We start from the raw sequence: 54606 nt of genomic DNA, 5'->3' as shown, positions 1-54606 counted from the left end.
CTGCGCCTCCCACGGGGGGAAGTCCCCCCGAGTCCTCGCCGCCTCGCGGCGGCGTCTCGCCGAGCAGGAAGCGACCCGAGAGGTCGCCCGACTCTCCGGCGCCCGCGACCCGCTCACCCTCACCGACGTGTACCGGGAGATGCTGAACACCGCGGGGCTCGCCGTCGCATGGCGGGACGTGCTCGAGCAGCGCGTCTCCGCCCTCGACGAGTACGCGGGCATGAACGGCATCGGGTCCGAGCAGGTTCGCGCTGACGTGGCCCTGTTCGAGCGGGCGATGGACCGGACCGCGAAGGTGCTCGAGCTGATCGCCCGACTCGACCTTGACACGCGCATGACTCAGATCAGCGCACAGCAGGGCGAACAGGTCGCCCGGGCGCTCCGGGCCGGTATGGACGCTGCGGGGCTGTCTACGGGCCAGCGGGAGGCCGCAGAGGCGGCGATGGTGGCAGAGCTGCGCCGGATCGGCGGTGCGCGGTGAGAGCGATGCACGGAGGGCTCACCCTCGACACGGAGGCGTGCCGGCTGCTGTTCGAGCTCGCCGTCCGTGGCGCTGACGTAATCCGGGCCCGAGACGGGTACGCACCGGTTCCGGTCAGTACCTCGAGCCTGCTCAACATGCTCGCCACCGCGGGAGGGCTGACCAGGACCGCGACGGCTGAGGGTTCCGTCTGGGACGCCGCGGCGGTACTCGGGACACGCTCACCCCATGCCGACACGTACACGGTCACCGAGGCTGCGACGCGATGGGGCTGCTCCCCGTCCTACGTCCGCCGCCTCTGCCGTGAGGACCGCGTGCCAGCAGCGAAGAGCGGGGACGGATGGTCCATCCCCGGTGACTACGTGCGACAGCACACCCGGCCCCCGAGGCCGGAGACAGGAGACGGCAATGCCGAGGAATGACGACCACGGAACCGACGCGATCGCCGACGGGATCGACCGCAACCCCGGATGGGACTCGAGCCGAGGACCCCGCCCCGACTTCCAGCAGTCCATCGACAACCTCGCGACGACCCGCCCCCAGGCCGGTTCGTTCGCCGAAGCACTCGAGCAGGACGAGGGCAGAAAGGTGCACGTCACTCGCCACGGCGACGAGCCCGCCGAGGAGACGCACCCGGCCGACGTGTACGGCAACCGGCTCACCGGAAAGATGCTGCTCGCCGAAGCCCTCGAGCAGAGCTCCCGCAAGCGGGAGGATCAGAACCGATGAGCAGCGCAGACCAGATCCTCGCCCAGGCCGAGCAGCTGTCCAAGACCACCACCGCCAAGGGCTACGCGATCGCCGGCGACGAGGACCTCACCCCCGACGCGCGACAGCGCGGGATCGACGACCTGTGGACCCAGGCCGAGCAGGAGATGCACCAGCTCCGCCAGCAGCACGACGACGCCGTGAAGGCATCGGAGCGTGACGCAGAGCGGAAGCTCGTGCGACCCCCGTCCAACGATCCGGCCCGCATGGCGTCCTACCGGTCCGCGCTCGACCGGGCATCGTCCGCGCTCAGCGATGGGCGACTCGAGGCTGTACTCGAGGAAGCCGAGATGATCGGCGACGAGGACCAGGCCCTCGCCGCGTTCACCGTCGGGATCCGCAACGGCGTCCAGAGCGTCGTGCAGGCATTCCTCGCCGACCGCCCCTCCCGCCTCGCCGCGTACCAGGCCTACGCCGCAAAGACGGACAGCAGGGGCCGGCTCAGCAGGTCGATGGAGACGGGGATGCGTCTGTCGATGCCGTACAAGCCCCGCCCCGGCGACAAGCCGATGTTCTGAGGAGGAAGGATCGAGAGATGGCCGAGCAGACGCACGAGCAGGAACAGGACGACGAGCAGCCCCGCCGGGCGTTCATCTTCGAAGGCGGCGACGCCCTCGCCAACAATGATGGGCACAACGCCGGAGGCGGCTGGTGAGCGAGGAGACCCCGGACATGCGGCACCTGTCCGAAGAGGACTGGCTCGAGTTCTGGCGCGAGACGCTGTCCGCGCTCGAGCTGACCCGGGCCGCGCTGCTCGACTCCGAGGTGAACCTGACCGACACTCAGGCCGCGAAGCTCGAAGGCCACGCGGAGATGCTTCGGCAGATCCTCGAGTCCCGAGGCGTCGACCTCGAGGGGTAGACGCAATGCGGCTGGACGCCGCGCACTGACTGGCCCGTCCCCGTGTTCCTTTCCGCGGGGGCGGGCCGCTTTCATGCCCGGATGGCGTGAGTCCAACTCACAGCATGGGTGCGGACTTTCTCCGCACCCTGTTTGATGTCTAGGGCGGTCTGACCTGCAACTCCCCCGATTGGGGGAGCGATCAACGTGCGCGCCTTGGACGGGGGTGTGAGTCTGACTCACACCGTCCGTATACAAAAGGGGTTCCCCTTTAGTATTCTCCCGCCATGAGCACCCCGCCTCGCGCACTCGGCTACATCCGCGTCTCCACCACCGAACAGGCAGACTCCGGCCTCGGCCTCGAGGCACAGCTGCTCGCGATCCGCACCACCGCCGAGCTGCGCGGCTGGCACCTGGTCGACATCGTGACCGACGCCGGCATCTCCGGCACCCGAGCGAAGCGCCCCGGCCTCGACACCGCGAAAGCCCGCATGAAGGCAGGCGAGGCAGACCTGCTCGTCGTCGCGAAGCTCGACCGCCTCTCCCGCTCCCTGCTCGACGGGGCCGACCTCATGGCGACCGCGAAAGCGCAGGGCTGGGCGCTGGTCGATATCTCGTCGTCCCTCGACATGTCCACACCGCAGGGCCGCATGGTCGCCGGAATGCTGCTGTCCGCGGCGCAGTACGAGTCCGAGATGAACGGGGCACGGACCCGGGAAGCCATGGCGAACCTGTCCGAGGAGGTGCGGGACCGGATGCGCAATGGTGGCCGTCCACGCGCCCTCGCGGCGGAGACTGAGGCGAGGATCCGTGCCCTGCGCGCCGAGGGACTGTCTCTGCGGAAGATCGCCGAGACCCTGACTGCCGAGGGAGTGTCGACGGCGGCGGGTGGGAGGTGGTGGCCTGCGACCGTTCGGCAGGTGCTCGAGCGGGAGCCGGCCGCGGCCTGAGCCTCGCGCGTGGGGCCGCTTCGTACCGTACGGAGCCGCCCGCTCTCTCGCGCGTGTGAGAGGTTCGAACCGTTCGAAGTGGCCCACTCTCGCGCGCGTGGAGGCGGTGGGCAATGTTGCCGGCGGGGATCAGCGTCGACAGTCGATCCCTGTTGTTCCATGGGCTCGACCCCTCTGGGTTGAGTTCCAGGGGGTGCTCGTCATGGCGTGGTGGGGTCGGCATCGTCGGGGAGGTCGGTGACGCCGAGTCGGTGCCTGGCGAAGTCGAGCTCGAGGTCGGTGACCGCTCGGAGGATCGCTGACGTGTGCGCGGTGATCAGGTCGACGAGGAGGGGCTGGAGCTGGGCTCCGACGACGTCGGGGCCGATGTTCTCGACGGAGCCGAGGAACTGCGAGAACGCTGCCTGCACCTCGAAGCTGAGCTGTTCGGACCGTGGCGCGTACCGCTTGAGATTCGCGTGGGGATCGTTCGGGATCTGGCCATCATCGGTGTTCATGGTGCTCCTGACCTGGGCGGTTGTTGCAGGGTGGACGCTTCTCAGTATAATGGAAAGTTTGCTCTAAACCGGTAGGATGGGGGTGGTATCCGAGAGTTTTTCAAGGGAGCGGAAGGTGTAGGGAATGGCGACTCAGACAGTGCGGACGATCTATGAGGCGGACGTCGCGCGGGCACAGCAGCGGCTCCGTGATCTGGCGCGGGAGCTTGAGAAGACGGGCGGGTCGGCGGACAAGCTGACCAAGTTTCTCGACGAGGCTGGTGACGCGCAGATCAAGCCGCAGATCGATGTGGACATCGAGTCTGCGGAGGATGAGGTGCGGCGCCTGCAGCGGGAGCTCGAGACGCTCGAGGCGTTCAACGCTGAGCCGGTCGTGGTCATGGACATCGACCAGGCTGAGGCGCAGGCGAAGGCGGTCGAACAGCGACTCGAGGATCTGTCGGGCATGGAGGCGTCGCCGGAGGTGGACGCCGAGACTGCGCGGGCAGAGGGACAGCTCGAGGGTCTCCGGAACCGGATCAGCGACATGGAGGGCCTGCGGTCTGAGGTGACCGTTCAGGCGGACATCGATCAGGCGCGCTCGGACCTGGACCAGGCGGAGGCGAAGCTCGATGCCCTGCGTGGTGAGAAGGCCGAGATGCAGGTCGTCGTCGATGCTGATGCGGCGGAGGAGTCCCTCGAGGGGCTCGGCGACGCCGCCGAAGACGCTGGGGATGATGCCGGCGCCCGCGCCGGCCGGTCCCTCCTCGCCGGCCTGAACTCCACCCCCGTGGTGGGCGCGATCTCCGGGCTCGTCGCCGCTGTCGGCGGGTACGTCGCCTCCGGCGTGGTCGGTGCGGTGCTCGAGTCCGTGCGGCAGCAGGACGTGTTCGGCGCCCGCACCGGGCTCGACGAGGGCACGGCACGGAAGTTCGGTGCCGCCGCCGGTCTCGCCTACACCAACGCGTGGGGCGACAGCATCGAGGCGAACATGGGCACGGCCACGGCCGCGCTCGAGAACGCGCTGATCCTCCCCGATTCGACGGGCCGCGACATCCAGGCCGTGATCGAGCAGCTGACCGCCGTGTCCGAGATCCTCGACGTCGACGTCACCGAGGCCGCCGAAGCCGCCGGCAACATGATCAAGAACGGTCTCGCCGCGAACGCGGAGGAAGCGTTCGACGTCATCATCACTGGCCAGCAGCAGGGGTTGAACAGGTCGGAGGATCTCCTCGACACGCTGAGGGAGTACTCGAGCCAGTTTGACGTGCTCGGCCTCGACGGCGCGGAGTCCCTCGGTCTCATCTCCCAGGCCATGGAGGAAGGCGCACGGAACTCGGATGTCGCCGCGGATGCGCTGAAGGAGTTCGGGATCCGGGCGCAGGACGGTTCGAAGTCGACTGCGGAGGCGTTCGAGGCGATCGGGCTCGGTGGCGAGGACATGGGGGCGAAGATCGCTGCGGGTGGGGACTCTGCCCGGGAGGGACTCGACACGGTCCTCGACGCGCTGCGGGCGATGGAGGACCCCGCGGCTCAGACGCTCGCGGGGGTGGCTCTGTTCGGGCCGATGTGGGAGGACATGGGAGACGGTGCCGGCGTCCTCGCGATGGACCTCGACAACCTCGGGGACTCGTGGGTCAACGTCGGCGACACGACCGAAGACGCGATGAAGCGCATGTCGGACAACTCCGCGACCGCGCTCGAGTCCGCGAAGCGGACCGTCACCAACGCGGCGCAGAACCTCCTCGGAGGTCTCGCCGTCGCGCTCGAGGAACCCATCGCGAACGCATCCGCGTACATCTCCGAGCACTCCGCGGACATCGTCGGGTTCCTCATCGACATCGGTGAGGCGTTCTTCGACATCGCCCGCGCCGCGGTCGAGTTCGGCGCCCAGACCATCGAGGTGCTCGGCGACCTCGCTGGTGGCGTGAACGAGATCATCGGCGGGATCGGGTTCGGTGTGGAGGCGATCGGTCTCGCGACCGGTGACCTCGAGCTCGCCGCCCTCGGGCAGGACATCCAGGACACCGCCGACGACATGCAGACGTTCGCTGACAACTCCGACGACATGGCCAACACGATCCGCGACAACGCTCTCCCCGCGATCGACGAGGCAGAACAGAAGTTCCTCAACTTCGCCGGCCCCGTCGAGATGCAGGCACAGCTGAACGACGCGATCAACGCAATGGTCCAGGACCTCGACGGTTTCGTTGCGGCGGTCGACGACATGCCTGGCGCTGAGATCAGCATCAACGGCGACACGACCGGCGGCGAAGAGGCCATGAACAGCCTGATCGAGCTGGTCGCCGAGTCGAACGGGTTCCTGACCATCAACGGCATCACGGTGCCCGCCGAGGAAGCTGCTTCGGAGGTGAAGCGGCAGATCAGCGAAGGTGTGACCGAGTTCGACGTCACCGCGAACACGGGCCCCGCCCAGGCGGAGATGACCCGCTTCTGGGAGGAGCAGGGCTACCATCCGCCCGAGATGCCGGTCGGTGCTGACACCACCCCTGCGGAGGGTGATGTGCAGGAGTTCCGTGGCGTCGTCGGTGACAAGCCCGCGGACGTCCCGGTCGGGGCGGACACTTCCGCTGCTGAGGAAGAGGTCCACGTATTCGGGTCGCAGGTCGGTGATGTGCCGGCGACAGTGATCGTCGACGCGAACACGTACTACGGCAACGAGCAGTTGCGGCAGTTCCAGTCTGCGATCAATGAGTCTGGTGGCTCTGTCACCGTCAACGGCGAGACGATGAACGGCCAGCAGGCGCTGGATGCGCTGGTGGCTGAGATCAACGAGGGTGGCGGGTACGTCGACATCAACGGCACTCCCGTGAACGCGGAGGCGGCGCTGTTGCAGCTGACCGACCACATCAACAACAGTGGTGGCATCGTCGACATCGACGGGAACAAGGTCCCCGCCCAGCTCAAGACCGGCGAGGTCAAGCGGCAGATCGACGGGACGACGGGCACGATCGGCGTCGACGCGAACACCTCGAGCGCGAACTCCGACATCAACCACACGGCCCGGAACCGGTCCTCGCGGATCACCGCTGATGCGGCGACGTGGTCGGCAGAGAACCAGCTGAACTGGCTCGCGAGGAACCGCACCAGCACGATCACGGTGCGCACGAACGGTCCGGGCGGTGGCACCCGGGCGCAGCTCGCCTACGCGAACGGTGGCCGGATCGCTTCCGGCCTCGCCTCTGGCGGGACCGTCGGCGACGGCTACGGGATGGTCCCCGCCCCCTACCCGGGGCCGGGGATCGACAACGTCCTGTGGCCCCTCAAGGGCGCTGCGACCGGCAGGTGGCTAGACCAGCCCCTCGCCGGCGGGGAATGGGTCATCAACCCGATCTCCTCCGCGCAGCACAACGCGACGCTCGCGGCGATCAACGCGGGCGCCACGCGCGCCGAGATCGCCGCATCCCTGGGAGGCCAGGCGGGCGGCGGTGGCCTTCGGTCCGTTGAGATCAACGCTGTTGGCCTGAACGCCTACCAGGTCGCGCAGGAGTCCCGCGCCGTGATGCGGCACGAGATCCGTGACTCCGTCCCCACCCTTGCCCGATGAGGAGGAGCCTGTGAGCATCTGCGGCTCGGGACCTCCCCGCGTAGTCGGTGGTCGTGACCGGAACGCCCCCTCGGTCGGTGATGTTCTACCCTCACGGCATGGCTGATGACGAGGTGGGGCCCGAGGATGCTGGGGATGGCGACTGGGCCCTGGGCGAAATGACGATGGAGGAGTACCGGCGGATGGCTGAGCGGATCAAGGCGGAGGGGCGTGAGGCGTTCAGTGCCGATGAGCTCGCACGGTTCGATGCCGCTCACCAGGTGAACGTGAGCGTGTCGGCGGATGCCCAGCGCGCCGCGGCACGGCTGATGCCTGACCTTTCGGAGGCTGTGCGGAAGGTCCGAGAGACGGCGCTCGAGTCGATGACGTCGCAGTGGCGACAGGATGCTGAGGATTCGCTGCGTGAGCGCATGTCGACGTCTCTCATCGAGCCGCCGCAGGTCGATGAGGAGCTATGGGACTCGCTCGCGGAGGCGAAGGAGGAAGAGCGGGCCCAGCGGGAGGCGGAAGTGAGGGCGCTCGAGTCCATCGCTGGTCACATGGCGGAGATGAAGGCTGAGCAGAAGGCTACGAGCAAGGCGGCGCAGGCTACGACCGCTGAGGTGGGGAACCTGCGCGCCGATGGGCAGAAGACCGGACGCTGGACGATCGGGCTCGGTGTGGTGAGCGCGGTCGCCGCATCGGTGGCTGCGGTGTTCGCGGTGCTGGTCTTCCTCTTCCCGCCGGGATGATCGTCTTCTGGCTCGCGGGGCCCCGGGGCTACGCATAGCGGGGGGCCTGCGGCCCCCAGAAGCTTGGTCCCCACCCCGGAAATCTCCCACGGCCCCCGCTCCGTCTACCGCTGGTGACACGACGAGTAGCGCCCTACCGGATCGGTAGACCGCTTCGCCGCCCCTCGTGCCCATGGTCCGCGTGGGCTACGCCGCCCCGGCTCCGGGCGGTTCTGGTGGATTGTTCTCTAGCCGTGCTTGCCTGTTCTGCCCCGGATGCATCGGGGCCGCGTGGGAAGCCGTGAAGGCACGCGGGAGGGCCTGAGCCGCCCTAGACCGTCCACAGGGGTACCCGGACTGCGGGTAGCCTCTGCGGGCGGCGTAGAGCTCTCAGGCGCGGACGAGGACCCGCTGCCCGGTCGCGACCCGGTGCGCGTACAGGGCGGGGCCCACGGCCTGAGCGAGGTCGCGGCGCCCGTGCCGGTGTGCGGCGCGCTGCGCGGCGGCGGGAGTCCAGCCGATTCGGGCGAGCGCGTTCGTGGGGTCCTCGCCGGTGCGGATCAGGAAGTCCAGATCCTCAAGGCGTGCCGCGGTGCGGGCGAGGTTCGCGGCGCGTGCCGCCTCGGTCGCGCGGGGGCTGTGGGCGACGCTCATCGGGTCACCTCGTCGGTGGTGACGATGCCCTGTGCGACCTGCGCGGCGATGTGCAGCTCGAGGCGGGTCGCGAACGCCGCGGCGAGGGTGAGGTCGTCGGCGACCTTGCCCGCCTGGCCGACGTACAGGATCGTCTCGCCGTCCATCTGCTGCGAGCCCTCGGGGTGGGCGAGGGTGACCTCGCAGCGTCCGACCCATCGCTCGCCGTCGTCGTGGAGTTCCTGCGGGAGGTAGACGGTGACGGTGCCGAAGCGGCGGGTGTGGAGTGCCTGCCAGGTGGTGCCGGGGTGGGTCCAGTGGTCGGGCTGGTCTCGGTCCTCGCACCAGGAGGGGCACGGGCCGCGGCGCTCAGCGCGCTCGGCGGGGACCGTGGCGCCTGCCTCGGCGGTGATCCCGGCGCGCAGCGCGGTCGCGAGGGCGGTCGCCTGCTCGGGGGTGAGGTCGCCGAAGCCGCGGAAGTCGCCTGCCTCGAGGCGTTCAGCGGTGTTGTCGGTGGAGATGGGGTCTCCGCCGAGGGTGTAGGTGCCGCCGTTGCGGGTGGGCATGTCGATGTCGATCATGCCGGCCTCGCGGATCCACACGTCGGCGGTGCCGCGTGCTCCGAGGTCGATGGTGGCGACGTGGTGTGCGGTGGTGGGGGCGGTAGCCTGTGTCATGGCGGGTGCCTGTCTCTCAGAGGTGTCCGTCTGCCCATCCGGTGGTGGTTCACCGGGTGGGCTTTCTTCGTCCCCTAGAGCACGGTAGGTGCACGCCGCATCATCCTTGCTGGTCAGAGTGCCTATCAGCTGCACTACGACATCTGAGCCGACAGCGCTTCCACTCCACGAGACCCCCGTCCCGCCAACCGGCGAGTCGGGGGTCTCCGCATGGGAGCCCGGCGCGGCCTCAACGGCCGGAGCGGTACTGGTACGAGACGACGGCGCCGTTGCCGGGGGCGCCGTCCTCGTCGAACACACCGGTGGTGGCGTAGACCGTGCCCCGTTCGAACTCCACGTCGGCCGGGGCGTCGACCTCGAAGAGGGTGCGGGCCTTCGTGCGGCCGGGCGAGATCGTGGAGATTTCGTCGCCGAACATCTCGGCGACGAGGATGTCGCCGTTCGGGGCGACGGCGAGGCCCGTCGTCCCCTGCATGCCGCGGTCGGCGACCGTCCGGGTGTGTCCGGAGCGGGGGCTGACCTTGTAGACGGTGCTGAGCGGGAAGGCCTCGCCGAGTGCTCCCTGCAGCGTGGAGACGTAGAGCCTGCCGTCCTTCCCGACCTCGACATCGGTCGGGACGGGCTCGGGCGTGTACGACGCGCCGACCACGCAGTCCGGCAGCGTGGCGCCGCCGAGCATGCCGTCGACGTGCGCCTTGTGCTCCTCGGTGAAGGTCACGGCGCTGCCGGGGATGACGGCGAGAGTGGAGATCTCGCCGCTGCGCAGGTCGACGGCGAGGATCACGTTGGCCGCCGCATCGGCGACATAGGCGGTGCCGTGGTCGACGGTGAGCTGATAGGCGTTGGACTCGATGATGCCGGGGTACTCGTTCAGCAGGATCGGGCCGCCCTCGGGTCCGGGCGGGATCGACTGCTCGAGCGCTGCGACCTCGGCGACGCACTGGTCGTCCAGTCCCGAGAAGCCGTAGGTCTGCGCTTCGTCGGGGTTGTCCTCCTTCTCGTGTGCCCAGAGGTCGTCGCTGACGACGGTGCGGGTGCCGTCGCGGTCCGCGCGGATCACGTGGCTCTCGGGGCCGGTCGGCCCGACGGCGGACTCGAGGTGGTAGGTGGCGCCGTGACGGCCGTCGGCGGCGCCGGAGATCCCTCCGCCGGCAGGATCGGGGACCTGGTAGCGGAGGGTCTGCTCGCCCCGTCGGTCGACCTGGGTCACGGCCCCGGCGAACGCCTGGGTGACGGTGATCGTGCCGCTGTGGCCGACGGCGAGGGAGCGCGGGCCGTCACTTGTCGTCTACCTGCACTTCTGCTCATGACGGTTTTCGGCGGCCGGGCCCGCTCCCCCGGCTCAGCTCTCCGGGTCGTCCCCGAAGACCCGCACCTCCTGGGCGCAGCGGCACGCGACGGCGATCCGGCGTGCCCATTCCAGGGCCTCCTCACGGGTGGCGACGTCGAGCACGGAGTACCCGCCCTCGATGCGGCGGGTCTGCTCGTAGGTGGTCTCCAGCACACTGCCGCTGCCGGTGACCATCACCGGGGGCACGGACTCGTCGATCCCGCCGCCGAAGACCCACACCCCGGCGGCCTTCGCCTCGCGGACCACGGCATGGGAGTCCTCGGACGCGGCGGCGAGCTCCTCGTCGGACAGGTTCATCGCGCTGCTGGGGAAGGAGATCAGGTACTTCGCCATGGTCGGCTCCTCTCGTCGGCCTCCGCGCCGTCGCGGGGCTCACCCCCGAGTCTCCTCGCCCGGAGCAGGCGCCGCCACCCCGACGACCACCCGCCCTCAGCCGGCGGCGAGGTCCCGGCGGCGCAGCAGAGCGAGCCCGAGCAGGGCCAGCGCCGCGGCGGTGACGCCCATCACGACGAGCGGCATCACCTCGAGATCCTCGGAGGGCACGAGGGCCATGTGCTGCAGGAGCGAGAGGTCCATGGCCCAGTCCGGCAGGCCCAGCATCTGACCGAGGAAGGTGACCAGCGCGGTGTACACCACGAGCAGCCAGGGGAGAGGGGCGAGGCGGGACCCGAGCCCGTAGAGGGCGAGCGCGATCGCCGCATACAGCGCGACGGCGGGGAGATAGGTGAGCGCCGCGAGGGTCATCTCGCCGATCCAGGCCGTGTCCTCGGTCGCGCTCCATACGCCGATCCCGACGCCGAGGCCGAGCAGCACCTGCATCGCGGCGGTGCCCAGGAGCACGACCAGGAACCACTGTCCGGCCAGGCGCGCCCGGGAGGTGCCGGCGACGAGCACGCCGGCGAGGCGTCCCGCGGTCTCCTCGGTGCGCATCCGGAGCATCCCGGAGACGGCGAGGGCGACCGGGCCGATCGCGAGCATCATCAGCACGAAGGCGGAGAACGAGCCGGTGAGGTCGTCGAGCCGGATCGGGGCCATGCCGGCCAGGTCCGGGAGGTTCTCCGCGAAGTCGTTGAGCGAGCTGGCGAGGGAGCCGAAGGCGAGCGCGAAGAGGAACAGTCCGATGCCCCAGGCCAGATGGGTCCCGCCGACCAGCCGCCGGGTGAGGCCGCCCGGGGCGAGCAGCGCGGCCGAAGCGGCGGCGCGTCCGGCGGCGGCAGGGCGGAGACCGGCCCCCAGGTCGCGGCGGTGCGAGAGCCGGCCGGCGATCACCAGCAGCACGGTGACGGCGGCGAGGGAGACGAGCAGGGGCCACCAGCGCAGGTCCACGAAAGCGCGCATCTGCTGCGCCCAGGCGAGCGGCGAGAACCAGGACAGCCACGAGCCGTCACGTTCGATCACGTCGCCGATGCCGCGCACCATGAAGGAGAGCGCCAGGATCCCCAGCGCCGTGCCGGAGGCGGTGCTGGCGTGCTCGGTGAGCTGGGCGGTGACCGCGGTGACCGCGCCGAAGACCAGTCCTGTCAGGGCGGTCGCGAGCCCGAGCGCCAGCGAGTCCGCCGTCCCTCTCCCGCCGATCAGCATCCCAGAGGCCACCGCGGCGCCGAGGGCGAGGTTCGCCAGCGCCACCACCAGCAGGGCGGAGACCGACGGGGCGAGGCGGCCGGTGGGCAGGGAGCGCAGCAGCTCGAGCCGTCCGGACTCCTCCTCGCCGCGGGTGAGGCGGGCGGTGAGCAGGATCGACATGATCGCGGCCGGGACGAGCAGGTAGAGCAGCAGCTCGTTGGCGACCATGGCCCAGAAGGTGTAGTGGTCGGCGGCGAAGAACGGGCCGGTCATCATCACGGCCGAGGGGTTGTCCAGCAGCGTCGCGCGGGCGTCGAGCGCGGCCTGATCGGGGTAGACGTCCTCCATCGCGTAGATCGAGGCGGGCACGAGCACGAGCACGGCCAGGGTCCAGATCAGGATGCCTCGCCGGGCGAGGCGGAGGTGGAGGCGGAGCAGGGAGCGCAGCCCGGTGAGCGGGCCGACCGCGCGGCGCTGCCCGCGATGGGTGGGGGCGGCGGTCGCGGCGGTCATGACGCGTCCTCGGTCACAGGCTCGAGCTCGTCGCCGTAGTGGCGCAGGAAGAGGTCCTCGAGGGAGGGCGGGGTGATCGTGAGCCCGGTGACGCCGAGGGCCGTGAGCACGGGGAGCACGTCGTGCAGCGCCCGGTCGTCGACGTCGAAGCGGAGCCGCCCGTTCTCGGCGACGAGGTCGTGGACCCCGTCGAGCCGGGTGAGCGGCGCAGGATCGGCGTCGGTCGTCGCGGCGACGGTGGAGCGGGTGAGGTGGCGCAGCTCGGCGAGGGTGCCGGACTCCACCGCCTTCCCGGCGCGGATGATGGTGACGGTGTCGCAGAGCTTCTCGACCTCGGCGAGGATGTGGCTGGAGAGCAGCACCGTGCGGCCGTCGGCGCGCAGGCGGGCGACCTCGTCGGTGAAGATCGCCTCCATCAGCGGATCGAGGCCGGAGGTCGGCTCGTCCATGATGTAGAGGTCCACGTCGCGGGAGAGCGCGGCGACGAGCGCGACCTTCTGGCGGTTGCCCTTGGAGTAGGTGCGGGCGCGCTTGGTGGGGTCGAGCTCGAAGCGCTCGATCAGCTCCTCGCGTCGGCGGCGGTGGCGCTCCCCGCTCTCGCCGCGGGTGAGCACGTCGATCGCCTCCCCGCCGGTCAGGCCGGGCCAGAGGTTCGTGTCGCCGGGGACGTAGGCGAGGCGGTGGTGGATCGCGACGGCGTCCCTCCAGGGGTCCTTGCCGAGGACGCGGGCCGTCCCGGAGCTCGCCCTCAGCAGGCCCAGCAGCACGCGGATGGTGGTGGACTTGCCCGCGCCGTTGGGGCCGAGGAAGCCGGTCACCTCGCCGTGGGGCACGGTGAGGTCGAAGCCGTCCAGCGCCCTCGTGGCGCCGAAGGTCTTGGTGAGGTCGCGGACGTGGACTGCCGCGTCGTCGGAGGTCATGCGGTGCTCCTGTCGGTATGCGGATCGGTGTCGTCGGAGCCGCCGGGTGAGACGTCCTCCGAGCAGGACGAGCCGGGGCTGCCGGGCCCGGCGGAGGCCTCGGCCGCGCCGTCGGCGTCCCCCGCCTCGTGCCCGGCGAGATAGGTGTCCAGCAGGGTCGAATCGGTCAGCAGCGGTGTCGTGTAGAGCTCCAGCAGGGGGAGCATCAGGGAGTCGGTGTACTCGCGGATCCAGCTCGGCAGCTCCTCGAGGTCCATCGGCGCGTGCTGTCCGGGCAGCTGGAGGACGAGCGAGCCCAGCGCCATGTGCACGAGCGCTCGCGCCCGGGCCTCCGGGAAGCGGCTGGGGCTGATCACCCCGGCCTCGACGCCCTCCTCGACGTAGCCGGCCGCACTGCGGACGAACTCCTCGATCAGCCGCTCGGCGAGCGGGCCTCCGGCCTGGAGCCGTCGCAGCACGTAGCCCGCCGCAGGCGCGAACTCCTCGACGGCGGCCATCTGGGCGAGCATCGCCCCGGCCCCGCCGAAGAGCGCGGTGCGCTTCTGCTCCACCGTCACCTCGAGCACGCGCCGGTCGCAGGCCTCGAGGAGCTTCTCGCGCGAGCCGAAGTGGTGGATGATCAGGCCCGCGCTGACCCCGGCGTCCTGTGCGACGGCGCGCAGCGGGGCGCCCAGGCCGTCGACGGCGAAGCGTCGCATCGCGGCCTGGAGGATTCGCTCGTCGGCGGGGGCGGACTCTGCCATGCGGCTCTCCTCGGGCATCAGGCCCGCTCCGCGGGAGCGCGCAGGCCCTGCATTGAACTGACGTTCAACACGCTATACGTGTGTTCAATGCGGGGCAAGGGGCTCTTCGCCCGGAGATGCGAACGCGCCGGCCCCGAAGGGACCGGCGCGCGGAGTCGGAGGGCGTGAAGTGCTCAGCCCAGGGCGTCGAGCCCGCCCTTGGTGCGCAGCAGCGAGAGCACGAGGCCCTTGGGGTCGGCGGCGGGCTCGAGCGCGCACTCGTCGGGCTCGAACGACCATGCCGCGCGCAGCGCCCGGAACACCTCGAACTCCTCCTCCCCCGTCCTCAGCGGCACGGCCTGGTAGCCGCCCGCCTCGGGGAGGTGGATGATGAACGCTCCGGTCAGCTCCGGCATCTCGCGGGTGGAGCCGTCGTCGTCGAGCAGCAGCTCGGCACGGCACACGGCCACCCCCTGCAGCGCGTAGTCGCCGCGCACCTTCTTCGAGGTCTTGATGTCGGCGCTGAGCAGCGTGTTCCCGATCCTCACGATCGCATCGGTGGTGCCGGCGTAGCCGACGGAGTGGTTCACGACCGTCTGCTCGACCTCCACGAACTCGGGCTGGAAGTCGTCGAGGAAGCGGGCGTAGCCGTCCAGTCGCACCTCGGCGCGGGCGACGAGGCCGCGGAGGTCCTTCTCCGTCGCGAAGGCGCCGGAGCCGGTGCGCATCCGCTCGATGATCCCGCCGATGTGGTCGGCGTCGGGCCGTGTGCCGCTGGTGCCCCAGTCCTCGCAGGCGGAGTGGACCAGGGTGCCGAAGTCCGAGGCGGCGGCGGTGTACTCCGGTGCGGCCGCGGCGATCTTCTTCTGGGTGCCCCAGCGGTCGCGGGTGACGCGGGAGATCTCCGACGCGGCGCGATCCGGGTTCCGCTCGAGCCAGGCGTACATGTCCAGCGCCCGCTTCGAGGCCATGGTCGCGTACCAGCCCTGCAGGAAGTCCTTGGCGCGCATCCCCGCCACGGTGGTGATCGAGGGGTACATCAGCGGGCCCTCGGGCTCGAGGCGGTACATGCGGCCGCGCGGGGTGTCTGCGCTCAGGGAGGGGGTGGTCATCGGTCCTCGGAGGGGTGCGGGGGTCGCGCGGGGCGACGCGGGCGGACAGCCTCCCACGGTACGCGCTCGGCCGCCCCAGGCCTGTCCGGGGAGGGGCCGACGCGCCGGGGGCGGGCGCGTCTCACGTCGGCGGGTCGGCTCAGCCGTCCTCGCCGAAGATGATCTGCTCGGCGAGGGTGCGGGAGCGGCGGGTGACCTTGAGATAGCGGTCCTCGAGCTCCGCCGCGGTCGCGTCCTCGCCGTCGATGAGCAGGGCCAGGGCCCGCAGGTCGTTCCGGTCGCTGGGGAGCACCTCCCCCTCGCGCCCCTTCCACAGGAACAGCCCGCGCCGCAGCTGCCAGGCGAGCGTCCAGGCGGCCCGCAGCTCCTCGGCCTCGCGCCCCTCGAGCAGCTCGGCGGCGACCGCGGCCTCGAGCTGGGCGAGTGTCGAGGTGGTGCGCAGGCCCTCGACCGCGTGGCCGTGCTCGAGGGCGAGAAGCTGTGTGCACCATTCGACGTCGGTCATCCCGCCGCGTCCGAGCTTGAGATGCCGGGCGGGGTCGGCGTTGCGGGGAAGGCGCTCGGACTCCACCCGCGCCTTCATGCGCGTGATCGCCCGACGGCCCTGCTCCTCCAGACCGCCGTCGGGATAGCGGTGGCGGTCCATCTCCTCGGTCAGCCGCTCGCCGAGGGCCTCGGAGGAGACGACCACGCGGGCCCGCAGCAGCGCCTGCTTCTCCCAGGTCTCGGCGTCCCGGCGGAGGTAGTCGATCCAGGACTCGGCGGTGCGGGTGAGCGGGCCGACCTTGCCCTCGGGGCGCAGGTCGGCGCTGACCTTCATGTCGGAGCGGGCGACGGGGGCGTTGAGGATCTTCTGGATCTGGGTCGCGACGGCGTTCGTGATCTCGACGGTGTCGTCGCCGGCGCCGCGGTCCACGGCGATGAACTGCACGTCCGCGTCGGAGGAGTAGCCCATCTCCCGGGCACCGAAGCTGCCCTGGGCGATGATCGCCAGCTCCACGCCGAGTGCCCGCGCGGGATCCGAGCGTCGCTCGCGCAGCTCCTGCGCGGTGGTCTCGTCGACCTCGTCGACGCCGTCCAGCGGCTCGGCCTCCTCGCCGACCACCTTCCGCTCGCGGGCCACGACGTGATAGGCGACCAGCAGCCCGGCCTCGAGCACCGCCTCGGCGAGGTCGGTGAGGGCATGGGCGACCTCCGCGGCGGAGGCGACGTCCGTGAGATGGGCGAGCGCGATCCGCAGCAGCTCACGGCTGCGGGTTCGACGCAGCACGTCCCGTGCCTCCTCGACGGTGTCCACGCGGGTGATCACGGCGAGGAACTCCCGGCCCAGCACGTCGCGGGTCAGGGGGCGCAGCTGCTCGTCGCGGGCGAGCCAGCGCACCGCCTCCGGGATCCGCTCGAGCTCCTCGCCGACGTACCTGCTCGCGGCCAGCACCTTCGTCAGCCGCTTGGCGGCGAGACCGGAGTCGCGCAGCAGCCCCATGTACCAGTGGGCGGAGCCGATCTCGTCGGAGAGGCGGCGGAAGGCGAGCAGTCCCAGGTCCGGGTCGATCCCGTCGGCGAACCATTCGAGCATCGCCGGGAGCAGCTGGCGCTGGATCCTGGCGCGACGGGAGATCCCCTCGGTGAGGGAGGAGATGTGCGCGAGCGCCCGGCCGGGGTCGCGATAGCCGATCGCGGCCAGGCGCGCCTGGGCGTCCTCGGCGCTCAGCGCGATCTCCCCGTCGGACAGCTGCGAGGCGGTCAGCAGCAGCGGTCGGTAGAAGATCTCCTCGTGCAGCTGGCGGACGCGTCGCCGGGTGCGCTGGTAGCGCTTCGCGAACTCGTCGGGGCCGAGGCCCAGACTGCGGGAGAGGCGGCGCAGGTCCGAGGCGGCGGTGGGCAGCACCTGGGTGCGGCGCAGGCGGTGCAGCTGGAGGCGGTGCTCGACGCAGCGCAGGAAGCGGTAGGCCTCGTCCATCTCGGCGACGTGGGTGCGGGAGATGTAGCCGCCCTCGCCGAGCCGGGCGAGGGAGTCGAGGGTGGAGCGGCCCTGGAGCTGCTCGTCGGCGCGGCCGTGCACCATCTGCAGCAGCTGGACGGTGAACTCGACGTCCCGCAGTCCGCCGGGGCCGAGCTTGATGTTGCGGTCCACCTCGGCGCGAGGGATGTGGGCGACGACGCGGCGGCGCATCGCCCGGGTGTCCTCGACGAAGCCCTCGCGGGTCGAGGCCTGCCACACCCACGGCTCGACCATCTCCTCGTAGGCGGCGCCGAGGTCACGGTCGCCGGCGGCGGCGCGGGCCTTCAGCAGCGCCTGGAACTCCCAGGACTTCGCCCATTCGGTGTAGTAGCGGCGGTAGGAGTCCAGGGTGCGCACCAGCGGGCCGTCCTTGCCCTCGGGGCGCAGGTTCGCGTCCACCTGCCACAGCGAGCCCTCGGCGGTGCGCTCGGAGCAGGCGCGGGCGAGCTCCCTCGCCAGCGCGGCCCCGATCGTGATCACGTCCTCCTCGTCGCAGTCCTCGTGCGCGGGGGCGACGACGTGCATGACGTCGACGTCGGAGATGTAGTTGAGCTCCCGCGCGCCGGTCTTGCCCATCGCGATGACGGACCAGCGCACCTGCTCGTGCCCCTCGACGGTGGCACGGGCGATCGTGGAGGCCGCCTCGAGGGCGGCATCGGCGAGGTCGCTGATCGCGGCGGAGACGCGGGGCTGGAGGGCGGCGGGGTCGGCGGCGACGGCGTCGGCCGCGGCGATCTGGGCCAGGCGCAGGTGGTAGGCGGCACGCAGCGCGTCGCGCTCCTCGCGGCCGCCGGAGCCCGCCACGGGCACCTCGGCCGCCGGATCGGCGCCGACGGCCTCCAGCAGCGCCTCGCGCACGGCGGCGGCGGGGACCGCGAGCTCGTCGTCCCCCTCGCGCAGGAGCTCGAGCCGCTCGGGGTGGCGGGCGAGCACGTCGCCGAGCGCGACCGAGACGCCGAGCAGGCGGATCAGCCGGTGCCCCGGGGTGCCGGCGGTGCCCACCCCGGCGAGGAACTCCTCGAGCAGGGCGTCCTGTCCGGCCTCCCGGGCGGACTCCGCCAGGCGCAGCAGGCCGAGGACGGCGTCGTCCCCGTCGGCCGTCGCGCCGAGGGCCTCCGCGGCCCCATCGCCGAGACCTCGCAGCGCCGGTTCGGAGAGGAAGCGGCTGACGCGGTCGGTGCGGCTGAAGCCGAGGCGGGCGAGGGCGCCGGTGGTGGTCGCCGGCTCCTCGCTCGCACCGGACTGCTCGGGCGGTGCGGGCTCGGACGACGGCGCAGTCGGTGCGGTCGGTGCTTCCTGCTCCGGGGAGCCGTGCTCCTCGGGCGGTGTCGCGGCGTTCACGGCGTCCCCGTCAGACCCGGCTGAAGGTCGAGCGCAGCTCGTGGTCGGTCACCTGCTCGCGATAGCGCTGCCACTCCTCGCGCTTGTCGCGGAGGAAGTACTCGAAGACCTGCTCGCCGAGCGTGTCCGCCATCAGCTCGGAGCCCTCGAAGACCTCCAGGGCGCGGAACAGGTCGGTGGGCAGCGGCTCGATGCCCATGGCGCGGCGCTCCCGCTCGGTGAGCTCCCAGACCGCGTCCTCCGCGCCCTCGGGCAGCTCGTAGCCGCCCTCGACCCCGGCCATCCCGGCCGCGAGCAGCACCGCGAAGGCGAGATAGGGGTTCGCCGAGGAGTCCAGTCCCCGGAACTCGACCCGGGAGGAGGTGGTCTTGGTGGGCTTGTGGAAGGGGACGCGCACCAGCGCGGAGCGGTTGTTGTGCCCCCAGCAGATGTAGCTCGGCGCCTCCTGCGCGCCCCACAGACGCTTGTAGGAGTTCACCCACTGGTTCGTCACCGCCACGTACTCCGGGGCGTGGCGCAGCAGCCCGGCGATGAACTGGCGGCCGGTGCGGGAGAGGCCGTACTCGGCGCCCGGCTCGTGGAAGGCGTTCTTCCCGCCCTGGAAGAGTGAGAGGTGGGTGTGCATGCCGGAGCCGGGCTGGTCGATCATCGGCTTGGGCATGAAGGAGGCGACCTGCCCCAGCGACAGCGCGACCTCCTTGACCACGGTGCGGAGGGTGACGATGTTGTCAGCCGTGGTGAGGGCGTCGGCGTAGCGCAGGTCGATCTCGTTCTGGCCCGGACCGTTCTCGTGGTGGGAGAACTCGACCTGGATGTTCATCGCCTCCAGGTGCTGGATGGCGGAGCGGCGGAAGTCCTGGCCCTGGCCGCGGTGGACGTGGTCGAAGTAGCCGGCCTGGTCCACCGGCCGCAGCGGGGAGCCCTCCTCGTAGGGCTGCTCGAAGAGGTAGAACTCGATCTCGGGGTGTGTGTAGAACTCCAGGCCCTTCTCCTCCGCGCGGGCGAGGGCGTCCTTCAGCACGCGGCGCGGGTCGGAGGCCGCCGGTTCGCCGTCGGGGGTGAGGACGTCGCACATCATGCGGCCGGTCGCGTTGGTCTCGCCGCGCCAGGCCAGCAGCTCGAAGGTCGCGGGGTCCGGGCGCAGGATCATGTCGGACTCGTAGCTGCGGGTGAGGCCCTCGATCGTGGAGCCGTCGATGCCGATGCCCTCGGTGAAGGCGATCTCGAGGTCCGCCGGCGAGATTGCGATCGACTTCAGCGTCCCCGCGATGTCGCTGAACCACAGCCGGATGAACCGCACGTCCTTGTCGGAGACGGTGCGGATGACGTCGTCATGGAGATGTCCCATGGGGCCAGTCTGCCTCAGGTCCCCGGCCCGGCGCGGGCTCTGCGCGCCCTCGGACGGCATGCGCCCCGGCCTCCTGCGGGAGGCCGGGGCGCATGACGGGTGCGTCGCTGGACGCGGATCCGAACTGCTCAGATCAGCCCGGCGGAGTCGACGCACCACTTGCCGTCCTCGCCCTGCACCATCGCGAACCCGGCGTCCACGCCCCCGAGGCTGACGGCCGCCGTGCCGTCGCCGTTGTCGCTGGTCTCCACCATCGAGCGGTCGAGGGCATCGGCGACCGACGGATCGAACTCCGTGCCCGCCTCCTCTGCGCTCTCCTCGAAGCCCGCGACGCAGGACTCCAGGTTCGAACCGGACATGCCGCTTCCGGTGGTGGGGTCCATGGCCAGCGAGCACGCGGTCTCGGCGTCCCCGGTGGCGGCGGCCTTGACGAACTCGAAGGCCTGGTCCCCCGCGGCGGTGAGGTCCTCCTCGGAGACGGGCTCGCCCTCGGCGCCGCCGGGGGCGTCATCGCCCTCGGTCGACTCGGACTCACCCTCGGAGCCCTCGCTCTCGGAACCCTCGGCGCCCTCGCTCCCGGCGCCCTCGGCATCCTCGCCCTCGGACTCGCTGCCCTCGGACTCCCCGCCCTCGGACTCCTCGCCCTCCTCGGCGGGCTTCTCGGCCGAGGGGTCGTCGCCTCCCTCGCCTCCGCCTGCGAGATCACCGATCGCGCCGCAGGCCGACGCCCCTGCGATGAGCGCGAGGGCGCCCAGCCCGGTGGCCGTTCCCCTGACGGTCTTGCGCATGATCGAGTTCATGGTCCTGTCCCCCCTCAATGTCGGGGCCGTTCCCCTGACCAGAGAAGAGTGACACGGGAAGGGCGCCGCTGTCGCTGGGGAGAACTCCCCATTCCCGTGACCGCAGCCAGCGAGGCAGGGATCAGAACGGGATCGAGAGGTACCACTGCCCGTCGTCGCCGCGGGTCATCGGGACCTCCACGGGCTGCTCGAGCAGGCTCAGCGAGATGGTGCCGTCGTCGGCGGGCTCGGCCTGGACCATCGAGGCGTCCAGCTGGTCGAACACGCCCGGCTCCAGCATCTCCTCGTAGTCCGCCATGGCGCCCCGCGCCCCGTCGGCGCACTGCTGCAGGCGCTCACCCTCGGGGGCGGCGCCGGTGCCCGGGTCGAGCACGTAGCCGCACGCGGCCTCCCAGTCCTGATCGTCGATCACACCGAGGAAGCCGAGGAAGCGGTCGGTCGCCGCGGCGAGGTCCGCCTCGGTGACCGCGCCGCCGTCGCTCGCCTCCGGGGCGGCGTCGGCCGAGAAGCTCGGCGACGCGCTGGGGGTCTCCGGGGCGGGCTGCTCGTCGTCCCCGCCGGTGCAGGCGGCGGCGCCGAGCACGAGAGCGAGGGCGGAGGCACAGGCGGCGATCCGACGGACGGGGCCGCGCAGGGGATGCGGTTCCATGGTGACCTCTTCTCGGCGACGTCTGCGCACGACGCTCCAAGGGTGGCACATGCCGGGCCCGCACCGCACCTGACCGGCGGGAACCGGTTGCCCCGGGGCGACGCGGACGGCGCTAGGCTGGAGCGCCGGATCCCCGTCCCCGTCCAGGAGCCCGCTGTGAGCACTGAGTCCCCCGCCGCCGTCCCTGCCGCTCCGGCGAAGATCCGGCTGCGCCACCTCCAGCAGGCCAAGGAGCAGGGCCGCCCCTTCGCGATGCTGACCGCCTACGACCAGTTCTCCGCCCGCGTCTTCGAGGAGGCCGGGATCGAGACCCTGCTGATCGGCGACTCCGTGGGCACCACCGTGCTCGGCCACTCCTCGACCACCTCGACCACGCATGCCGACATGCTCGTGTTCACCGCGGCCGTCGCCCGCAGCGTCACCCGCCCGCTGATCGTCGCCGACCTCGCCTTCGGCACCTACGAGACCGGGCCGCGGGATGCGGTGCTGCACGGCATCGAGCTGGTGCGCGCGGGCGCCGAGGCGGTCAAGCTCGAGGGCGGCGCCGAGGTCGTCCCCCAGATCGAGGCGCTCGTCGCCGCGGGCATCCCCGTGATCGGGCACCTCGGCTTCACGCCCCAGTCCGTCAACGCCCACTCCGGGCACCGGGTCCAGGGCCGCGACGAGCAGGCGGCGAAGAAGATGCTCGCCGACGCGCTCGCGATCCAGGAGGCCGGGGTCAGCGCGATGGTGCTCGAGCTCGTGCCGGCCCGCGTCGCCGCCGAGGTCACCGCCGCGCTGCGGGTGCCCACGATCGGGATCGGCGCCGGGGCCGGCTGCGACGGCCAGGTGCTCGTGTGGCAGGACATGGCGGGCCTGTCCGGCTTCCGGGGGAAGTTCGTCAAGGCCTTCGCGGACCTGCGCGGCGAGCTGCTCGGCGCCGCGACCGCCTATCGCACCGAGGTCGAGGAGCGCAGCTACCCGGGTGCCGAGCACTCCTTCGACTGACGGGACCGATGGGCCGGCCGCCCGCGCGGGAACGGCCGGCCCTCACGCGGCTGCGGTCAGCCCGCGTGGACGAGGGCTCAGCCCTCCTCCCACTGCTTGTCGTCCTGCTCCCACTCCTCGTTGCGCTTCGCGGCGGTGCTCAGCGCGCGCTCGGCCTCCTCGCGCGTGGCGTAGGGGCCCATCCGCTCGGTGGCCGGGGACTGCGCCCCCTCCTCGACCGCGCCAGTGCTCAGGTTGTAGTAGTACTGCGTGCCCTCGGTCACGTCGGTCTCCTTCGCTGTCGGTGAGAGACTGGTGGACATGACTGTAGAGCAGGATTGGATCCGTCCCGAGGGGCGCGCGCTGCTGGTGCCCGGAACCCTCAGCCCCCGTCGGCCCGTGCCCGCGAGCATCGAGCGCCCCGAGTACGTGGGCAAGGACGAGGCGGTCTCGGACACGGGTCCGTTCGTGCAGAGCGCCGACGTGATCGCCCGCGTGCGCGAGGCGTCCCGCGTCGCGGCGCTCGCCCTCCAGGCCGCCGGCGAGGCCGCGCAGCCCGGCGTCACCACCGACCACATCGACGCGGTGGTCCACGACGTGCTGCTCGAGAACGGCGCCTACCCCTCCACGCTCGGCTATCTCGGCTTCGAGAAGTCCTGCTGCACGAGCCTGAACGAGGTCATCTGCCACGGCATCCCCGACTCGACCGTGATGCAGTCCGGGGACATCCTCAACGTCGACGTCACCGCCTTCCTGCACGGCGTCCACGGCGACTGCAACGCGACCTTCCTCGTCGGCGACGTCGCCCCGCGCGCCCAGGAGCTGGTCGAGGTCGCCCACGACGCGATGCTGCGCGGGATCAAGGCGGCTCGACCCGGCCGCGAGGTCAACGTGATCGGCCGCGTCATCGAGAAGTTCGTCTCCCGCCACGGCATGGAGTCGGTGCGCGACTACACCGGCCACGGCGTCGCCGAGGGCTTCCACAACGGGCTGGTCATCCCCCACTACGACTCCGCGCCGATGTTCGACGACGTCATCGAGGAGAACATGACCTTCACCATCGAGCCGATGGTGACGCTCGGCTCGCAGGCCTGGGACCAGTGGGACGACGGCTGGACGGTCGTCACCCGCGACGGCTCCTACTCGGCCCAGTTCGAGCACACCATGCTCATCACCGACGCGGGCCCCGAGCTCCTCACCGTCGTCTGAGACCGGTCCGTTCCCGGACCCCGCGGACCGCTCCCTGCGACCACCGCGGGGCCGGCGGCGGCGCGGGGCCGTCCCCGGACGTCCCCGTCGCGTGCCTGCGCAGCCCGGGTATCGTGGGCGCCCGAGAGAGGGCGCCGAGGACGGTGCCCCGGCACCGGGCGGGGCCTTCCCGCATCGCACGACCAGGGAGAGATGATGAGCAAGAAGGCCTTCGGGATCGACATCGGCGGCAGCGGCATCAAGGGAGCGCCCGTCCACCTCGGCAAGGGCGAGCTCGCCGCCGACCGGGTGCGGATCCCGACCCCGCAGCCCTCGACCCCCGAGGCCGTGGCGGACACCGTCGCCGAGCTCATCGGCTCCTTCGACGTCGCCGAGGACATGCCCGTCGGCGTCACCTTCCCGGCCGTGATCCAGGAGGGCGTGGCGAAGACCGCCGCGAACGTGGACAGGTCCTGGATCGGCACCGACGTGGACGCCCTGTTCACCGAGCGCACCGGCCACGACGTGTTCGTGGTCAACGACGCCGACGCCGCCGGCATCGCCGAGATGGAGTTCGGCGCCGGCCGGAAGAGCTCCGGCGTGGTGCAGGTGTTCACCCTCGGCACCGGCGTGGGCAGCGCGACCTTCGTCGACGGCCGCCTGGTGCCCAACACCGAGCTCGGCCACGTGCTCCTGCACGGGGACAGCGCGGAGAAGTACATGGCCTCCTCCGCCAAGGAGCGCGAGGACCTGGACTGGGAGACCTGGGCAGGCCGGCTCCAGGAGTACTTCTCCCACATCGAGTTCCTCTTCAGCCCCACCCGCATCATCGTCGGCGGCGGCGTCTCGAAGAAGCACCAGAAGTTCCTGCCGCTGCTGGACCTCGAGGCCGAGATCCTCCCCGCCGAGCTCCGCAACGAGGCCGGGATCATCGGGGCGGCGGTGCTCGCCCACCGCGAGGTGAAGGCGCTGAAGAAGGGCAAGAAGAAGGACGACAAGCACCACGCCGGCAGCTGAGCCCGTCGGCCGGGGCCGTCCCGCGGCCGGAGTGCACCGTCGACCGGAGTGCCGCGTCGGCCGGGGGATTCCGTCGCGAGCGCTCCCCTCGGGCGCCGCGCCCGTCGAGCGCGACCCGCGCGGGGTTGCCCCGCGGGGCGGACCAGCCGGCCTGTAAGCCGGGTTCTGTGATCGGCAGCCATCCCTCTCGGGTCGCCGTTGCCGACGACCTCCAGCGGTCTACCCGGGAACTCGGGCCGGCGCCCTCATGCGTTCCCTGTCTGACCTTGCTCCCGGTGGGGTTTACCGTGCCGGTCTCGTCACCGAGACCGCGGTGGTCTCTTACACCACCCTTTCACCCTTACCGCCCCGCCCGAGGGCGCGGCGGCGGTCTGCTCTCTGTGGCACTGTCCCGCGGATCACTCCGGGTGGGCGTTACCCACCACCGTGCCGGATGGAGCCCGGACTTTCCTCGGCCCCGCGGCGCAAGCCGCGGGGACGCGGCTGCCCGGCCGACTGGTCCGCCCGGCAGTCTACGCTCCCACCTGCACCTCCCCCTCCCCCGTGGGCAGGCTCCCGCGCCGACGTGCCGAAGCTCTCGCGGCGCCCTCCCTCGACCCTGCCCTGCCACCTCGGAGAATGGTCTGATGCTGATCCTGCTCCCGCCCTCGGAGACGAAGACCCGGCCCGCAGAGGTGGGGCATCGTCCGCTCGACCTCGACGAGCTCGCGCTGCCGGCGCTGCGGGAGGCGCGCGGGACGATGCTGCGGGCCGCGCACCGCACCGCCGCGGGGTCCGACGCCGCCTCCCGACTGGGGGTCCCGGCCTCCTCCCCCGAGCTCGTCGGGCGCATGCTGCACCTCGAGCAGGAGCCCGCCGCCGCGCCGCTCGGCGTGTACTCGGGGGTGCTCTATGACCAGCTCGAACCGGGCGCGGAGATCCCCGGCGACCGTCGCGTGCTGGTCCAGAGCGCGCTGCTGGGCCTGGTCGACGCCGGGTGCGACCGGATCCCCGCCTACCGCCTCTCCGCCTCCTCGCAGCTCTCGCGGCTGGGGAAGGCGGGGTCCTGGTGGGCGCCGCGGCTGAAGCCGGTCGCCGCACAGCTGCGAGAGGAGGAGGCCGCGGGGCCCTCACCGCTGGTGGTCGACTGCCGCTCGGGCTCCTACCGCTCGATGATGGCGATGCGCAGCGGGGACGGGGTGCGGGTGCTGGAGGTCGCGCCGGTGCAGGAGAGCGGCGGGGTCCGCAAGGTCATCTCCCATGACGCGAAGCGCTACCGGGGCCTGGTGACCCGTGTGCTGCTGGCGGCGCAGGCCGCGCCCGCCACGGCGGAGGAGCTGGTCGACGTGGTCGGCGAGGGCCTCGCCGGGAGCGCGGGGCGCGGCAGCTCCCGGCTCGGCGTCGAGCTGGACGGGGACAGGCTCGTCGTGGTCGACCGGGTCGACTGACTCCGCCACGACGGGCGTGGGCCGCCCGGCCGCGTCCCGCGGGTCCGGCCGAGCGCCGCGGCCCCGGCTCTCGGGCGGCCCCGTCGCGTTCGGCCTGCCCGACCGGGTTCGGCCGGCCCGACCGGGTTCAGCCGGCCCGGCCGCCCCACGGGTCGGTGACCTGCGCGGTGATCTGCACGTCGAGGCCCGGCAGCGCTTCCGTGAGCAGCTCGCGGGCGAGCGGGAGCCACAGCGCCTCGCTCGCGGCGTGCGGCACGTCGATCAGCGCCGGCACGGCGTCGGGGTCCGCCGCGGACTCGAGGTGCTCGAGCGCCGGGTGGTGGCGCAGGTCGGAGGTGATGTACACGTCGGCGCCGCTGCGCGTGGCGGCCTCCAGGAAGGAGTCGCCCGCCCCGGGGCAGACGGCGACGGTGCGCACAGGGCGCTCCGCCTCGCCGGTGTGGAGGATCCCGCGCGCGGTCGCGGGGACCAGGGCCGCGATCTGCTCGGCAAGGGCGCCGACGGTGGTGGGCGTCGCCGGCTCGCCGACGGCGCCGAGGCCGAAGCGGGTGGAGCCGTGGCCGGCCGCCTCCCCCTCGTCACCGGGCAGCAGCGGGCGGGGGTCCTGCAGCGCGAGCGCCCGCAGCCAGGCGCCGACGGTGCCTCGCGTGGAGCGGTCCACGTTCGTGTGCCCGCACCACAGCGCCGTCCCGGCGCGCAGCAGGTCGGTGACCACCGCGCCCTTCCCGTCGTCGGCAGGCAGGAAGCTCGCCCCGCGCAGCAGCAGCGGATGGTGGGTGATCAGCAGCTCGGCGCCGGAGGCGACCGCCTCGCGGGCGACCGCGAGCGTCGGGTCCACGGCCAGCAGCACGCGGGAGACCGGCGCCTCCCGCTCCCCGAGGACGAGGCCAGCGCGGTCCCAGTCCTCCGCCCAGGCGAGCGGATAGGCGGCCTCGAGCACGCCGACGACGTCGCCGACGGTCACGGTGGTCTCGGTGGTCGCCGGGGTCCGGGCGCTCAGGGCGCTCATCCGCGCAGCGCCCGCGTCTCGACGAGCGCCGCCTGGTAGGCCTTCCACGGCATGAGCACGCACTTGACCCGTGCGGGGAACTTCGCCGCGCCCATCAGCGCGACGCCGTCGCCGATCAGCTCCTCGTCGCCCTCGATCCGGCCGCGGGAGCCGATCGCCTGCTCGAAGTGGGTGCGCACCGGCTCCACCTCCTCGACGCCGTGGCCGATCAGGAGATCGGCCATGATCGAGGCGGAGGCGCGGCTCATCGCACAGCCGACCGCGTCGTAGGAGACGTCCTCGATCCGCTCGGCGCCGTCCTCGGACAGGTGCAGGCGCAGCGTGATCTCGTCGCCGCAGGTGGGGTTCACGTGGTGGACCTCGGCCTCGAACGGCTCGCGCAGCCCGGCGTGGAGGGGCCGCTTGTCGTGCTCGATCACGAGCTCGGTGTAGAGCGCGGAGAGATGGGTGCTCATGAGAGGGCTCCGAAGAACTCGACGGTGCGGGCGACGCCGTCGACGAGCGCGTCGACCTCGGCGTCGGTGGTGTGGACGGAGAAGGACGCGCGGGTGGTGCCGTGGAGCCCGAAGCGGCGGTGCAGGGGCCAGGCGCAGTGGTGGCCCACCCGCACCTCGATGCCGTAGGAGTCCAGCACCTGGCCGACGTCGTGCGGGTGGCGGCCGGCGACGTCGAAGGCGACTGCTCCGGTGCGCTGCGGGGAGGCGGCCGGGCCGATGATCCGCACCCCGTCGATCCCGGAGAGCCCGTCGATCGCGCGCAGGGTGAGAGCCTGCTCGTGCGCGGCGATCTGCTCCATGCCGAGCGCATCGAGATAGTCGCAGGCGGCGGCGAGGCCGACGGCCTGGGAGATCGGCGGGGTGCCGGCCTCGAAGCGGGCGGGCGGCTCGGCGAAGGTGCTGGCCTCCATCGTCACCGTCTCGATCATCGATCCGCCGGTGAGGAAGGGCGGCATCGCCTCGAGCAGCTCGTAGCGGCCCCAGAGCGCGCCGATGCCGGTGGGGCCGAGCATCTTGTGCCCGGACAGGGCCGCGAAGTCGACTCCCAGCGCGGCGAGGTCGAAGGGCATGTGCGGCGCGGACTGGGCGGCGTCCAGCACCGTCAGCGCGCCGACCGCGCGCGCCGCCTCGACGAGCCGGCCGACGGGGTTGACCGTGCCGAGAACGTTGGACTGGTGCGTGAACGCGAGGACCTTCGTGCGCTCGGTGAGCAGCGAGTCGAGGTCCGTGAGGTCGAGGGTGAAGTCCTCGGCCATGGGGATCCAGCGCAGGACGGCGCCGGTGCGGCGGGCCAGCTCCTGCCACGGGACGAGGTTCGCGTGGTGCTCCATCTCGGTCACGAGGATCTCGTCGCCCTCGCGCACCCGCAGGCGCTCGGGGGTGGAGGTGTCGCCGTCGCCGAGGGAGCGGGCGACGAGGTTCAGCGCCTCGGTCGCGTTCTTCGTGAAGACGATCTCCTGCGCGGAGGGGGCGCCGAGGAAGGCGGCGAGCCGCTCCCGGGAGTCCTCGTAGGCGTCGGTCGCAGCCCCCGCCATGCGATGCGCGCCCCGCTTGACCGCGGCGTGGTCATGGGTGAGATAGGCGACCTCCGCATCGATGACCTGCTGGGGGCGCTGCGAGGTGGCGCCGCCGTCGAGGTAGATCATCGGGGTCTCGGGGTCGAGCATCCGCTGCAGGATCGGGAAGTCGGCCCTGATCGAGTCCACGTCGAAGGGTCTGGTCGCTGCGCTCACCTGCGGGGCCTCCTGTGGTCGATGGCGGTCCGGCCAGTATAGGAACGCCCAGGTTCCGGAGGCGGGGCCGTGAGACCCTGTGCACAGTCCGCTCGACCCGCGACCCCGGAGGTGCCCGTGGAGACCCTGATCCTCGCCGCGATCGGTGTGTCCATCGCGGTCTCCCTCATCGTCATCATCGGCCGCATGCTGGTGCGCCGGCGCGAGGAGCGCGAGAAGTGGGAGCGGGACGGCCGTCCCGAGCCGCGCGAACGAACCCCCGAGGAGAAGGAGCGCGACCGTCGCAGCGCCATCACCTGGGGCTGCCTCGTCGTGGCCGTGCCCGTGGTGCTGGTGCTGGCGTACTGGGTCAGCCGCTGAGGCTGCGGCCCTTCGCGCGCCGGCCGCCCGCGTCGGCCCCGCGATGGAGGCGGACGCAGACCGAGTGGCGTGTTTCGACCGGTATTGCTGAGGAATACCGGTCGGAATACGCCACTCGGTGCAGGGACGGCCGGGCGGCGACGACGGGGCGTGTGCGCCGGGGCTCAGCACGGCCACAAGGGTCGCGGGAGTCGTGCTCGGACTGTGCTCCACTCCGTGAGAAAGCCCCCGACCCAGCACTGTCAGTGCAGGTCAGGGGCCTCTCTTTGGGTGGGTCGTGAGGGGCTCGAACCCCCGACCTTCTGGGTGTAAACCAGACGCTCTGACCAGCTGAGCTAACGACCCGGAACGGGGTCTCCCCCGTCGACGCGGAGCGACCCCGCCGGAACGGGGACTGCCCCGTCAGCGCGGGGTGTCCCCGCCGTGACGGGGTGCCCCGTCGGTGGTGGCGGTCAGTTGGTGCGGCTGGCCAGGCGGGTGCCGGTCCAGTCGGCGGCCAGCGACAGCGAGCTCATCACACGCAGGCCCGCGATCTCGGCGCTCTCCTGCACCTCGCCCGGGGCGACATGCCCGGGCCGGCCGGCCTTCGGTGTGAGGAGCCACACAGGGGCGCCCGCCTCGATGTTGCGCAGCGTGTCGACGAGGGCGTCGGTGAGGTCGCCGTCGTCGTGGCGCCACCACAGCACCACGGCGTCGACGATCTCCTGGGTGTCCTCGTCCTCCATCTCCTCACCGATCAGGTCCTCGATCGCGTCGCGGAGGTCGTGGTCCACGTCGTCGTCGTAGCCGATCTCCTGCACGATCTGACCCGTGGTGAGGTTCAGCGCCTCGGCGATGGCGCTGGGCGTGGGGGCGTCGGCCGACGGTGACAAGAAAGAACTCCTCAGGACGTGGTGTCAGTGCGAGCGCAGCATTCCGATCGACCCGCACGGGCCCACCGCGAGTGCTGCGCGCGCCGATTCTATGCCACGGCGCACTCTCCTGCATTCCCGGCGCAGGACGTCGGTCCCGGTGCAGGCGGCAATGTCCCGAGCGTCACAGATGAGGAGGGTCTGTGAAGGTCCTCGGCGCGTCGCACGACGGTAGTCTGGACGGAACCGAGGCCGACAGGAGCCGGGCCCACCGGCGTTCTTCAGCTCCCGCGGCCGGTCCATCGACTCCGGTAGAGAGAAGGACAGTGTGACTTCGCACGAGACCCCTCGTCCCATCGGCATCAACCTGCCGAGCCACGCGCAGGATCCGGACCCGGAGGAGACCCGGGAGTGGCTCGACTCGTTCGACGGACTCGTCGAGCACCGCGGTGTCGACCGCGCCACCGAGGTGATGCAGAGTCTCATCCAGCATGCTCGCGACGAGGACCTGCACCTGCCGGACTCGCTCACCACGGACTACGTGAACACGATCCCCGCGGATCAGCAGCCCGAGTACCCCGGTGACGTCGAGCTCGAGAAGGAGCTGCGCAACATCAACCGCTGGAACGCGGCGATGGTCGTCCATCGCGCCCAGCGCCCCGGCGTCTCCGTCGGCGGGCACCTCTCCTCCTACGCCTCCATCGCCACGATGTACGAGGTGGGCTTCAACCACTTCTTCCGCGGGCGCAGCCACCCCGGCGGCGGCGACCACGTCTTCTTCCAGGGACATGCCTCCCCCGGCATCTACGCCCGCGCCTTCGCGATGGGCCGCCTCGGCCAGGAGGACCTCGACGGCTTCCGCCAGGAGGTCTCCTCCGAGCACGGCATGCCCTCCTACCCGCACCCGCGGGCGATGCAGGACTTCTGGGAGTTCCCGACGGTCTCCATGGGCATCGGCCCGGTCAACGCGATCGAGCAGGCCTCCTTCGACCGCTACCTGCACAACCGCGGCCTCAAGGACACCTCCGAGCAGCACACCTGGGCGTTCCTCGGCGACGGCGAGATGGACGAGGTCGAGTCCCGCGGCGCGCTCCACATCGCCGCGAAGGAGCACCTGGACAACCTCACCTTCGTCATCAACTGCAACCTGCAGCGCCTGGACGGCCCGGTCCGCGGCAACGGCAAGATCATCCAGGAGCTCGAGAGCCAGTTCCGCGGTGCGGGCTGGAACGTCGTCAAGGTGATCTGGGGCTCGGGCTGGGACCCGCTGCTCCAGGAGTCCACCGACGGCGCGCTCATCGACCTGATGAACGCGACCCCGGACGGCGACTACCAGACCTACCGCGCGGAGAACGGCGCGTTCATCCGCGACAACTTCTTCGGCCGCGACCCGCGCACGAAGGCGCTCGTCGAGGACCTCTCCGACGACGACATCTGGTGGAAGCTCAACCGCGGCGGCCACGACGCCAAGAAGATCTACGCCGCCTTCCAGCAGGCGATGACGCTGAAGAACGGCAAGCCGACCGTCATCCTCGCCCACACCATCAAGGGCTACCGCCTGGGCTCGAACTTCGCCGGTCGCAACGCGACCCACCAGATGAAGAAGTTCACGATCGAGGACCTCAAGGCGCTGCGCGACACCCTGCGCATCCCGATCTCCGACGAGCAGCTCGAGTCCGGCAGCGTCTACGACGCGCCGTTCTACCTGCCGGGCGACGACTCCCCGGTCATGCAGTACCTCAAGCAGCACCGCGAGGCGCTCGGCGGCCCGGTCCCCTCCCGCAGCACCGAGCACAAGGCGCTCGAGCTGCCGGGCGACAAGGCCTACGAGGTCGTCCGGCGCGGCTCCGGCAAGCAGGAGATCGCCTCGACGATGGCGCTCGTGCGCCTGCTCAAGGACCTCATGCGCGACAAGGAGACCGGCAAGCGCTGGGTCCCGATCGTGCCCGACGAGGCCCGCACCTTCGGCATGGACTCGCTGTTCCCGACGGCGAAGATCTACAACCCCGACGGGCAGAACTACCTCTCGGTGGACCGTGACCTGCTGCTGGCCTACAAGGAGTCGACCTCCGGCCAGATCAAGCACATGGGCATCAACGAGATCTCCTCGACCGCGGCCTTCACCGCGGCGGGCACCTCGTACGCCACGCACGACTACCCGATGATCCCGTTCTACATCTTCTACTCGATGTTCGGGTTCCAGCGCACCGGCGACTTCTTCTGGGCGGCCGGCGACCAGATGGCCAAGGGCTTCGTCATCGGCGCGACCGCCGGCAAGACGACGCTCGCGGGCGAGGGCCTCCAGCACATGGACGGCCACTCCCCCGTCCTCGCCTCGACCAACCCCGGCGCGGTGATCTACGACCCGACCTACGGCTACGAGCTCGGGCACATCATCCGCGACGGTCTGAAGCGCATGTACGGCGAGGACGACCGCCTGCAGGAGGTCTTCTACTACATCACCGTCTACAACGAGCCGATGGTGCAGCCGGCCGAGCCCGAGGACCTGGACGTGGAGGGCCTGCTCAAGGGCATGTATCTCCTCGACCAGGCGCCCGAGGGCGACGGCCCGGTCTCGCAGCTGCTCGCCTCCGGCGTCGGCGTCCCGTGGGCCAAGCACGCCCGCGAGCTGCTCGAGCAGGACTGGGGCGTGCGCGCCAGCGTGTGGTCGGTGACCTCGTGGACGGAGCTGCGCAAGGAGGCCCAGGAGGCCGAGAAGCACAACCTCCTGAACCCCGAGTCCCCGCGCACCCCGTGGATCTCCCAGCGCCTCGAGGGCGTCGAGGGCCCGTTCGTGGCCACCTCGGACTACGACTTCATGGTCCCGGACATGATCCGCGAGTGGATCCCGGGCCGCTACGGCGTGCTCGGCGCCGACGGCTGGGGCTTCTCCGACACCCGCCCGGCCGCCCGCCGTCATCTGAAGATCGACGCCCACTCGATGGTCGTCAAGACGCTGCAGATGCTCGCCCGCGACGGCAAGGTCGACCCCTCGGTCGTCCGCCAGGCCATCGACAAGTACGACCTGACGAACGTGAACGCCGGCGAGTCCGGCTCGTTCGGCGGCGAGTCCTGATCACCCCCGTCGGGCCGCTCCTCCGTGCGAGGGGCGGCCCGACGGCCGCTCTCCCCCTCTCCGCGGCCCGTCTCGTCCCACGAGCGGGCCGTCCCTCACTCCCCTGGAGGTACCTGTGCTTGCGATCGTCTGCCCCGGCCAAGGGGCGCAGAAGCCCGGCTTCCTGACCCCCTGGCGCGAGCTGCCGGGCGTCGAGGAGCTGCTGGGCTCGCTCTCCGAGCCGGCCGGCATCGACCTGCTGCGCCACGGCACCGAGTCCGACGCCGACACGATCCGCGACACCGCGGTCGCCCAGCCGCTGCTGGTCGCCGCGGGCATCGTCGCCGCGTCCCAGCTGCGCTCCGAGGAGGACCTCCCCGCGGCCGACGTGCTCGCCGGCCACAGCGTCGGCGAGCTGACCGCCGCGGCGCTCGGCGGGGTGCTCTCCGACGAGGACGCGATGCGCCTGGTCGCGGTGCGCTCGCGCGCCATGGCCACCGCCGCCGCGGCCGAGCCCACCTCGATGGCGGCCGTCGTCGGCGGCACCCGCGAAGACGTGCTCGCCGCGATCGAGCGCCACGGACTCCACCCTGCGAACATCAACTCCGCCGCCCAGGTCGTCGCCGCCGGCAGCGCCGAGAAGATCGCCGCGCTCGGAGAGGACGGCCCGGCGAAGGCCCGCGTCATCCCGCTGCAGGTCGCCGGGGCCTTCCACACGCCGTACATGGCCGCCGCCCGCGAGGAGCTCGCCGCCTTCGCGCCGACGCTCTCCCCCGCCGACCCGACCCTCCCGCTGGTCTCCAACGCCGGCGGTGAGGTCGTCACCTCGGGCGCGCAGTACCTCGACGCGATCGTCACCCAGGTCGCCTCGCCCGTGGACTGGGAGGCCTGCATGGCGACCTTCCGCGACCGCGGCGTGACCGCGATGATCGAGGTCGCCCCCGCGGGCACGCTCACCGGGCTCGCGAAGCGCGAGCTGAAGGGGATCGCGCTGGCGAACCTCAACGCACCCGACGATCTCGAGGCCGCCCGCGCCCTGGTGCGCGAGCACGCCGGGCTCGCCCCCTCGGACCAGGAGGCCTGACATGGCGATCACCCTCTCCGCCCCGAGGACGGTCCCCGGCTCGCAGGTCCTCGCCTACGGCGCGGCCCGCGGCGACCTGGTCGTCCCCAATGACGACCTCGTCGGCCCGATCGACTCCTCCGACGAGTGGATCCGCCAGCGCACCGGCATCGTCACCCGCACTCGTGCGAGTGCCGAGGTCGGCGTCAAGGACCTCTCCCTCACCGCGGCGAAGGAGGCGATCGAGCGCTCCGGCATCGCGCTGGAGACCCTCGACGCGATCATCGTCTCGACGATCTCCTTCCCCTATCCGACCCCGTCGCTCGCGACGCTGCTGGCGGGCGAGCTGGGCCGGCCCGACGTCATCGCCTACGACATCTCCGCGGCCTGCGCCGGCTTCGCCTACGGCATCGGGCAGGCCGACTCCCTGATCCGCTCGGGCGCCGCCCGGAACGTGCTGGTGATCGGTGCGGAGAAGCTCTCCGACTTCGTCTCCCCCACCGACCGCTCGATCTCGTTCCTGCTCGGGGACGGGGCCGGCGCCGCGGTCGTCGGCCCGTCCGACGCCCCGCGCATCGGCCCGACGGTCTGGGGCAGCGACGGCGAGAACTGGGACACGATCCGCATGACCGGCTCGTCGATCGACTTCCGTGACGGGAAGGCCGAATGGCCCACCCTCGAGCAGGACGGCCGCACGGTGTTCCGCTGGGCCGTCTGGCACACCGCGAAGAAGATCCGCGAGATGCTCGAGCTCTCCGGCATCGGCATCGAGGACGTGGACGTGTTCGTCCCCCACCAGGCGAACATGCGCATCATCGACGAGCTCGCCAAGCAGCTGAAGCTGCCGGAGGACGTGGTGATCGGCCGCGACATCGCCGAGACGGGCAACACCTCCGCCGCGTCGATCCCGCTGGCCACCCACCGCCTGCTCGAGGAGGGCGCTGCGAAGAGCGGCGACGTGCTGGTGCAGTTCGGCTTCGGCGCCGGGCTCGCCTACGCCGGTCAGGTGCTGGTCCTGCCCTGAGCCCCGCCCGGGCCGCCGGGCACCGCCCGGACGACTGTCACCCGCATCACGACCGGGAAGTAACATCGTTCGGCCTGACCGGAACAGCACAGCGTCCCGGGTAGTCTGTCCCCGCCACACAATCCGAACATCCCTAAGGAGCACCCATGGCACACACCGAGAACGAGATCCTCGAGGGCCTCGCCGAGATCGTCAACGAGGAGACCGGTGTCGCCACCGAGGACGTGAAGCTCGAGAAGTCCTTCACCGACGACCTCGACATCGACTCCATCTCGATGATGACCATCGTCGTGAACGCGGAGGAGAAGTTCGACGTGCGCATCCCCGACGAAGAGGTCAAGAACCTCGCCACCGTCGGCGACGCCGTCAAGTACATCGCGGGCGCCCAGAACTGAGCCCCGCCTGACGCCCGGGACGGGTTCGTCCCGGGCGTCGCCGTTCCCCGTCTGCCCCGACCCGGAGGTCCGCATGTCCGCTTCCCGTTCCCGAGTCGCCGTCACCGGCCTCGGCACCGTCAACCCGCTGGGCGCGGATGTCGCCTCGACGTGGGAGGCGGCCCTGGCCGGGACCTCCGCGGCCCGCACCCTCGAGAACGACTGGAAGGAGTCCTACGGGCTCTCCGTGGACTTCGCCTGCCGTCTGGTGCCCGGGGCGCTGGACTCCCTGAGCCGTCCCGAGTCGAAGAAGCTCGACCCCTCCGGCCAGTACGCGATGGTCGCCGCCCGCGAGGCATGGGCCGATGCGGGCGCCCCCGACGTCGACCCGACCCGCCTCGGCGTGGTCGTCGGCACGGGCATCGGCGGCATCTGGACGACGCTGGACCAGTGGGACGTCGTGCGTGAGCGCGGCGCCCGCCGCGTCAATCCCTTCACCGTGCCGATGCTCATGGCGAACTCCTCCGCCGCGAACATCTCCATGGAGCTCGGCGCCCGCGCCGGCGCCCACACCCCCGTCTCCGCCTGCGCCTCCGGCTCGGAGGCCGTGGCGCTGGGCATGGGCATGATCCGCGACGGCCGGGCCGACGTGGTCGTCGTCGGCGGCACGGAGGCGTCCATCCACCCGATGACCATCGCGGCCTTCGCGAACATCCGGGCCCTGTCCACGCGCGTGGCCGATCCCGAGCACGCCTCGCGCCCCTACGACGTGGACCGCGACGGCTTCGTGCTCGGCGAGGGCGCGGCGATCCTGGTGCTGGAGAGCGAGGAGCACGCGAAGGCCCGCGGCGCCCGCGTCTACGGCTACGCCGCCGGCCGCGGCATGGCCTCCGACGCCCACCACATCTCCGCCCCGAACCCCGAGGGGCAGGCCGCCGCGGTGCGCGAGGCGGTCGAGGACGCCGATCTCGCCGCTGCGGACATCAAGCACCTCAACGCCCACGGCACCTCGACGCCGCTCGGGGACATCGGCGAGCTGAAGGCCGTCTCGGACGCGCTGGGCGGCGAGACCGATCAGATCGTCGTCACCTCGACGAAGTCGATGACCGGCCACCTGCTCGGCGGCGCCGGCGCGCTCGAGACCGTGTTCTCGGTCCTCGCCGCGCACCATCGCACCGTCCCGCCGACGATCAACATCGAGAACCTCGACCCCGAGACCCCGATGGCGATCGCGAACGGCGCCCCGGCGCAGCTCCCCGAGGGGGATCTCGCCGTGCTCAACAACGCCTTCGGCTTCGGCGGCCACGACATCGCGCTGGTGGTCACCGCGGCCTGACCGGCACCGCTGCCGCAGCGCTCGCGATGGGCGCCCGCTCCCCTCGGGGAACGGGCGCCCTTCGCGCATCGGAGCATCGTGCGGCCGCGGCCGCCGCGCGCTCAGCTCACGCGGTGCAGCCAGCGCATCGGCACGCCCTCGCCGGCGTGGCGGTAGATCTCCAGCTCCTCGTCCCACGGCTCGCCGAGGGCGATGCCGAGCTCGCGCGGGAGTGCGCGGGGATCGGAGCCGGCACGCTCCATGCAGCCGCGCACGTGGTCCTCGGTGAGCACGATGTTGCCGGCGTGGTCGGTCGCGGCGTGGTGGATGCCGAGCTCGGGGGTGCAGCTCCAACGGGCGCCGTCGACGGCGGCGGTCGCCTCCTGGGTGACTTCGAATCGCACCTCGTGCATGCCGCGCAGTGCGCTGACCAGGCGTGCGCCGGTGTCCTCACGGCCGCGCCAGGTCATCTCGGCCCGCTGCAGGCCACGGCCGACGGGCTGGTCCTCCCAGCGGATGCGTGCGGGCATGCCGAGGACCCCGCTGGCCGCCCACTCGATGTGGGGCGTGAGGGCGCGCGGGGCCGAGTGGATGTACAGAACGCCCTGGGTCATCTCGTTCCTTCCGGTGTCCGATGCGTCTTCCCCAACGAATCGGAACCGTGGACGGAGCTGATGGCAGCGCGTGCTGGTCCGTGACGAGCTTAGAGGGTCTCCCTGATCTGGCGCAACGCGCGCTTCTTCACGGAGCGCTCGAGGCCGTCGATGTAGAGCTCCCCGTCGAGGTGGCCGACCTCGTGCTGGATGAGGCGGGCGATGATCCCCTCGCCGGCCAGCTCGATCTCCTCTCCCTCGAGGTTCGTGCCCACGCAGCGGGCAAAGGCGGAGCGGGTGCGCGGGAAGAAGAGACCCGGCACGGAGAGGCAGCCCTCGTCGTCGTGCTGCAGCTCCTCGGAGAGCTCGACGATGACGGGGTTGAGGATGTACCCGAGCTCACCGGTCTCCACGAGGTGCCAGGAGAAGGCGCGCTGGCCGATGCCGATCTGGTTCGCGGCCACGCCCGCGCGGGCGGGGTCGTCCACGGTGTCGAGCAGGTCCCGCACGAGGGTGCGGGTGCCGTCGGTGACCGTGCGGATCGGGTCGCAGGGGGTGCGCAGGACGGGGTCGCCGACGACCCGGATGGGACGGACGGTCACGCCTGCTCCTCCCCCGGCTCCGCGCCGAGCACCCGGTGGGTGACCTCGACGCCGGGGACGACGCTGCGCTCGACGGTGCAGCCCGCCGCGACCGCACGGCCGAACACCTTCACGACCGTGGCGATCTCCTGCTCGGTGAGCCCCTCGAGGGGGAGCTGCACCTCCTCGGCGATCGACAGGTAGCGGTTCTCGGCCTCGTCGGAGGTGCCGTGGGCCCACAGCCGCGCCTCGAAGTCCTCGCCGAGGCGGCGGGCGAGGTTCACGTCGCTGCTCATCCCGGCGCAGCCGATCAGGGCGAGCTTGAGCAGCTCGCCGGGGCTCACCTCGCCCTCGCCGTGGCCGATCGGGATCTCGACGCCGCGCTGGGTGCGGCCGACGAGGGTGCGGTGGCCGGTGCGGTCCGCCCACACGCTGCCGGGGCCGAAGTCCTCCGGGAGCGGGAAGCGGTCATCGGGCAGGGAGGGCATCGGCGTGCTCCTTCAGGGGACCGGAGGAAGAAATGACTCAGCCCCGGGCGAGGCCGGGGCTGAGTCGCAGGGGCTCCCGCAGTTGGATTCGAACCAACAACCCTTCGATTAACAGTCGAATGCTCTGCCGTTGAGCTATGCGGGATCGACCTGGACGACTGTAGCAGGATCGGGGCGGGGCTCGCATCCCGGAACCCCCTCACGACCGGCCACTATGACGAAGGTTACGCGCCCACGCCGGGTCCCGTCGTGGATGCTGACGCGTCATCGCCCGGACCGCCGCTCCCGGATCGAGGAGGTCGTCATTCCTCCGGAGCATCTCGAGGAGGCGGGTGGCGCCGCGGCGACCGGACAGCCCGTCTGAGGCGCAGCACTCGCGGAGCGTGGGGCGCTGCGTCGTGCCAGGTCATGCGGACGTGCGTGGTAGATTCGTCCGGGCCCTCTCGAGGGGCCACGGCCCAGTAGCTCAGCCGGTCAGAGCAGCGGACTCATAATCCGTCGGTCGCGGGTTCAAGCCCCGCCTGGGCTACTCCTCCCCCTCGGCGGGCATCTGCCGCAGCAGGTGCCTCAGCGCGTGCTCGAGCTCGGGGTGAGCAGGCTCGAAGCCGCTCCTGTGCAGCCGGTCGTCCGAGACGTCCTGGTCGGTGCGAATCAGCTCGTCGGCCCCGGCGCGGCCGAGCAGGAGCGCAGGTCCGGCGGCGGGGACAGGCAGCAGGGCGGGCCGGTGCAGCACCCGCCCGAGGGTCCTGGCGAACTCGCCGGCGGTGACCGTTCTCGGCGCGACCGCGTTCAGCGGCCCGTCCGCCGTGCTCGAGAGGATCACGTGGGCGTAGGCCCGGACCATGTCGTCCAGCGAGATCCAGGAGACGGCCGCGTCCCGAGCGGTGAGCCGCCCGCCCACGCCCCCGAGGAACAGCGGCAGCTGCGGCAGCAGCGATCCGCCGCCGTCGCTGAGCACCAGGCCCGTGCGGAGCAGCGCCACCCGCAGTCCGGCCTCGCGCGCCGGTGTCGTCGCGGCCTCCCAGTCGCGCACCACCTCGGCGAGGAACCCCTCCCCCGGGCCGGAGTCCTCGACCAGCTTCTCCCCCGGCCGGCGCGGCCCGTAGTACCCGATGGCGGAGGCCTGCACGAGGGCCGTCGGCCCGTCGGCCATGCCGGCGAGGGTGCGGGCGAGGAGCGCGGTCCCCGCGAGGCGGGAGGCGCGGATCTCCGCCCGTGCCGAGGCGGTCCATCGCGTCGCGATAGAGCGGCCCCCGAGGTTGACCACGACGTCCACGCCCTCGAGGTCCGCGGGGTCGAGCCGCCCTCCCTGCGGGTCCCAGGAGATCTCGCCCGGCGCCGTCGCGGCGCGCCGCACCAGCGGCCGGACCGTGTGACCGCCGGTGCGGAGCAGCGCCGCCAGCTGGCTGCCGATGAGCCCCGAGGACCCGGCGATCGCCACGGTGAGCGGGCGCCGGTCCGCCCGCGCCGCGTGGAAGGCGAGGTCCTCGCGCAGCTGGCGGGCGCGGAAGTGCATCACGCCGTGCACCAGCTGCTCGACACGGGGCTCCCACCGCTCGAGGCGCCGCGGCAGCTCGACCTCGAGGCGGTCGTGCACCGCGGCGCCGGAGCCGCTCTCCTCGACCGCGTGCTCGTGCCGCCAGGTGCGCCACGGGCCGCGCACCTGCTGGTCGGCGAAGTCGAAGGGCGACTCCGCTGGGGCGTGGCGCAGCAGCCAGCGGGGGCGCAGCGGCTGCGGAAGCAGCGCCGGGCCGAGGCGCACACCGACGAGGCGGCCCTGCCCGGTGCCGCCCGCGGCGGGGTCCTCGGCCGTGGCCAGGCCCGGCGGGGTGAGCCGGGTGAGCGCTCCGGGCCGTTCCAGCCAGGCGCTCACCTCGTCGCGGGGGTGCTCGAGGTGGTGGCGGGTTTCGATCCTCACGGCGACTCCTCGACTCCGGAGCGGGCGGCGGGCCACCCGTTCACATCGGCTTCCCGCACACTACATCGCCAAGCTAACGACGTGTGAGAGACTCCCGAGGCACGGTGCACGCTCGAAGGGACGCCATGTCGCGCAGCACCCCGTCGGCCCCCGCGGCTGCCCCCACCCATCGTCGTCCCCCTCGGCGGGGCGCCCGCGTGCTGCGCAGCCTGCTCCCGGCGCTGGTGATCCTCGGCTGGCTCGCCGGCATGGCGCTCGGCGGCCCCTACTTCGGCCGCGTCGGCGAGGTCTCCTCCGACGACCGCACCGCCTATCTGCCCGAGACCGCTGAGGCGACCGAGGTCTCCCGGCTCGCCCCGGAGTTCACGGGCTCCGACGAGATCCCGGCGATCGTCGTGATCCCCTCCGAGGAGCAGATCGACGCCGCCACCGCCGAGCACATCGCCGCGAGCATCGAGGCGCTCACGGAGCTCGAGGCGGTGGGCGAGGAGATCTCCCCGCCGATCCCCTCCGAGGACTCCCTCGCGGTGCAGGCCTTCGTCCCACTCGATCCCGACGCGGACCTGGGCGCGGCGACCCATGCGATCGAGGACTCCCTCGCCCAGGACCTGTCCGCCGGCCTCGACGCCCATGTCACCGGCCACGCCGGCTTCTCGGCGGATCTGGGCGACGCCTTCGCCGGGATCGACGGGCTCCTGCTCGCCGCCGCGCTCGCCGCGGTGCTGGTGATCCTGGTGCTCGTCTACCGCTCGCCGCTGCTGCCGCTGATCGTGCTGTCCACCTCCGTCTCCGCGCTCTGCGTCGCGCTGCTGATCATCTGGCACCTCGCCGATGCGGGAGCGCTGCTGCTGTCCGGGCAGACCCAGGGCATCCTGTTCATCCTCGTGATCGGGGCGGCGACCGACTACTCGCTGCTGTACGTGGCCCGCTATCGCGACGAGCTGCGACGTCTGCGCGGCCGGGCGGAGGCGACGCGGGCGGCGCTGCGCGGCACTCTCGAGCCGGTGCTCGCCTCCGGGGGCACGGTGATCGCCGGCCTGCTGTGCCTGCTGCTGTCGGACCTGAAGTCCAACAGCGCCCTCGGCCCCGTCGCCGCGATCGGCATCGCCGTCGCGATGGCGGCGGCGCTGACCTTCCTGCCCGCCGTGCTGCTGCTGTGCGGGCGGGCGGCGTTCTGGCCGCGACGGCCCCGCCACGAACCCGACGCCGACGAGTCCGCGGAGCTCGCCGGGCACGGCGGCTGGGGCCGTGTCGCCGCGGCGGTGCGACGCCGCCCGCGCCCGCTGTGGATCCTCACCGCGGTGCTCCTGGGCCTGGCCTGCCTGGGCGTCACCCAGCTGCAGGCCTCCGGCGTCGCGCAGTTCGAGCTCGTGCTCACCGAGTCCTCCGCCCGTGACGGCCAGGTCGCGCTCGGCGAGCACTTCCCCGCCGGCGCCGGCTCGCCCGTGCAGGTGATCACCGCGCAGGAGGACCTCGAGGAGACGGCCGAGCAGCTGCTCGCCCAGGACGGCATCGACGCGGTCACGGTCGCCTCCGCCGACTCCCCCAGCGGCTCGGCCGAGGTCACCGTTGAGGGGATCCGTCCGGCCGGCCCGCCCGGTGCGCCGGTGCCCGAGCCCACCGCGGTCGACGGGCAGGTGCTGCTCCAGGGCACCCTGACGGAGGCCCCGGACTCCGCCGCGGCGGAGGAGACCGTCCGGGCGCTGCGCGCCGATCTCGCGGCCGACGGGCCCGCGGCGCTGGTCGGCGGGGTGACCGCCACGGCGATCGACACGAACGACGCCTCCGTCCACGACCGCGCGCTCATCATCCCGATCGTGCTCGCGGTGATCCTGGTGATCCTCATGCTGCTGCGCGCGATCCTCGCTCCGGTCCTGCTGATCGCGACGACCGTGCTGTCCTTCGGCACGGCGATGGGGATCTCCGCCCTGCTCTTCGACCACGTGCTCGGCTTCCCGGGCGCCGATCCCGCGGTGCCGCTGTTCGGCTTCGTGTTCCTGGTCGCCCTCGGCATCGACTACAACATCTTCCTCATGACGCGGGTGCGGGAGGAGGCGCTGCGGCACGGCACGGCCGACGGGGTGGTCCGCGGCCTGGCCGTCACCGGCGGGGTGATCACCTCCGCGGGGCTGGTGCTCGCCGCGACCTTCGCGGCGCTCGGCGTGATCCCGATCCTGTTCCTCGCCCAGCTCGCCGTGATCGTCGCGCTCGGCGTGCTGCTGGACACCTTCGTGGTGCGCACGCTGCTGGTGCCGGCGCTGGTGCTGGACCTGGGGAAGGTCGTGTGGTGGCCCTCGCGCCTGTGGCGCGAGGGCGCCCGCTGACCCGCGGCGAGCCTCCGCGATCGACGTCCAGGGGCTCGACGTCCAGGGGCCCGAGGTCCGGGGCGCGACGTCCGGAGTCGCGGGGCCGGCGCCTGGTCAGCCGCGGCGAGGAGACGGCCGCTGCGGGGCCGGTGACCGCGTCACCGGGGAGAGCGGCGAGTCGGAGGTGATCTCCGCGTCGAGCACCCCCGCGATGCGGCGGAGGAAGGCGGCGACCTCGCCGCGGGCCTCCTCGGGCACCTGCTCCGCCGCCTCCTGCATCCGCGCGTGCAGGCCGTCCAGGCGCTCCCGGACCTCCGTGTGCCCGTGCTCGGTCGCGACGACGACGCTCGAGCGGCGATCGTGCGGGTTCGGGACCCGCTGCAGATGCCCCGAGGCGGTCAGACGGTCCAGCAGCTTCGAGCTGGAGGCGCCGGAGATCCTGAGCAGCCGCGCCAGGCCCAGCGGGGTCAGCGGCTCCCCGTGCCGCTCGTGCGCGATGACATAGCGCAGCGCGGCCAGGTCGGTCGTGTTCATGTCCATCCCGGCGCTCATCCGTCGACGCATGTCGCCGTGTGCGGCCTGGTAGGTGCGCAGCGCCGTGAGCACGTCGATCGCGGAGTCGTGCTCGGGGTACCAGTAGCCGACGGGGTGCTCGCCCCCCGCCTCTGCCGTCGCCTCGCCCGACGCGTCGGCGCCGCGTGCCCTGTCCGCTGCGCCGGCCGCGTCCCGACGCGCGGTCCCGTCCTGTCGCGACTCCTGCCCGCCGCCCGCTTGGCCCATCCCAGGATCGTAGCGTCCTGCGGGCGGGGGACGTCCGCGCGCTCATCGCGGCCGACCGACCGGATGCAGGGCATGACCTTCCGCCCTTCGTGGACGATACTGGCAGGACGGATCCGTCAACGAGGAGGAGGCCGTCATGGTCGCTCTCACACCCGTCATCACCCGATCCATCGATCAGGCGCGGAGCAGCGGCGCAGGATTCCATGCCGAGCCGGTGGTCCGCCGGGGCGCGCTCCAGCAGACGATCCTCGCGCTGACCGAGGGCACCCGGCTCACCGAGCACGAGGACGAGGTGCCCGCCTCCCTCTACCTGATGCACGGCGCGATCCGGGTCGAGGCGCCCGAGCCCTTCGTGATCCAGCAGGGCGAGCTGCACGAGCTGCCCGACCGCCGCCGCGCCGTCGTCGCCGTCGAGGACACGGTGATGCTGCTGACCGCCGCGGCCGAGGGCGGGACCGCGCTGCACGAGTACGTGCTCGCCCCGGGATGAGCGACGGGGACGGGTCGCTCGCCGTCTACGTCGGCGAGCACTCCTGTCGGGCGCTGGACGGGATCTCCCGGATCGGCGCCGAGCTGCCCGTGGAGATCGTGCACGGCACGCGCACCTCCCTGCGACGGCTGCGTGCCGCCGTGCGCACCGTCCCCGGCGCAGTGCCGGACGCCGCCGCGGCCGATGCGGCGCTGCAGGCGCTCGCCCTTCCTCTCGGCGTGGTGCGGGACGCGGACGTCCTGGCGGCGCTCCTCGCCTCCGAGGCGGAGGATCTCGAGCCCGCTCCCGCGCGGTCGGCGGCGCAGGCTCTGCTCGAGGACGAGCTGCGCTCCCGACGGCGCGACGCGCTGGCCGCGCTGGAGGCGGCCGCGGGCACGGGGGCGTGGCGCGAGGGCGCGGCCCTGCTGGAGGCCTGGTGCCGCACCCCGCCCTCGCCGCCCGTCCCGGCGGCCGAGGAGGTCCTGGACCGCGCGGAGCGCAAGGTCGTGCGACGGCTCGAGACCTCGGGCGGGGAGCCCTCCCGCCTCCATGCGGCGCGCAAGGCCGCCAAGCGCTGGCGCTACGCCGCCGAGCTGCTGGCCGCCGCCCCCGACGACGCGCCGAGCCACGAGCACATCGAGGCGGCGCGCGTGCGGGCGGAGGCGATGCAGGAGCTGCTCGGCGGGGTGCAGGACCTCGAGATCGCCCACGGCCTGCTGACGGAGCTCGTCACCGCGGCCGACGCCGGATCGCCGGCGAGGACCGGCCTCGAGCAGCTGCGCACGCGCCTGTCGGCCCGCCAGCGGGAGCTCATCGCCCGCGCCGTCGCCTCGAGCTGAGCACCGCCGGGAGCAGCGCGCGGGTCACGTCGAGTCGCGCGGCACGGAGCTCTAGGACTCCAGGTAGCGCAGCACCGCGAGGACCCTGCGGCTGCTCTGCTCCTCCCCGGCGAGGTCGAGCTTGTCGAAGATCGCGCTGCCGGCCTTCTCCACCGTGCTCACGGAGAGGAAGAGACGCTCGGCGATGCCCCGGTTCGACAGTCCCTCGGCCATCGCCTCGAGCACCTCCAGCTCCCGTGGGCTCAGCCTCCCCACGGCGCGCCGCTGATCGGGCGCGCGCAGCAGCGCCCGCACCACCGCGGGGTCGATGACCGTGCCGCCGCCTGAGACCCGACGCACCGCGTCCAGGAAGCCGTCGATCTCGGTGATGCGGTCCTTGAGCAGGTAGCCGATCCCCGTCGTCTCGGAGCCCAGCAGCTCGGTGGCGTACTCGCGGGCGACGTGCTGGGAGAGCATCAGCACCCCCACCTCGGGCATCTCGCGCTTGATGGCGAGCGCCGCGACGAGCCCCTCGTCGGTGTGGGTGGGCGGCATCCGCACGTCGACGATCGCCAGACCGGGACGGTGCCGACGCACCGCCTCGAGCAGCTGCGCGCCATCGCCGACGGAGGCGAGGACCTCCATCCCCTCGTCCTCGAGCAGGCTGCGCACCCCTTCACGCAGCAGCACCGCATCATCGGCCAGGACGATCCCGGGCGAGGTCGGGGTCGGAGGGATCGGCTCAGTCACAGGGCAGCTCCGCGGAGATGACGGTGGGCCCGCCGCGCGGGCTGCGGACCTCGAGCGTACCGTCGAGCGCCGCCGCTCTCCGGGCCAGGCCCTGCAGTCCCCCGCCCTCGGGATCCGCACCCCCGACCCCGTCGTCCCGCACCGTCAGGCGCAGGAGCGCGCTCCCCTGCCTCTCGGCGGTGCCCACCTCGACGAGCACCTCGGAGGCCGCCGCGTGCTTGACCACGTTCGTCACCGCCTCCCGGACGACGAAGTACGCGGCGGACTCGACCGCCGGCGGCAGGGAGTGCTCGATGCCGGTCGCGAGCCGCACCGGAAGAGGACTCGAGGCCGCCACGCCCTCGAGCGCGGAGACGAGCCCGTGCTCGTCGAGGGCTGTGGGGTAGACCCTCCAGGCGACCTGGCGCACCTCCTCGATCAGCGCCTGCGACTGGCCGTGCGCCTGCTCGAGCAGCGCCGCGGAGCGCTGCGGATCGTCGGCGCGCCGGGCGCGGGCGAGGACGAGCGAGAGGGAGACGACGTTCTGCTGCACGCCGTCGTGGAGATCCCGCTCGATCCGTCGTCGCTCGTCGTCGATCGCGAGGAGCACGCCGCGCCGGGTGGTCAGCAGCTGGTGCAGGCGCGGCTCGAGCGCGTCCTCCCGTGTCACCTCGGTCCATCGACCCAGGAGCGCCGCGAGCGCCCAGGCGACGCCCTCGGCGCACAGCGCGGTCATCAGCACACCGCCCGGACCGAACACCAGCGCGACCAGCAGAGCGGGGCGGCTGAGCACCCACAGGTCGAAGCCGAGGGTGACCGACGAGCCGTACAGGGACTGGCTGAGACTGCCGAGGACCACCGCGATCACGAGCATCAGGACCTCGAGCATGAGCCAGCCGGCGGCGGTGGTCGCGAGGGCCCACAACGGGATGCGCGCGCCGCGCAGGAACTCGCCGCGCGACTCCCCCGGTCGCAGCCGGTAGGCGCGGAGCAGCCTCCACTGCTCCCACCCGCGGAACCGCTCCAGCGGCCCGCGCCAGCGCAGCAGGGCCGCGATCCATGCCAGGAGCAGCAGCGGGCCGAGGAGCAGGCCGCCGAGCGTCCCCAGCACCTGGCGGCACGCCCGACGCACGAGGCGCACGGGGCCCCGCCGCGCCAGGGACCCGGGGAGTGCGGGCAGGGACATCGGGGGCCTCCGGGATCAGGGCGGGCGGGGAGCGGCCCGCCGGAGCGGGCCGTGGGCATCGGCTCGGGCTCGGCCCGGGTTCGGGTTCGGACCGGGGTCGGCGGGGTCCGAACCTACCAAGCCGCACCGGCGGCCCCCAGGGGGATTCCTGCAGGATCCTGGCGCAGTTCCCCGCGCCGATCCGCAGGGTCAGCCGGGCGGTGCCGCGTCCCCTGCTCCGCCTAGCGTCGAGGCCATCGACCGACCGCCCCCGAGCACGTCCGGAGACCTTCGCATGGACAGCGTCCTGCAGCTCGCCGAGAGCCTCATGGCCTCGCCGTGGCTGCTGCTCCTCGTCATCGCCCTCGCCGTCGGCGACTCCCTGGTCCCGATGGTGCCGGCGGAGACCGTCGTGCTGACCGCCGGCACCTTCGCCGTCACCGGAAGCCCTTCGGCGGCCCTGCTGGTCGTCGCCGCCTGGGCGGGGGCGCTGCTCGGCGACGTCCTGGCCCATCACGTCGGCCGCGGGGCCGGTCCGCTGACGCGGAGGCTGCGCCGGCGGCGGTATGCGGGAGCGGTGGTCGGCGCGGCGGATACGGCGCTGCGCTCCCGCGGTGGGGTGATCATCCTCGGGGCCCGGTTCGTGCCCGGCGCGCGCACCGCCGTGAACATCACCTCGGGGGCGATCCGCTTCCCGCGCCCGGCCTTCGTGCTGTACTCCTCGCTGGCGGCGCTGATCTGGGCCCTGTACTACGTCGGCATCGGGATGCTCGGCGGGCTCGCCTTCGGCAGCAACCCGCTGCTCGGCGTCGCCGTCGGGATCGCGCTCGCGCTGCTGGTCGGCGGCGGGATCGAGCTGGTGCGCAGGCTCCGGGCCGGACGCGCCGCCTCGACCGGCGCCGTCAGTCGGAAGGTGCCCGCAGCGACCGACGCTTGATCTGCACCTCGGTCAGACGCGCCATGATCTGCTGGTAGCGCTCCGCGTCGGAGGGATCGGTGCGCTGGAGACGCTGCTTGAGCACGGAGTACTCGCGCGTGATCGACAGCTCGCTGAGACGGTCCAGGAGCGAGACGCCGAGCCGTCCCAGCGCCTCCTCGCTGCGGGCCGGCAGGTCGAGGTTCGCGATCTCCACGATGAGCGGCCGCACCGTCTCGCCGGCGATCTCGAGGACCTGCTCCAGATAGCGCGCGGCGGGCAGCTGCCCGCCCACGGCGTCCAGGAGGGTGCCCGCGGCGAGCATCACGTCCCACACCCCCTGCAGGGCAGGGACGTGGAAGGAGTCGTCCGGCAGGGCGGCCACCCGCTCCGTGTCCAGCAGATGCGGGGCCTGCAGCATCACGGCCAGCGACTGGGTCTCGACCTGGCCCACCGGGTCGCGGGGGCTGACCACGTCGGCCAGGCGCGGCATCGGCAGGACGCCGCCGTCGTCCTCGATCGCCGGGGCGCCGGGCCGCTCCCCCGCCCGCTCGGGCGGCGCCTCGTGGGCGCGGTGCCCGCCGCCGCCCTCGGTGCGGGCGGCGTCGTGCACGGCGCGCAGCACGGTCCGCTCCTCCATCCCGAGCCAGCCGGCGAGCCGGCGCGCGTACTCGGGCCGCATCGCACGGTCCCGGATCCTCGCCACGACCGGCGCGGCCATCCGCAGCGCGGTGACCTGGCCCTCGACGGTGTCGAGGTCGACCTGGGAGATGGCGGTGCGGATCGCGAACTCGAACAGCGGCCGACGGGTCTCGATCAGCTCCCGCACCGCCTCGTCGCCGCGCTGGATCCTGAGATCGCAGGGGTCCAGGCCGTTCGGCTCGACCGCGACGTAGGTCTGGGCGACGAAGCGCTGGTCCTCCTCGAAGGCGCGCAGCGCCGCCTTCTGCCCGGCGGCGTCACCGTCGAAGGTGAAGACGACCTCCCCGGCCAGGCCCTTCCCGTCGGTGTTCAGCCGCAGCCCGGCCGACGGGTTCGAGTCACCCATCACGCGGCGGACGATCTTCACGTGCTCGGCGCCGAAGGCCGTGCCGCAGGAGGCGACGGCGGTGGTGACCCCGGCCAGGTGTGCGGCCATCACGTCGGTGTAACCCTCGACGACCACCACGCGGTGCTGGGAGGCGATCTCCTTCCGGGCGAGGTCGAGGCCGTAGAGCACGGAGGACTTGTGGTAGATCGCGGTCTCGGGGGTGTTGAGGTACTTGGGGCCCTGGTCGGACTCGAGCAGGCGCCGCGCCCCGAAGCCGATGGTCTTGCCGGTGATGTCGCGGATCGGCCACACGAGGCGCCCGCGGAAGCGGTCGTAGACGCCGCGCTGGCCCTGGGAGACGAGCCCGCTGGCGGTGAGCTCCTCCTCGGTGAAGCCCCGTCCGCGCAGCACCGAGGTCAGCGAGTCCCAGCCCTCGGGCGCGAAGCCGACGCCGAAGTGCTCGGCGGCGGCCTGGTCGAAGCCGCGCTCGGTGAGGAAGCGCCGCCCGATCTCGCCGATCGGGGCGGAGAGCTGCTCGCGGTAGAACTCCTCCGCGATCGAGTGGGCGTCCAGGAGGCGGCGCCGGGTCCCGAAGTCGGGCCGGTCCCCGCCCTTGCCGTCGCCCTCCTCGTAGTGCAGCTGGACGCCGTAGCGCCCGGCGAGCATCTCGACCGCCTCGACGAAGCTGAGGTGGTTGATCTTCTGGACGAAGGAGATCACGTCCCCGCCCTCGCCGCAGCCGAAGCAGTGCCAGTGGCCGAGCTGGGGGCGGATGTTGAACGAGGGCGTCTTCTCGTCGTGGAAGGGGCACAGCCCCTTCATCGAGCCGATCCCGGCGGTGCGCAGCGTGACGTGCTCGGAGACGACCTCGTCCAGGCGGGAGCGCTCGCGCACGAGGTCCACGTCGGCGCGGCGGATCAGTCCCTGTGCCACCCGCTCAGAGCTCCGATCCGAGGCCGGGCAGGGGCATGTCCGCGGCGGTGACGTGCGTGAGGGTGCGGTCGTAGAGCACCTCGTGCAGGCGCCTCGCGGTGACGTCGGTGTAGGAGGCGATCTGGTCGACGATCACACGTCGGCGGGCGTCGTCGTCCTCGGCCTGCTGCCACAGCTCCGCGAACAGGGGGCTGAGGTGCTGGGTGCCGGTGTGCCACAGCCGGGAGTAGAGGTCGCGGATGATCTCCTCCTGCGCCTCGTAGACGGGCTGCTGGGAGGCGGAGGACATCACGTACGCGGCGGCCAGGCCCTTCAGCACCGCGATCTCGACGTGGGTCCCCTCCGGCACGATCACGTCGCCGCCGTAGCGGGACAGGGGCGCGGGCCCGTGCTCGGCGCGGGTGGCGGTGATCGCGGAGCGGGTGAAGCGGCCGATGAGCTGGCTGGCCATGTCCTTCAGCGCCGCGGCCGAGCGCATCGACCCGTCGAAGGCGGACATCCAGGAGGGCTCGGCCTCGAGGCGGGACAGTGCCGCGTCCAGCGCGTCGAGGCTCTCGTGGGGCATGTACCAGTCCTGGACGACGTACAGCGCGGCGGAGCGCTCCATCGGGTCGCGCAGGCGGCCGAGGTCGAGGGTGCGTCCGGTGATCGCGTCCTCGATGTCGTGGACGGAATAGGCGATGTCGTCGGCGAGGTCCATGACCTGCGCCTCGAAGCACTTCCGTCCCTCCACGGCGCCCTCGCGCGCCCAGGAGTAGACGTCGTGGTCGTCGGCGTAGGTGCCGAACTTCGGGGAGTCCGGGTCCGGGCCCTCGCCGCGCGACCAGGGGTACTTGATCGCGGCGTCGACGCAGGCGCGGGTGAGGTTCAGCCCGTGGGGGCGCTCCGGTCCGATCACCTTGGGCTCGAGGCGGGTGAGCAGGCGCAGGGTCTGGGCGTTGCCCTCGAAGCCGCCGAAGTCCTTCGCGAGGTCGTCGAGGACCTTCTCGCCGTTGTGGCCGAAGGGCGGGTGGCCGAGGTCGTGGGAGAGGCAGGCGGCGTCGACCACGTCGGGGTCGCAGCCGAGCTCGGCGCCGATGTCGCGTCCCACCTGCGCGACCTCGAGGGAGTGGGTGAGGCGGGTGCGGACGAAGTCGTTCGCGCCCGCGCCGAGCACCTGGGTCTTCGCACCGAGACGGCGCAGCGCGGAGGAGTGCAGCACCCGGGCCCGGTCCCGCTGGAAGGGCGTGCGGGCCTGGGACTTCGGCGGCTCGGGCACCCAGCGCTCGAGGTCGTGGGCGGAGTAGCCGACGGGCGGGACGGCCGCGGCGGGGCCGGGAGGGGCGGTGGTCGTCATGGCTCAGCCGCCCGAGATGTCGAGCTCGGCCTCGTGGAGGCGGGCCCGGTGCTCGTCGGACAGCTCGCGGGTGTCCATCCAGCCGGCGGGGACGGTGGCGTTGCGGGGGTGGCCGGTGCGGCCGCGCGGCCCCTCGACGTCGGCGCCCGGGTAGGGGGCGGTGAGGTCGAGCTCGGAGAGCTTCTCGTCGAGGTCCACGAGGGACTCCATGGTCGCGAGCCGGCGCCGCATGTCGCCGCCGACGGGATAGCCCTTGAAGTACCAGGCCACGTGCTTGCGCAGGTCCTTCACGCCCCGGTCCTCGCTCTCGTAGAACTCGGTGAGCAGCTCGGCGTGTCGGCGCAGGATCCGCGCGACGTCGCCGAGGCCGGGCCGGACCCGTTCGGCGCTGCCGGAGAACCCGGCGGCGAGGTCGGCGAACAGCCAGGGCCGTCCCTGGCAGCCGCGGCCGACGACGACGCCGTCGGCGCCCGTCTCGTCCATCATCCGCAGCGCGTCCTCCGCGGACCACACGTCGCCGTTGCCGAGCACGGGGATGTCGGTGACCGTCTGCTTGAGGTCCGCGATGGAGGTCCAGTCCGCGGTGCCGGAGTACTGCTCCTTCACGGTGCGGCCGTGGAGGGTGATCGCGGCGGCGCCGACCTCCTGGGCGATCAGGCCCGCGTCGCGGTAGGTGAGGTGGCCGTCGTCCACGCCCTTGCGGGTCTTGAGCGTCACCGGCACGTCCCCGGCGGCCTCGACCGCGGCGCGCAGGATGCGGGTGAACAGCTCGTCCTTCCAGGGCAGCACGCCGCCGCCGCCGCGACGCGTCACCTTGGGGACGGGGCAGCCGAAGTTCAGGTCGATGTGGTCGGCGCCGTCGCGCTCGAGGATCATCTCCACCGAGCGGGCGACGACCGCGGGGTCCACGCCGTACAGCTGGACGGAGCGGGGCCGCTCCCGATCGGCCATGCGCAGCAGGCGCCAGGACTCGCGGTGGTCCTCGATCAGCGCGCGCGTGGTGACCATCTCGGTGGGGAACAGACCGCCGTCGTCCTCGCTGTGCAGGGCGCCGAACTCGCGGCACAGCACGCGGAAGGCCATGTTGGTGACCCCGGCCATGGGCGCGAGCATCACCGGGGTGTCCACGGTGAGCCTCCCGATCGTGAGAGGTCGCCGAATGCGCTCCCGTCCTGGGGCCGACGGGGCGTCGGCGGGGGCGGGAGCGGCGGTCACGGCGGTCACGGTGTCGGTCAGAAGGGTCATCGTCCCTGGATTGTCCCATCCTGGGCGGACGTTCGGGAGGATCCGTGAGGTGATGTGCATCGGGTCCGCCCGGGGAGGAACCGTCGGAGGCAGGGGCGCGGAGGGCCCTCGGTCCCCCGCCGGGCCCTCCCCGCGGGGGAGAATCAGGTGACGGCACCACTCCCCGGCGCCGGGCGACCGTGCTGCCGAGGACCCCGCTCGAAGGAGGCGTGCGATGAGCACATCCGCAGCAGACCGATCCCCGGCCCGCACCGCATCGACGACCGGCACCGCACCCGCGCACGACGGCGCACCCGCGACCGGTGCCGCGACGGGCCGCCCCGCGCCCCGCATCGGCTTCGTCGCCCAGGTGGACCACTCCGCCCTGGACGAGGGTCGCGCGCTGTTCCGCAGCGCGGAGGAGCTCGGCTACGACGCGGGCTACGTGCGGGTGCGGCACCTGCAGGACGCGCTGCCCTCGCCGCTGCTGTTCCTCTCCGCCCTCGCCCAGCACACCGAGCGCATCGAGCTGGGCACCGCGGTGATCCCCCTGCGCTTCGAGAACGCGGGCCGGCTCGCGGAGGACCTCGCCACCGCCCACCTGCTCACCGGCGGCAGGCTCCGCGCCGGCCTCGCACCGGGCTACTCCGCGCACGATGCGATCTACGCCCGCGCCTTCGGGGCCCTGCAGGGAGACCATCGCGACCACGTGGACCGGATCCTGCACGACCTGCTCTCCTTCCTGGACGGGGAGATCGTCGCGGGGGCGGACGCGCACATCGAGGAGGTCGAGCCCGGCACGCCGCTGCGCCTGCAGCCCCGCGCGCCCGGGCTGCGGGAGCGCCTGGCCTACGGGGCGGCGAGCCCGGAGCGGGCGGCGTTGGCGGGCCGGCTCGGCCTCGGCCTGCAGCTGGCGACGATGGCCCCGGACGACGGCTCGGGCCGCTCCTTCGCGCAGCTCCAGCTCGAGGCGCTGCGCGCCTATCGCGAGGCGTCGCTCGGGGCCGGGCACGGGGAGGGCCGGGTCATGGTCAGCCGGCAGATGCTCCCGGTGCTCGACGAGGCGGAGCTCGAGCGCTTCACCACCCTGATCCCGCGCGAGCGCTCCGCGGAGGCGGGGGTGCTCGCCGAGCACCGCCGCACCGAGCTCGGCGGACGCGAGGCGGTCTACGGTCCGGTCGTGCTCGACGAGCCGGTCGCCGTCGCGCAGGCGCTGCTGGCGGACCCGGTGGTGCTGGAGGCCGACGAGATCGCGCTGGTGCTGCCGCCCGGCGCACCGCTCGAGGACAGCACCCGCACCCTGGGCACCTTCGCCCAGCACGTGCTGCCGCATCTGCTGGCCGCCCTGCCCTGAACGGCCCCGGCACGCCCCACGTGCACCGAGGACCGACCGCGCGCTTCCGCCCACAGCGGAGAACTCCCCCGCCGGCGCGGGGCGACCGTAGTCTCACCGCATGGAGACGCACCTCGAGCCGCTCTGGCGGGAGCTGATGGGGGCGGAGCTGCGGGCCGAGAGGCACCGTCAGCACCGCACCCTCGCCGAGGTCGCGAGCGCGGCCGGGGTGTCGATGCAACACCTCTCCGATGTCGAGCGCGGCCGCAAGGACCCCTCCTCGGAGCTGCTCGCCGCGATCCTCGGCGCGCTCGACGTCGACCTCCCGCTGCTCCTGCTGCGCACCGCCGACAGTGCGCTCGCCGCCGCCCCGTCGACCGGGCGCATCGCGCCGGTCCTCGAGCTGCGCTCCTCCCCCGGAGGACGAAGCTCCTCCGCCGAGGGAGATCGCCGCTCCTTCGCCGGCCCGGCCTCCGAGCCCCGCGACGGCTCGGGCGTCACTCTGCTCGCGGCCGCCTGAGCAGCACCTCGTCGGCGAGGCCGTAGGCGACGGTCGCCTCCGCATCCAGCACCTGCTCCCGCTCGAGGTCCCGCCGCACCCGCTGCAGGTCCTGTCCGGAGTGCTCGGCGAGCAGGGCCTCGAGGCTTCCGCGCAGTCGCTGGACCTCCTCGGTCGCGAGGATCAGGTCCGGCACCGCGCCGCGTCCCTGCGCCTCGAGCGGGTGGAGGACGACGCGGGTGTGGGGCAGCACCCAGCGCAGCCCGGGCGTGCCCGCCGCGAGCAGCACCACCGGCGCCGCGACCACCTGGCCGATGCAGGTGACCGCCACCCGGCTGCGCACGAAGGCGAGCGTGTCGTAGATGGCGAGCACCGCCTGCACGTCCCCGCCGGAGGAGTTGAGGTAGAGGTGGATCGGTGCGTCGGCAGACTCGTTCTCCAGGTGCAGGATCTGGGCGATGACGGTGTTCGCGACGCCGTCGTCGATCGGGGTGCCGACGTAGACGATCCGGTCGCTGAGCAGGCGGGAGAACACGTCGGCGCTGCGCTCGGCGCCGGTGTGGGTGCGCTCGATGACGGAGGGGATGGTGTAGCTGCTCATCGTGCGCCCCCGATCCCCGCGGCGCGGCCGCGGGCTCCGGACGGACCGAGCGGGAGGATCTCGGCGAGGTCCGCGGCGACGTGGT

Annotated in this window: 52 protein-coding genes, 3 tRNA genes, 1 other RNA gene and 1 pseudogene (2 of these 57 only partly in view); 24 read left to right on the top strand and 33 right to left on the bottom strand. The window is 72.3% G+C overall.

The window, feature by feature from the left end; translation table 11 throughout:
* From DEU31_RS08770 to DEU31_RS08750, 5 genes are all read left to right on the top strand, one after another.
* On the top strand, nt 1-481 hold the 3' portion of the coding sequence (locus DEU31_RS08770) for a hypothetical protein (protein WP_133676851.1). Its footprint begins 80 nt before the window's first position; 481 of the gene's 561 nt are visible here — the last part of the coding sequence; its start codon lies off the left edge, out of view; it ends in the stop codon at nt 479-481.
* A gap of 408 nt (nt 482-889) precedes the next feature.
* Nucleotides 890-1210 carry a hypothetical protein gene (locus tag DEU31_RS08765; RefSeq protein WP_133676850.1) on the top strand — a complete coding sequence of 107 codons (321 nt, stop codon included), beginning with the start codon at nt 890-892 and terminating at the stop codon, nt 1208-1210.
* Complete coding sequence (locus DEU31_RS08760) at nt 1207-1767, top strand: hypothetical protein (RefSeq protein ID WP_133676849.1); 561 nt, start codon at nt 1207-1209, stop codon at nt 1765-1767. Before DEU31_RS08765 ends, DEU31_RS08760 begins: the two co-directional genes overlap by 4 nt.
* 133 nt (nt 1768-1900) lie before the next feature.
* A complete protein-coding gene (locus tag DEU31_RS08755; RefSeq protein ID WP_133676848.1) occupies nt 1901-2110 on the top strand; it encodes a hypothetical protein in 210 nt (69 codons plus the stop codon).
* 266 nt (nt 2111-2376) lie between these two features.
* The gene (locus DEU31_RS08750) at nt 2377-3039 is read left to right on the top strand and encodes a recombinase family protein (RefSeq protein WP_133676847.1); all 663 of its coding nucleotides are present in this window, start codon (nt 2377-2379) and stop codon (nt 3037-3039) included.
* 200 nt (nt 3040-3239) lie between these two features.
* Here the strand turns inward: DEU31_RS08750 and DEU31_RS08745 are convergent, their stop codons facing one another.
* Nucleotides 3240-3536 (bottom strand): hypothetical protein, encoded by a 297-nt coding sequence (locus DEU31_RS08745; protein WP_133676846.1) that lies wholly within the window; start codon nt 3534-3536, stop codon nt 3240-3242.
* 124 nt (nt 3537-3660) lie between these two features.
* On the opposite strand from DEU31_RS08745, the gene DEU31_RS08740 reads away from it, so the two are divergent.
* Nucleotides 3661-7083, top strand: coding sequence for a phage tail tape measure protein (locus DEU31_RS08740; protein ID WP_133676845.1), 3423 nt, complete (start codon nt 3661-3663; stop codon nt 7081-7083).
* 98 nt (nt 7084-7181) lie between these two features.
* Nucleotides 7182-7814, top strand: coding sequence for a hypothetical protein (locus DEU31_RS08735; protein ID WP_133676844.1), 633 nt, complete (start codon nt 7182-7184; stop codon nt 7812-7814).
* A 369-nt stretch (nt 7815-8183) separates the two neighbouring features.
* Here the strand turns inward: DEU31_RS08735 and DEU31_RS08730 are convergent, their stop codons facing one another.
* The 12 genes and pseudogenes from DEU31_RS08730 to DEU31_RS08675 form a co-directional block, all read right to left on the bottom strand.
* Nucleotides 8184-8447, bottom strand: a complete 264-nt coding sequence (locus DEU31_RS08730) for a hypothetical protein (protein ID WP_133676843.1) — start codon at nt 8445-8447, stop codon at nt 8184-8186.
* Entirely contained in the window at nt 8444-9103 is a 660-nt protein-coding gene (locus DEU31_RS08725) for a hypothetical protein (RefSeq protein ID WP_133676842.1), read from the bottom strand. The genes DEU31_RS08730 and DEU31_RS08725 overlap by 4 nt, the downstream gene beginning before the upstream one ends.
* A 229-nt stretch (nt 9104-9332) precedes the next feature.
* Nucleotides 9333-10370, bottom strand: a pseudogene (locus DEU31_RS08720) (ScyD/ScyE family protein); the annotation flags it as partial.
* Nucleotides 10371-10445: 75 nt separating this feature from the next.
* Complete coding sequence (locus DEU31_RS08715; protein WP_133676840.1) at nt 10446-10787, bottom strand: YciI family protein; 342 nt, start codon at nt 10785-10787, stop codon at nt 10446-10448.
* Between the two features lie 96 nt (nt 10788-10883).
* Nucleotides 10884-12530: a polyketide antibiotic transporter gene (locus DEU31_RS08710; protein ID WP_133676839.1), complete on the bottom strand. Its 1647-nt coding sequence runs from the start codon at nt 12528-12530 to the stop codon at nt 10884-10886.
* Nucleotides 12527-13450, bottom strand: coding sequence for an ABC transporter ATP-binding protein (locus DEU31_RS08705; RefSeq protein ID WP_133676838.1), 924 nt, complete (start codon nt 13448-13450; stop codon nt 12527-12529). The genes DEU31_RS08710 and DEU31_RS08705 overlap by 4 nt, the downstream gene beginning before the upstream one ends.
* Nucleotides 13447-14193, bottom strand: a complete 747-nt coding sequence (locus tag DEU31_RS08700; protein WP_243733787.1) for a TetR family transcriptional regulator — start codon at nt 14191-14193, stop codon at nt 13447-13449. The genes DEU31_RS08705 and DEU31_RS08700 overlap by 4 nt, the downstream gene beginning before the upstream one ends.
* Nucleotides 14194-14366: 173 nt before the next feature.
* Nucleotides 14367-15284 carry a PD-(D/E)XK nuclease family protein gene (locus tag DEU31_RS08695; protein ID WP_010551633.1) on the bottom strand — a complete coding sequence of 306 codons (918 nt, stop codon included), beginning with the start codon at nt 15282-15284 and terminating at the stop codon, nt 14367-14369.
* Between the two features lie 139 nt (nt 15285-15423).
* On the bottom strand, nt 15424-18627 hold the full coding sequence (locus DEU31_RS08690) for a bifunctional [glutamine synthetase] adenylyltransferase/[glutamine synthetase]-adenylyl-L-tyrosine phosphorylase (protein ID WP_133676836.1): 3204 nt from the start codon (nt 18625-18627) through the stop codon (nt 15424-15426).
* 10 nt (nt 18628-18637) lie between these two features.
* Nucleotides 18638-19975 carry a glutamine synthetase family protein gene (locus DEU31_RS08685; RefSeq protein ID WP_010551635.1) on the bottom strand — a complete coding sequence of 446 codons (1338 nt, stop codon included), beginning with the start codon at nt 19973-19975 and terminating at the stop codon, nt 18638-18640.
* A 128-nt stretch (nt 19976-20103) separates the two neighbouring features.
* Nucleotides 20104-20775, bottom strand: coding sequence for a hypothetical protein (locus tag DEU31_RS08680; protein WP_133676835.1), 672 nt, complete (start codon nt 20773-20775; stop codon nt 20104-20106).
* A gap of 121 nt (nt 20776-20896) precedes the next feature.
* The gene (locus DEU31_RS08675; protein ID WP_133676834.1) at nt 20897-21424 is read right to left on the bottom strand and encodes a hypothetical protein; all 528 of its coding nucleotides are present in this window, start codon (nt 21422-21424) and stop codon (nt 20897-20899) included.
* 156 nt (nt 21425-21580) lie between these two features.
* Between DEU31_RS08675 and panB the strand changes: the two genes are divergently transcribed.
* Nucleotides 21581-22411 carry a 3-methyl-2-oxobutanoate hydroxymethyltransferase gene (gene panB, locus DEU31_RS08670; protein WP_010551638.1) on the top strand — a complete coding sequence of 277 codons (831 nt, stop codon included), beginning with the start codon at nt 21581-21583 and terminating at the stop codon, nt 22409-22411.
* A 77-nt stretch (nt 22412-22488) separates the two neighbouring features.
* Here panB and DEU31_RS08665 read toward each other — a convergent pair whose 3' ends face one another.
* On the bottom strand, nt 22489-22674 hold the full coding sequence (locus DEU31_RS08665) for a hypothetical protein (RefSeq protein ID WP_010551639.1): 186 nt from the start codon (nt 22672-22674) through the stop codon (nt 22489-22491).
* Between the two features lie 37 nt (nt 22675-22711).
* Here DEU31_RS08665 and map point away from each other — a divergent pair, with 37 nt between their 5' ends.
* Nucleotides 22712-23599, top strand: a complete 888-nt coding sequence (gene map, locus DEU31_RS08660) for a type I methionyl aminopeptidase (protein WP_053915705.1) — start codon at nt 22712-22714, stop codon at nt 23597-23599.
* A 195-nt stretch (nt 23600-23794) separates the two neighbouring features.
* A complete protein-coding gene (ppgK, locus tag DEU31_RS08655) occupies nt 23795-24595 on the top strand; it encodes a polyphosphate--glucose phosphotransferase (protein ID WP_100199783.1) in 801 nt (266 codons plus the stop codon).
* A gap of 138 nt (nt 24596-24733) precedes the next feature.
* On the opposite strand, the gene rnpB is transcribed toward ppgK, so the two are convergent.
* Nucleotides 24734-25094: RNase P RNA component class A (gene rnpB, locus DEU31_RS08650), an RNA gene on the bottom strand.
* A 127-nt stretch (nt 25095-25221) separates the two neighbouring features.
* On the opposite strand from rnpB, the gene yaaA reads away from it, so the two are divergent.
* Nucleotides 25222-26022 (top strand): peroxide stress protein YaaA, encoded by an 801-nt coding sequence (yaaA, locus tag DEU31_RS08645; RefSeq protein ID WP_010551642.1) that lies wholly within the window; start codon nt 25222-25224, stop codon nt 26020-26022.
* 127 nt (nt 26023-26149) lie between these two features.
* Here yaaA and DEU31_RS08640 read toward each other — a convergent pair whose 3' ends face one another.
* The 3 genes from DEU31_RS08640 to DEU31_RS08630 are packed head-to-tail and all read right to left on the bottom strand — an operon-like array spanning nt 26150 to nt 28760.
* Entirely contained in the window at nt 26150-27031 is an 882-nt protein-coding gene (locus DEU31_RS08640; protein WP_133676833.1) for a Nif3-like dinuclear metal center hexameric protein, read from the bottom strand.
* Nucleotides 27028-27486, bottom strand: coding sequence for a Fe-S cluster assembly sulfur transfer protein SufU (gene sufU / locus DEU31_RS08635; protein WP_010551644.1), 459 nt, complete (start codon nt 27484-27486; stop codon nt 27028-27030). The genes DEU31_RS08640 and sufU overlap by 4 nt, the downstream gene beginning before the upstream one ends.
* Nucleotides 27483-28760, bottom strand: coding sequence for a SufS family cysteine desulfurase (locus tag DEU31_RS08630; protein WP_133676832.1), 1278 nt, complete (start codon nt 28758-28760; stop codon nt 27483-27485). The genes sufU and DEU31_RS08630 overlap by 4 nt, the downstream gene beginning before the upstream one ends.
* A gap of 117 nt (nt 28761-28877) precedes the next feature.
* Here DEU31_RS08630 and DEU31_RS08625 point away from each other — a divergent pair, with 117 nt between their 5' ends.
* Nucleotides 28878-29120 (top strand): hypothetical protein, encoded by a 243-nt coding sequence (locus tag DEU31_RS08625; protein WP_053915700.1) that lies wholly within the window; start codon nt 28878-28880, stop codon nt 29118-29120.
* 271 nt (nt 29121-29391) lie between these two features.
* Here DEU31_RS08625 and DEU31_RS08620 read toward each other — a convergent pair.
* A tRNA-Val gene (locus DEU31_RS08620) sits at nt 29392-29465 on the bottom strand.
* Nucleotides 29466-29572: 107 nt separating this feature from the next.
* On the bottom strand, nt 29573-29992 hold the full coding sequence (locus tag DEU31_RS08615; RefSeq protein WP_010551647.1) for a DUF3052 domain-containing protein: 420 nt from the start codon (nt 29990-29992) through the stop codon (nt 29573-29575).
* Between the two features lie 307 nt (nt 29993-30299).
* On the opposite strand from DEU31_RS08615, the gene aceE reads away from it, so the two are divergent.
* The 5 genes from aceE (at nt 30300) to DEU31_RS08590 (ending at nt 36823) form a co-directional block, all read left to right on the top strand.
* Nucleotides 30300-33047: a pyruvate dehydrogenase (acetyl-transferring), homodimeric type gene (aceE, locus tag DEU31_RS08610; protein ID WP_133676831.1), complete on the top strand. Its 2748-nt coding sequence runs from the start codon at nt 30300-30302 to the stop codon at nt 33045-33047.
* Nucleotides 33048-33162: 115 nt separating this feature from the next.
* Nucleotides 33163-34110 (top strand): ACP S-malonyltransferase, encoded by a 948-nt coding sequence (locus DEU31_RS08605; RefSeq protein WP_133676830.1) that lies wholly within the window; start codon nt 33163-33165, stop codon nt 34108-34110.
* Nucleotide 34111: 1 nt separating this feature from the next.
* Nucleotides 34112-35113 carry a beta-ketoacyl-ACP synthase III gene (locus DEU31_RS08600; protein ID WP_010551651.1) on the top strand — a complete coding sequence of 334 codons (1002 nt, stop codon included), beginning with the start codon at nt 34112-34114 and terminating at the stop codon, nt 35111-35113.
* Between the two features lie 146 nt (nt 35114-35259).
* Nucleotides 35260-35508, top strand: a complete 249-nt coding sequence (locus tag DEU31_RS08595) for an acyl carrier protein (protein WP_010551652.1) — start codon at nt 35260-35262, stop codon at nt 35506-35508.
* 73 nt (nt 35509-35581) lie between these two features.
* Nucleotides 35582-36823 carry a beta-ketoacyl-[acyl-carrier-protein] synthase family protein gene (locus DEU31_RS08590; RefSeq protein ID WP_133676829.1) on the top strand — a complete coding sequence of 414 codons (1242 nt, stop codon included), beginning with the start codon at nt 35582-35584 and terminating at the stop codon, nt 36821-36823.
* Nucleotides 36824-36924: 101 nt separating this feature from the next.
* Here DEU31_RS08590 and DEU31_RS08585 read toward each other — a convergent pair whose 3' ends face one another.
* The 4 genes from DEU31_RS08585 to DEU31_RS08570 all read right to left on the bottom strand — a co-directional run bounded on the left by DEU31_RS08585 (nt 36925) and on the right by DEU31_RS08570 (nt 38609).
* Nucleotides 36925-37416 (bottom strand): DUF3145 domain-containing protein, encoded by a 492-nt coding sequence (locus DEU31_RS08585; RefSeq protein WP_010551654.1) that lies wholly within the window; start codon nt 37414-37416, stop codon nt 36925-36927.
* 89 nt (nt 37417-37505) lie between these two features.
* Nucleotides 37506-37997, bottom strand: coding sequence for a peptide deformylase (locus tag DEU31_RS08580; RefSeq protein ID WP_133676828.1), 492 nt, complete (start codon nt 37995-37997; stop codon nt 37506-37508).
* Nucleotides 37994-38464 carry an OsmC family protein gene (locus DEU31_RS08575; RefSeq protein ID WP_133676827.1) on the bottom strand — a complete coding sequence of 157 codons (471 nt, stop codon included), beginning with the start codon at nt 38462-38464 and terminating at the stop codon, nt 37994-37996. The genes DEU31_RS08580 and DEU31_RS08575 overlap by 4 nt, the downstream gene beginning before the upstream one ends.
* Before the next feature lie 73 nt (nt 38465-38537).
* Nucleotides 38538-38609 (bottom strand) — tRNA-Asn (locus tag DEU31_RS08570).
* Nucleotides 38610-38919: 310 nt separating this feature from the next.
* Between DEU31_RS08570 and DEU31_RS08565 the strand changes: the two genes are divergently transcribed.
* Nucleotides 38920-38993: transfer RNA gene (locus tag DEU31_RS08565), tRNA-Ile, on the top strand.
* Here DEU31_RS08565 and DEU31_RS08560 read toward each other — a convergent pair.
* A complete protein-coding gene (locus DEU31_RS08560) occupies nt 38991-40382 on the bottom strand; it encodes a TIGR01777 family oxidoreductase (RefSeq protein WP_133676826.1) in 1392 nt (463 codons plus the stop codon). The two genes, DEU31_RS08565 and DEU31_RS08560, sit on opposite strands and share 3 nt — an antisense overlap.
* 248 nt (nt 40383-40630) lie before the next feature.
* On the opposite strand from DEU31_RS08560, the gene DEU31_RS08555 reads away from it, so the two are divergent.
* Complete coding sequence (locus tag DEU31_RS08555) at nt 40631-42706, top strand: MMPL family transporter (protein ID WP_243733801.1); 2076 nt, start codon at nt 40631-40633, stop codon at nt 42704-42706.
* Between the two features lie 96 nt (nt 42707-42802).
* On the opposite strand, the gene DEU31_RS08550 is transcribed toward DEU31_RS08555, so the two are convergent.
* The gene (locus tag DEU31_RS08550; protein ID WP_010551659.1) at nt 42803-43468 is read right to left on the bottom strand and encodes a MarR family winged helix-turn-helix transcriptional regulator; all 666 of its coding nucleotides are present in this window, start codon (nt 43466-43468) and stop codon (nt 42803-42805) included.
* Between the two features lie 136 nt (nt 43469-43604).
* Here DEU31_RS08550 and DEU31_RS08545 point away from each other — a divergent pair, with 136 nt between their 5' ends.
* Nucleotides 43605-43958 carry a hypothetical protein gene (locus DEU31_RS08545; protein WP_010551660.1) on the top strand — a complete coding sequence of 118 codons (354 nt, stop codon included), beginning with the start codon at nt 43605-43607 and terminating at the stop codon, nt 43956-43958.
* Complete coding sequence (locus tag DEU31_RS08540; protein WP_133676824.1) at nt 43955-44776, top strand: CHAD domain-containing protein; 822 nt, start codon at nt 43955-43957, stop codon at nt 44774-44776. The genes DEU31_RS08545 and DEU31_RS08540 overlap by 4 nt, the downstream gene beginning before the upstream one ends.
* A 51-nt stretch (nt 44777-44827) precedes the next feature.
* Here the strand turns inward: DEU31_RS08540 and DEU31_RS08535 are convergent, their stop codons facing one another.
* Nucleotides 44828-45505 (bottom strand): response regulator transcription factor, encoded by a 678-nt coding sequence (locus DEU31_RS08535; RefSeq protein ID WP_133676823.1) that lies wholly within the window; start codon nt 45503-45505, stop codon nt 44828-44830.
* On the bottom strand, nt 45498-46670 hold the full coding sequence (locus tag DEU31_RS08530) for a histidine kinase (RefSeq protein WP_133676822.1): 1173 nt from the start codon (nt 46668-46670) through the stop codon (nt 45498-45500). The genes DEU31_RS08535 and DEU31_RS08530 overlap by 8 nt, the downstream gene beginning before the upstream one ends.
* Nucleotides 46671-46944: 274 nt before the next feature.
* Between DEU31_RS08530 and DEU31_RS08525 the strand changes: the two genes are divergently transcribed.
* Entirely contained in the window at nt 46945-47586 is a 642-nt protein-coding gene (locus tag DEU31_RS08525; RefSeq protein WP_010551664.1) for a VTT domain-containing protein, read from the top strand.
* Here the strand turns inward: DEU31_RS08525 and dnaG are convergent.
* The 3 genes from dnaG to dusB are packed head-to-tail and all read right to left on the bottom strand — an operon-like array spanning nt 47552 to nt 52109.
* The gene (dnaG, locus tag DEU31_RS08520; RefSeq protein WP_133676821.1) at nt 47552-49528 is read right to left on the bottom strand and encodes a DNA primase; all 1977 of its coding nucleotides are present in this window, start codon (nt 49526-49528) and stop codon (nt 47552-47554) included. The two genes, DEU31_RS08525 and dnaG, sit on opposite strands and share 35 nt — an antisense overlap.
* Before the next feature lie 4 nt (nt 49529-49532).
* Complete coding sequence (locus DEU31_RS08515; protein WP_133676820.1) at nt 49533-50864, bottom strand: deoxyguanosinetriphosphate triphosphohydrolase; 1332 nt, start codon at nt 50862-50864, stop codon at nt 49533-49535.
* Between the two features lie 3 nt (nt 50865-50867).
* On the bottom strand, nt 50868-52109 hold the full coding sequence (gene dusB / locus DEU31_RS08510; RefSeq protein ID WP_133676819.1) for a tRNA dihydrouridine synthase DusB: 1242 nt from the start codon (nt 52107-52109) through the stop codon (nt 50868-50870).
* Nucleotides 52110-52323: 214 nt separating this feature from the next.
* On the opposite strand from dusB, the gene DEU31_RS08505 reads away from it, so the two are divergent.
* Together DEU31_RS08505 and DEU31_RS08500 are read left to right on the top strand one after the other, a co-directional pair.
* Nucleotides 52324-53442, top strand: coding sequence for an LLM class flavin-dependent oxidoreductase (locus DEU31_RS08505; RefSeq protein WP_133676818.1), 1119 nt, complete (start codon nt 52324-52326; stop codon nt 53440-53442).
* 100 nt (nt 53443-53542) lie between these two features.
* On the top strand, nt 53543-53941 hold the full coding sequence (locus DEU31_RS08500; RefSeq protein WP_133676817.1) for a helix-turn-helix transcriptional regulator: 399 nt from the start codon (nt 53543-53545) through the stop codon (nt 53939-53941).
* Here DEU31_RS08500 and DEU31_RS08495 read toward each other — a convergent pair.
* Nucleotides 53919-54521, bottom strand: coding sequence for an ATP-dependent Clp protease proteolytic subunit (locus tag DEU31_RS08495; RefSeq protein ID WP_010551670.1), 603 nt, complete (start codon nt 54519-54521; stop codon nt 53919-53921). The two genes, DEU31_RS08500 and DEU31_RS08495, sit on opposite strands and share 23 nt — an antisense overlap.
* Nucleotides 54518-54606: the 3' end of an ATP-dependent Clp protease proteolytic subunit gene (locus tag DEU31_RS08490; protein ID WP_133676816.1), read on the bottom strand. 577 nt of this gene lie beyond the right edge of the window; the window shows 89 of its 666 coding nt (coding positions 578-666); its start codon lies off the right edge, out of view; the stop codon is at nt 54518-54520. The genes DEU31_RS08495 and DEU31_RS08490 overlap by 4 nt, the downstream gene beginning before the upstream one ends.

The sequence above is a fragment of the Brachybacterium sp. AG952 genome, from assembly GCF_004362645.1.
GTDB lineage: Bacteria > Actinomycetota > Actinomycetes > Actinomycetales > Dermabacteraceae > Brachybacterium > Brachybacterium conglomeratum.
The sequence above is the reverse complement of the archived record's forward strand: the minus strand, read 5'-3'. Positions and strand labels throughout refer to the sequence as shown.

Coding starts and splice junctions, on each gene's coding strand:
- DEU31_RS08765 (WP_133676850.1), top strand. CDS start 890: ATGCCGAGGAATGACGACCACGGAACCGACGCGATCGCCGACGGGATC.
- DEU31_RS08760 (WP_133676849.1), top strand. CDS start 1,207: ATGAGCAGCGCAGACCAGATCCTCGCCCAGGCCGAGCAGCTGTCCAAG.
- DEU31_RS08750 (WP_133676847.1), top strand. CDS start 2,377: ATGAGCACCCCGCCTCGCGCACTCGGCTACATCCGCGTCTCCACCACC.
- DEU31_RS08745 (WP_133676846.1), bottom strand. CDS start 3,536: ATGAACACCGATGATGGCCAGATCCCGAACGATCCCCACGCGAATCTC.
- DEU31_RS08740 (WP_133676845.1), top strand. CDS start 3,661: ATGGCGACTCAGACAGTGCGGACGATCTATGAGGCGGACGTCGCGCGG.
- DEU31_RS08735 (WP_133676844.1), top strand. CDS start 7,182: ATGGCTGATGACGAGGTGGGGCCCGAGGATGCTGGGGATGGCGACTGG.
- DEU31_RS08730 (WP_133676843.1), bottom strand. CDS start 8,447: ATGAGCGTCGCCCACAGCCCCCGCGCGACCGAGGCGGCACGCGCCGCG.
- DEU31_RS08725 (WP_133676842.1), bottom strand. CDS start 9,103: ATGACACAGGCTACCGCCCCCACCACCGCACACCACGTCGCCACCATC.
- DEU31_RS08715 (WP_133676840.1), bottom strand. CDS start 10,787: ATGGCGAAGTACCTGATCTCCTTCCCCAGCAGCGCGATGAACCTGTCC.
- DEU31_RS08710 (WP_133676839.1), bottom strand. CDS start 12,530: ATGACCGCCGCGACCGCCGCCCCCACCCATCGCGGGCAGCGCCGCGCG.
- DEU31_RS08705 (WP_133676838.1), bottom strand. CDS start 13,450: ATGACCTCCGACGACGCGGCAGTCCACGTCCGCGACCTCACCAAGACC.
- DEU31_RS08700 (WP_243733787.1), bottom strand. CDS start 14,193: ATGGCAGAGTCCGCCCCCGCCGACGAGCGAATCCTCCAGGCCGCGATG.
- DEU31_RS08695 (WP_010551633.1), bottom strand. CDS start 15,284: ATGACCACCCCCTCCCTGAGCGCAGACACCCCGCGCGGCCGCATGTAC.
- DEU31_RS08685 (WP_010551635.1), bottom strand. CDS start 19,975: ATGGGACATCTCCATGACGACGTCATCCGCACCGTCTCCGACAAGGAC.
- DEU31_RS08680 (WP_133676835.1), bottom strand. CDS start 20,775: ATGAACTCGATCATGCGCAAGACCGTCAGGGGAACGGCCACCGGGCTG.
- DEU31_RS08675 (WP_133676834.1), bottom strand. CDS start 21,424: ATGGAACCGCATCCCCTGCGCGGCCCCGTCCGTCGGATCGCCGCCTGT.
- map (WP_053915705.1), top strand. CDS start 22,712: ATGACTGTAGAGCAGGATTGGATCCGTCCCGAGGGGCGCGCGCTGCTG.
- ppgK (WP_100199783.1), top strand. CDS start 23,795: ATGAGCAAGAAGGCCTTCGGGATCGACATCGGCGGCAGCGGCATCAAG.
- yaaA (WP_010551642.1), top strand. CDS start 25,222: ATGCTGATCCTGCTCCCGCCCTCGGAGACGAAGACCCGGCCCGCAGAG.
- DEU31_RS08640 (WP_133676833.1), bottom strand. CDS start 27,031: ATGAGCGCCCTGAGCGCCCGGACCCCGGCGACCACCGAGACCACCGTG.
- sufU (WP_010551644.1), bottom strand. CDS start 27,486: ATGAGCACCCATCTCTCCGCGCTCTACACCGAGCTCGTGATCGAGCAC.
- DEU31_RS08600 (WP_010551651.1), top strand. CDS start 34,112: ATGGCGATCACCCTCTCCGCCCCGAGGACGGTCCCCGGCTCGCAGGTC.
- DEU31_RS08595 (WP_010551652.1), top strand. CDS start 35,260: ATGGCACACACCGAGAACGAGATCCTCGAGGGCCTCGCCGAGATCGTC.
- DEU31_RS08590 (WP_133676829.1), top strand. CDS start 35,582: ATGTCCGCTTCCCGTTCCCGAGTCGCCGTCACCGGCCTCGGCACCGTC.
- DEU31_RS08585 (WP_010551654.1), bottom strand. CDS start 37,416: ATGACCCAGGGCGTTCTGTACATCCACTCGGCCCCGCGCGCCCTCACG.
- DEU31_RS08575 (WP_133676827.1), bottom strand. CDS start 38,464: ATGCCCTCCCTGCCCGATGACCGCTTCCCGCTCCCGGAGGACTTCGGC.
- DEU31_RS08555 (WP_243733801.1), top strand. CDS start 40,631: ATGGCGCTCGGCGGCCCCTACTTCGGCCGCGTCGGCGAGGTCTCCTCC.
- DEU31_RS08550 (WP_010551659.1), bottom strand. CDS start 43,468: ATGGGCCAAGCGGGCGGCGGGCAGGAGTCGCGACAGGACGGGACCGCG.
- DEU31_RS08545 (WP_010551660.1), top strand. CDS start 43,605: ATGGTCGCTCTCACACCCGTCATCACCCGATCCATCGATCAGGCGCGG.
- DEU31_RS08540 (WP_133676824.1), top strand. CDS start 43,955: ATGAGCGACGGGGACGGGTCGCTCGCCGTCTACGTCGGCGAGCACTCC.
- DEU31_RS08530 (WP_133676822.1), bottom strand. CDS start 46,670: ATGTCCCTGCCCGCACTCCCCGGGTCCCTGGCGCGGCGGGGCCCCGTG.
- DEU31_RS08525 (WP_010551664.1), top strand. CDS start 46,945: ATGGACAGCGTCCTGCAGCTCGCCGAGAGCCTCATGGCCTCGCCGTGG.
- DEU31_RS08515 (WP_133676820.1), bottom strand. CDS start 50,864: ATGACGACCACCGCCCCTCCCGGCCCCGCCGCGGCCGTCCCGCCCGTC.
- dusB (WP_133676819.1), bottom strand. CDS start 52,109: ATGACCCTTCTGACCGACACCGTGACCGCCGTGACCGCCGCTCCCGCC.
- DEU31_RS08505 (WP_133676818.1), top strand. CDS start 52,324: ATGAGCACATCCGCAGCAGACCGATCCCCGGCCCGCACCGCATCGACG.
- DEU31_RS08500 (WP_133676817.1), top strand. CDS start 53,543: ATGGAGACGCACCTCGAGCCGCTCTGGCGGGAGCTGATGGGGGCGGAG.
- DEU31_RS08495 (WP_010551670.1), bottom strand. CDS start 54,521: ATGAGCAGCTACACCATCCCCTCCGTCATCGAGCGCACCCACACCGGC.